The 56715-nt window shown below is 71.1% G+C and carries 54 protein-coding genes and 1 riboswitch (2 of these 55 running past the window's edge); of the genes, 18 read left to right on the forward strand and 36 right to left on the reverse strand.

Annotated elements, in window-relative coordinates; all coding sequences use genetic code 11:
* Together ACWBNA_RS27095 and ACWBNA_RS27100 are read right to left on the reverse strand one after the other, a co-directional pair.
* Positions 1–358, reverse strand: the beginning of a protein-coding gene (locus tag ACWBNA_RS27095; RefSeq protein ID WP_482707129.1) for an alkaline phosphatase D family protein. Its footprint begins 1286 nt before the window's first position; the window shows 358 of its 1644 coding nt (coding positions 1–358); the start codon lies at positions 356–358; its stop codon lies off the left edge, out of view.
* A 156-nt stretch (positions 359–514) separates the two neighbouring features.
* Complete coding sequence (locus ACWBNA_RS27100) at positions 515–1159, reverse strand: HNH endonuclease family protein (RefSeq protein ID WP_482707130.1); 645 nt, start codon at positions 1157–1159, stop codon at positions 515–517.
* A gap of 396 nt (positions 1160–1555) precedes the next feature.
* Here ACWBNA_RS27100 and ACWBNA_RS27105 point away from each other — a divergent pair, with 396 nt between their 5' ends.
* Entirely contained in the window at positions 1556–2137 is a 582-nt protein-coding gene (locus ACWBNA_RS27105) for a TMEM165/GDT1 family protein (protein WP_482707131.1), read from the forward strand.
* Between the two features lie 182 nt (positions 2138–2319).
* Positions 2320–2979 carry an HAD family hydrolase gene (locus ACWBNA_RS27110; protein ID WP_482707132.1) on the forward strand — a complete coding sequence of 220 codons (660 nt, stop codon included), beginning with the start codon at positions 2320–2322 and terminating at the stop codon, positions 2977–2979.
* A 1051-nt stretch (positions 2980–4030) separates the two neighbouring features.
* Here ACWBNA_RS27110 and ACWBNA_RS27115 read toward each other — a convergent pair.
* A complete protein-coding gene (locus tag ACWBNA_RS27115; protein WP_482707133.1) occupies positions 4031–5221 on the reverse strand; it encodes a peptidoglycan-binding domain-containing protein in 1191 nt (396 codons plus the stop codon).
* A 174-nt stretch (positions 5222–5395) separates the two neighbouring features.
* Between ACWBNA_RS27115 and ACWBNA_RS27120 the strand changes: the two genes are divergently transcribed.
* Entirely contained in the window at positions 5396–7444 is a 2049-nt protein-coding gene (locus ACWBNA_RS27120; protein ID WP_482707134.1) for a DHA2 family efflux MFS transporter permease subunit, read from the forward strand.
* A gap of 68 nt (positions 7445–7512) precedes the next feature.
* Here the strand turns inward: ACWBNA_RS27120 and ACWBNA_RS27125 are convergent, their stop codons facing one another.
* Positions 7513–8127 (reverse strand): dihydrofolate reductase family protein, encoded by a 615-nt coding sequence (locus ACWBNA_RS27125; protein ID WP_482707135.1) that lies wholly within the window; start codon positions 8125–8127, stop codon positions 7513–7515.
* Between the two features lie 176 nt (positions 8128–8303).
* Between ACWBNA_RS27125 and ACWBNA_RS27130 the strand changes: the two genes are divergently transcribed.
* Complete coding sequence (locus ACWBNA_RS27130) at positions 8304–8993, forward strand: hypothetical protein (protein WP_482707136.1); 690 nt, start codon at positions 8304–8306, stop codon at positions 8991–8993.
* Between the two features lie 6 nt (positions 8994–8999).
* Complete coding sequence (locus tag ACWBNA_RS27135; RefSeq protein ID WP_482707137.1) at positions 9000–9677, forward strand: hypothetical protein; 678 nt, start codon at positions 9000–9002, stop codon at positions 9675–9677.
* A gap of 3 nt (positions 9678–9680) precedes the next feature.
* On the opposite strand, the gene ACWBNA_RS27140 is transcribed toward ACWBNA_RS27135, so the two are convergent.
* Entirely contained in the window at positions 9681–10091 is a 411-nt protein-coding gene (locus tag ACWBNA_RS27140) for a DnaJ family domain-containing protein (protein ID WP_482707138.1), read from the reverse strand.
* Between the two features lie 80 nt (positions 10092–10171).
* On the opposite strand from ACWBNA_RS27140, the gene ACWBNA_RS27145 reads away from it, so the two are divergent.
* Positions 10172–10564: an FHA domain-containing protein gene (locus ACWBNA_RS27145; RefSeq protein ID WP_482707139.1), complete on the forward strand. Its 393-nt coding sequence runs from the start codon at positions 10172–10174 to the stop codon at positions 10562–10564.
* 10 nt (positions 10565–10574) lie between these two features.
* On the opposite strand, the gene ACWBNA_RS27150 is transcribed toward ACWBNA_RS27145, so the two are convergent.
* A complete protein-coding gene (locus tag ACWBNA_RS27150; protein WP_482707140.1) occupies positions 10575–11246 on the reverse strand; it encodes an O-methyltransferase in 672 nt (223 codons plus the stop codon).
* A gap of 78 nt (positions 11247–11324) precedes the next feature.
* A complete protein-coding gene (gene proP / locus ACWBNA_RS27155) occupies positions 11325–12734 on the reverse strand; it encodes a glycine betaine/L-proline transporter ProP (protein ID WP_482707141.1) in 1410 nt (469 codons plus the stop codon).
* A gap of 388 nt (positions 12735–13122) precedes the next feature.
* Between proP and ACWBNA_RS27160 the strand changes: the two genes are divergently transcribed.
* Entirely contained in the window at positions 13123–15204 is a 2082-nt protein-coding gene (locus ACWBNA_RS27160) for a bifunctional glycosyltransferase 87/phosphatase PAP2 family protein (protein WP_482707142.1), read from the forward strand.
* 85 nt (positions 15205–15289) lie between these two features.
* Here ACWBNA_RS27160 and ACWBNA_RS27165 read toward each other — a convergent pair whose 3' ends face one another.
* Positions 15290–16525 (reverse strand): cytochrome P450, encoded by a 1236-nt coding sequence (locus tag ACWBNA_RS27165; RefSeq protein WP_482707143.1) that lies wholly within the window; start codon positions 16523–16525, stop codon positions 15290–15292.
* Between the two features lie 252 nt (positions 16526–16777).
* Between ACWBNA_RS27165 and ACWBNA_RS27170 the strand changes: the two genes are divergently transcribed.
* A complete protein-coding gene (locus ACWBNA_RS27170; protein WP_482707144.1) occupies positions 16778–17947 on the forward strand; it encodes a steroid 3-ketoacyl-CoA thiolase in 1170 nt (389 codons plus the stop codon).
* An 18-nt stretch (positions 17948–17965) separates the two neighbouring features.
* Here ACWBNA_RS27170 and ACWBNA_RS27175 read toward each other — a convergent pair whose 3' ends face one another.
* Positions 17966–18940, reverse strand: coding sequence for a helix-turn-helix transcriptional regulator (locus tag ACWBNA_RS27175; RefSeq protein ID WP_482707145.1), 975 nt, complete (start codon positions 18938–18940; stop codon positions 17966–17968).
* A 111-nt stretch (positions 18941–19051) separates the two neighbouring features.
* Here ACWBNA_RS27175 and ACWBNA_RS27180 point away from each other — a divergent pair, with 111 nt between their 5' ends.
* Positions 19052–19447, forward strand: a complete 396-nt coding sequence (locus ACWBNA_RS27180) for a RidA family protein (protein ID WP_482707146.1) — start codon at positions 19052–19054, stop codon at positions 19445–19447.
* A 55-nt stretch (positions 19448–19502) separates the two neighbouring features.
* Here ACWBNA_RS27180 and ACWBNA_RS27185 read toward each other — a convergent pair whose 3' ends face one another.
* The 20 genes from ACWBNA_RS27185 to ACWBNA_RS27280 form a co-directional block, all read right to left on the reverse strand.
* Entirely contained in the window at positions 19503–20867 is a 1365-nt protein-coding gene (locus tag ACWBNA_RS27185) for a replication-associated recombination protein A (RefSeq protein ID WP_482707147.1), read from the reverse strand.
* Between the two features lie 93 nt (positions 20868–20960).
* Positions 20961–21812, reverse strand: a complete 852-nt coding sequence (locus ACWBNA_RS27190) for a PhzF family phenazine biosynthesis protein (RefSeq protein WP_482707148.1) — start codon at positions 21810–21812, stop codon at positions 20961–20963.
* Positions 21813–21857: 45 nt separating this feature from the next.
* Positions 21858–23534, reverse strand: a complete 1677-nt coding sequence (locus tag ACWBNA_RS27195; protein ID WP_482707149.1) for an asparaginase domain-containing protein — start codon at positions 23532–23534, stop codon at positions 21858–21860.
* The gene (locus ACWBNA_RS27200) at positions 23531–24007 is read right to left on the reverse strand and encodes a DUF488 family protein, N3 subclade (protein ID WP_482707228.1); all 477 of its coding nucleotides are present in this window, start codon (positions 24005–24007) and stop codon (positions 23531–23533) included. Before ACWBNA_RS27200 ends, ACWBNA_RS27195 begins: the two co-directional genes overlap by 4 nt.
* A gap of 31 nt (positions 24008–24038) precedes the next feature.
* Positions 24039–25067 (reverse strand): methyltransferase, encoded by a 1029-nt coding sequence (locus ACWBNA_RS27205; protein WP_482707150.1) that lies wholly within the window; start codon positions 25065–25067, stop codon positions 24039–24041.
* A gap of 7 nt (positions 25068–25074) precedes the next feature.
* Entirely contained in the window at positions 25075–25482 is a 408-nt protein-coding gene (locus ACWBNA_RS27210) for a VOC family protein (RefSeq protein WP_482707151.1), read from the reverse strand.
* Between the two features lie 62 nt (positions 25483–25544).
* Positions 25545–26036 (reverse strand): PhzA/PhzB family protein, encoded by a 492-nt coding sequence (locus ACWBNA_RS27215; RefSeq protein ID WP_482707152.1) that lies wholly within the window; start codon positions 26034–26036, stop codon positions 25545–25547.
* Between the two features lie 98 nt (positions 26037–26134).
* Positions 26135–27991 (reverse strand): asparagine synthase (glutamine-hydrolyzing), encoded by a 1857-nt coding sequence (gene asnB, locus ACWBNA_RS27220; protein WP_482707153.1) that lies wholly within the window; start codon positions 27989–27991, stop codon positions 26135–26137.
* 44 nt (positions 27992–28035) lie between these two features.
* Complete coding sequence (gene phzG / locus ACWBNA_RS27225; RefSeq protein ID WP_482707154.1) at positions 28036–28656, reverse strand: phenazine biosynthesis FMN-dependent oxidase PhzG; 621 nt, start codon at positions 28654–28656, stop codon at positions 28036–28038.
* On the reverse strand, positions 28653–29000 hold the full coding sequence (locus tag ACWBNA_RS27230) for a hypothetical protein (protein WP_482707155.1): 348 nt from the start codon (positions 28998–29000) through the stop codon (positions 28653–28655). The genes phzG and ACWBNA_RS27230 overlap by 4 nt, the downstream gene beginning before the upstream one ends.
* Positions 28997–30901: an anthranilate synthase family protein gene (locus ACWBNA_RS27235; protein ID WP_482707156.1), complete on the reverse strand. Its 1905-nt coding sequence runs from the start codon at positions 30899–30901 to the stop codon at positions 28997–28999. Before ACWBNA_RS27235 ends, ACWBNA_RS27230 begins: the two co-directional genes overlap by 4 nt.
* Positions 30898–31521, reverse strand: coding sequence for an isochorismatase family protein (locus ACWBNA_RS27240; RefSeq protein ID WP_482707157.1), 624 nt, complete (start codon positions 31519–31521; stop codon positions 30898–30900). The genes ACWBNA_RS27235 and ACWBNA_RS27240 overlap by 4 nt, the downstream gene beginning before the upstream one ends.
* On the reverse strand, positions 31509–32720 hold the full coding sequence (locus ACWBNA_RS27245; RefSeq protein ID WP_482707158.1) for a 3-deoxy-7-phosphoheptulonate synthase: 1212 nt from the start codon (positions 32718–32720) through the stop codon (positions 31509–31511). Before ACWBNA_RS27245 ends, ACWBNA_RS27240 begins: the two co-directional genes overlap by 13 nt.
* Positions 32721–32935: 215 nt before the next feature.
* A complete protein-coding gene (locus ACWBNA_RS27250) occupies positions 32936–33544 on the reverse strand; it encodes a YybH family protein (RefSeq protein WP_482707159.1) in 609 nt (202 codons plus the stop codon).
* A 708-nt stretch (positions 33545–34252) separates the two neighbouring features.
* Positions 34253–34675: an aggregation-promoting factor C-terminal-like domain-containing protein gene (locus tag ACWBNA_RS27255; protein WP_482707160.1), complete on the reverse strand. Its 423-nt coding sequence runs from the start codon at positions 34673–34675 to the stop codon at positions 34253–34255.
* A gap of 347 nt (positions 34676–35022) precedes the next feature.
* A complete protein-coding gene (locus ACWBNA_RS27260) occupies positions 35023–35847 on the reverse strand; it encodes an ECF transporter S component (RefSeq protein WP_482707161.1) in 825 nt (274 codons plus the stop codon).
* Positions 35844–37619, reverse strand: coding sequence for an ABC transporter ATP-binding protein (locus ACWBNA_RS27265; protein WP_482707162.1), 1776 nt, complete (start codon positions 37617–37619; stop codon positions 35844–35846). Before ACWBNA_RS27265 ends, ACWBNA_RS27260 begins: the two co-directional genes overlap by 4 nt.
* The gene (locus ACWBNA_RS27270) at positions 37616–38824 is read right to left on the reverse strand and encodes an energy-coupling factor transporter transmembrane component T (protein ID WP_482707163.1); all 1209 of its coding nucleotides are present in this window, start codon (positions 38822–38824) and stop codon (positions 37616–37618) included. The genes ACWBNA_RS27265 and ACWBNA_RS27270 overlap by 4 nt, the downstream gene beginning before the upstream one ends.
* 354 nt (positions 38825–39178) lie before the next feature.
* Positions 39179–39817 (reverse strand): SCO2322 family protein, encoded by a 639-nt coding sequence (locus tag ACWBNA_RS27275; protein ID WP_482707164.1) that lies wholly within the window; start codon positions 39815–39817, stop codon positions 39179–39181.
* The gene (locus ACWBNA_RS27280; RefSeq protein WP_482707165.1) at positions 39814–41052 is read right to left on the reverse strand and encodes an SCO2321 family membrane protein; all 1239 of its coding nucleotides are present in this window, start codon (positions 41050–41052) and stop codon (positions 39814–39816) included. Before ACWBNA_RS27280 ends, ACWBNA_RS27275 begins: the two co-directional genes overlap by 4 nt.
* A 73-nt stretch (positions 41053–41125) precedes the next feature.
* Positions 41126–41302, reverse strand: a riboswitch (cobalamin riboswitch).
* A 44-nt stretch (positions 41303–41346) separates the two neighbouring features.
* Between ACWBNA_RS27280 and ACWBNA_RS27285 the strand changes: the two genes are divergently transcribed.
* Positions 41347–42006 carry a phosphotransferase gene (locus ACWBNA_RS27285; RefSeq protein ID WP_482707166.1) on the forward strand — a complete coding sequence of 220 codons (660 nt, stop codon included), beginning with the start codon at positions 41347–41349 and terminating at the stop codon, positions 42004–42006.
* A gap of 8 nt (positions 42007–42014) precedes the next feature.
* Here the strand turns inward: ACWBNA_RS27285 and ACWBNA_RS27290 are convergent, their stop codons facing one another.
* The 3 genes from ACWBNA_RS27290 to ACWBNA_RS27300 all read right to left on the reverse strand — a co-directional run bounded on the left by ACWBNA_RS27290 (position 42015) and on the right by ACWBNA_RS27300 (position 44416).
* The gene (locus tag ACWBNA_RS27290; protein WP_482707167.1) at positions 42015–42728 is read right to left on the reverse strand and encodes a LolA family protein; all 714 of its coding nucleotides are present in this window, start codon (positions 42726–42728) and stop codon (positions 42015–42017) included.
* A 43-nt stretch (positions 42729–42771) separates the two neighbouring features.
* Positions 42772–43242 carry a nuclear transport factor 2 family protein gene (locus tag ACWBNA_RS27295; RefSeq protein ID WP_482707168.1) on the reverse strand — a complete coding sequence of 157 codons (471 nt, stop codon included), beginning with the start codon at positions 43240–43242 and terminating at the stop codon, positions 42772–42774.
* A 148-nt stretch (positions 43243–43390) separates the two neighbouring features.
* Entirely contained in the window at positions 43391–44416 is a 1026-nt protein-coding gene (locus ACWBNA_RS27300; RefSeq protein ID WP_482707169.1) for a Strvi_7410 family MBL fold metallo-hydrolase, read from the reverse strand.
* Between the two features lie 181 nt (positions 44417–44597).
* Here ACWBNA_RS27300 and ACWBNA_RS27305 point away from each other — a divergent pair, with 181 nt between their 5' ends.
* The gene (locus ACWBNA_RS27305) at positions 44598–46055 is read left to right on the forward strand and encodes an aldehyde dehydrogenase (protein ID WP_482707170.1); all 1458 of its coding nucleotides are present in this window, start codon (positions 44598–44600) and stop codon (positions 46053–46055) included.
* Between the two features lie 6 nt (positions 46056–46061).
* Positions 46062–46295, forward strand: a complete 234-nt coding sequence (locus ACWBNA_RS27310) for a ferredoxin (protein ID WP_482707171.1) — start codon at positions 46062–46064, stop codon at positions 46293–46295.
* A gap of 319 nt (positions 46296–46614) precedes the next feature.
* Here ACWBNA_RS27310 and ACWBNA_RS27315 read toward each other — a convergent pair whose 3' ends face one another.
* Positions 46615–47274, reverse strand: coding sequence for a TetR family transcriptional regulator (locus ACWBNA_RS27315; protein WP_482707172.1), 660 nt, complete (start codon positions 47272–47274; stop codon positions 46615–46617).
* 209 nt (positions 47275–47483) lie between these two features.
* Between ACWBNA_RS27315 and ACWBNA_RS27320 the strand changes: the two genes are divergently transcribed.
* Genes ACWBNA_RS27320 through ACWBNA_RS27330 form a run of 3 tightly spaced genes read left to right on the forward strand, consistent with a single transcriptional unit; the run spans position 47484 to position 50760 of the window.
* Entirely contained in the window at positions 47484–48950 is a 1467-nt protein-coding gene (locus tag ACWBNA_RS27320; RefSeq protein ID WP_482707173.1) for a glycosyltransferase family 4 protein, read from the forward strand.
* A complete protein-coding gene (locus ACWBNA_RS27325) occupies positions 48944–49693 on the forward strand; it encodes a class I SAM-dependent methyltransferase (RefSeq protein WP_217240608.1) in 750 nt (249 codons plus the stop codon). The genes ACWBNA_RS27320 and ACWBNA_RS27325 overlap by 7 nt, the downstream gene beginning before the upstream one ends.
* Positions 49690–50760 carry a prenyltransferase/squalene oxidase repeat-containing protein gene (locus ACWBNA_RS27330; protein ID WP_482707174.1) on the forward strand — a complete coding sequence of 357 codons (1071 nt, stop codon included), beginning with the start codon at positions 49690–49692 and terminating at the stop codon, positions 50758–50760. Before ACWBNA_RS27325 ends, ACWBNA_RS27330 begins: the two co-directional genes overlap by 4 nt.
* A gap of 62 nt (positions 50761–50822) precedes the next feature.
* On the opposite strand, the gene ACWBNA_RS27335 is transcribed toward ACWBNA_RS27330, so the two are convergent.
* Positions 50823–51116: a hypothetical protein gene (locus tag ACWBNA_RS27335; protein ID WP_482707175.1), complete on the reverse strand. Its 294-nt coding sequence runs from the start codon at positions 51114–51116 to the stop codon at positions 50823–50825.
* A 206-nt stretch (positions 51117–51322) separates the two neighbouring features.
* Here ACWBNA_RS27335 and ACWBNA_RS27340 point away from each other — a divergent pair, with 206 nt between their 5' ends.
* From ACWBNA_RS27340 to ACWBNA_RS27350, 3 genes are read left to right on the forward strand one after another with little or no spacing between them, the layout of a single operon-like run.
* The gene (locus tag ACWBNA_RS27340) at positions 51323–52498 is read left to right on the forward strand and encodes a hypothetical protein (protein ID WP_482707176.1); all 1176 of its coding nucleotides are present in this window, start codon (positions 51323–51325) and stop codon (positions 52496–52498) included.
* A gap of 23 nt (positions 52499–52521) precedes the next feature.
* Positions 52522–54066: a vWA domain-containing protein gene (locus tag ACWBNA_RS27345; protein WP_482707177.1), complete on the forward strand. Its 1545-nt coding sequence runs from the start codon at positions 52522–52524 to the stop codon at positions 54064–54066.
* Positions 54053–54802 carry a hypothetical protein gene (locus ACWBNA_RS27350; RefSeq protein WP_482707178.1) on the forward strand — a complete coding sequence of 250 codons (750 nt, stop codon included), beginning with the start codon at positions 54053–54055 and terminating at the stop codon, positions 54800–54802. The genes ACWBNA_RS27345 and ACWBNA_RS27350 overlap by 14 nt, the downstream gene beginning before the upstream one ends.
* 60 nt (positions 54803–54862) lie before the next feature.
* Here ACWBNA_RS27350 and ACWBNA_RS27355 read toward each other — a convergent pair whose 3' ends face one another.
* Complete coding sequence (locus ACWBNA_RS27355; RefSeq protein ID WP_482707179.1) at positions 54863–55873, reverse strand: LLM class F420-dependent oxidoreductase; 1011 nt, start codon at positions 55871–55873, stop codon at positions 54863–54865.
* 97 nt (positions 55874–55970) lie between these two features.
* A protein-coding gene (locus ACWBNA_RS27360; RefSeq protein WP_482707180.1) for a DUF5336 domain-containing protein crosses the window boundary here: on the reverse strand, positions 55971–56715 show its 3' portion. Its footprint extends 89 nt past the window's final position; 745 of the gene's 834 nt are visible here — the last part of the coding sequence; its start codon lies beyond the right edge, outside the window; the stop codon is at positions 55971–55973.

A 56715-nucleotide genomic window follows, 5' to 3' on the forward strand; every position in this document is an offset into this window, starting at 1 on the left:
CGACCGGGTCCTTCTCGCCGGTCGGGGGCGAGGCCCAGCGGCAGGAGCCGAAGGCGACCCGGACGTCGTCGTCCTCCATGGTGGTGCGGATCACCGAGGGCGGGAACGGGGAGTCGGGCAACGGCCACACGCAGGCGCCGTCGAGGAACACCTCGTACGCCCGGCTCGTGCCCGGCGTCAGGCCGGTCACCGGGACCAGGGCGTAGTGATGCCCCTCGATCTGGAAGGTGGGGGCCTCGCCCCCGCCGCCCTCCGCGCAGCGCACCTCGGCGGTGCACGGACGGCTCGCCTCGACCCAGACGGTCGCGCGCGAGTCGTCGGCATACCTCAGCAGTGGCCCCAGGCGCAGTCCCGCCACGTGATCACCCTCCTCCGTCGCCCCGTACGGTACGGAACGACGGAGGGGAACGGGGAGGTTCCGCAGATCACGGTTTGTCGATCCTTGTGGATCTTTCAGGATCACTCGATCGGCGGCTCGATCAGCGCTCGCTCCGAGGCGCGATCGGCAGCTCGATCAGCAGCCCGACAGGTAGCTGGTGAGCGCGCTCTTCTCGGCCGAGTCGACCGAGAGGCCGTAGTAGTACTTCACCTGGACCCAGGCGCGGACGTAGGTGCAGCGGTAGGAGGTGACCGACGGCATCCAGGTGGCCGGGTCCTGGTCGCTCTTCGCCTGGTTCACGTTGTCCGTGACGGCGATGAGCTGCGGGCGGGTCAGGTCGTTGGCGAAACTCTGGCGCTTGGCGCTGGTCCAGCTGTCGGCGCCGGAGTCCCAGGCCTCGGCCAGCGGCACGAGGTGGTCGATGTCCAGGTCGGAGGCGACGGTCCAGGTGGCGCCGTCGTAGGGGGAGTACCAGCTGCCGCTGGTGGAGGCGCAGGCGGAGTCGGTGACGACGTTCGAGCCGTCGCGCTTGAGGACCGTCTCGCGGGTGTTGCAGGTCCCGCTGATGGTGATCCAGTGGTTGAACAGGTCGCGGCTGTAGCCGGTACGGTCCTCCGTCGCCACGGTGAGCGAGGCGAGGTAGGTGCGGGCGGTGGTGGCGCTGACCGGGGTGGGGAGGGCGGCGGAGGCGGTCGGGCTGTTGAAAAGCGCGACCGAGGCTATGAGTCCGGTGAGCGCCGTGAGTATGCTGACGCGTCGACGCGCGTAGAACTTCGACATGCGAACTCCCAGGGGATGCGGGGGCGTTGGAGTGCGGGCGAGGGAATGCTCGCGACGCCGTGTTGCGGGGGGATGAGCGTTGGGTAAGAAGCTAATGACGTGTGCATGACACGTCTATGCCCGCGACGTGACTTTCCGCCCTGAGGGTCGGTTCATCGGTCACGTACCATGGACGGCGCAGAAGGGGAGTAGCTCTTCGCCGGACCGTCGACATACTGCTCAGCTCGTCTGAGCCGGCGCCCGGAGGCGGATCCTTTTTCAGGATCGGCCAGCGAGACCTTCGGCAAGCAGTGCACGCCCGTGTCGTACGGCACGGGTGACCAATGCGCTGCCGTGCCGAGGTGTCGCAAGAGCGGTCGTCACTCTCGGCGGGGCAGCCCGACCGATTGAGGACCCTTGATCAGCTTCACCGTGACGGCGCTCGTCTTCGGCGTCGTCTTCCTCGCCGAGCTCCCGGACAAGACCGCGCTCGCCGGACTCGTCCTCGGCACCCGCTACCGGGCCTCCTACGTCTTCGCGGGCGTCGCCGCCGCCTTCGCGCTCCATGTCACGCTCGCCGTCGCGGCCGGCAGCGTGCTGACGCTCCTGCCGCAGCAGATCGTGCAGGCGCTGACCGGAGTGCTCTTCCTCGGCGGCGCGGCCGTGCTGCTGATGAAGAAGGACGAGGACGAGGGGGAGGTCCGCAGCCCGGAGGGCCAGTCCTTCTGGAAGGTCTCCGGCGCGGGCTTCATGCTCATCCTCGTCGCGGAGTTCGGTGACCTCACGCAGATCATGACGGCGAACCTCGCGGCCCGTTACGACGATCCGCTCTCCGTCGGCCTCGGTGCGGTGCTCGCGCTGTGGGCGGTGGCCGGACTCGGCATCGTCGGCGGAAAGGCCCTGATGAAGCGGGTTCCGCTGCGGCTGATCACCAAGGTCGCGGCGCTGCTGATGCTCGGGCTCGGGGTGTGGTCCCTGGGCGAGGCCGTGGCCGGCTGAACCCGTCGGTCGAGCTGAACGGTCGGTGAACCATTTCCGAAGACGGTGGCGGGAGCCGGTTCTGTTTTGTACCGTAGAGGAACAAAGTGGCTCCCGCCCGTTTTCCCTGACCGGCGGGCGGGGCCGCCTTGTTCTCCCGGGGCTCACCACACGCCCCCCGCCCCGCGTCCTTGGAGCTGCCGATGACGGCCACCGCCGTGCTCACCGCCCGCGCCCTGCTGCTGGACATGGACGGCACCCTGGTCAATTCCGACGCCGTGGTCGAACGCATCTGGCGGAGCTGGGCCGACGCGCACGGGCTGGACGCGGACGAGGTCATGAAGGTCGTCCACGGCCGCCAGGGGTACGCCTCGATGGCCCTGCTGCTGCCCGGCCGCCCCATGGAGCAGAACCACGCCGACAACGCGCGAATGCTCGCCGCGGAGACCGCCGACATGGACGGCGTGGTCGCGATCCCGGGCGCCGCCGAGTTCCTCGCGTCGCTGCACGGCCTTCCGCACGCCCTGGTCACCTCCGCGGACGTGCCCCTGTCCACCGCGCGCATGGCCGCCGCGGGCCTCGGCCTGCCCGACGTCCGGATCACCGCCGAGTCCGTCGGCGCGAGCAAGCCCGACCCCGAGGGCTTCCTCAAGGGCGCCGCCGAACTGGGCGTCGCCCCGGCCGACTGCCTCGTCTTCGAGGACTCCGGCGCCGGCATCCAGGCCGGCCACGCGGCCGGGATGCGGGTCGTCGGCGTGGGAGCGCGGGCCGGCCACCACGGCCCGGACGCGCTGGTGCGGGACCTGACGGAGGTGCGGGTGGAGGCCGTGGGGGACGGGACGATCAGGGTGTACGTGGGGTGAGGCGGGTCTGGCTTTCCGGGTGCGGCGGGTGCGGCGGGTGCGCCGGGGCGCCGGGTGGAGGCCGGTGGCCGACGGGGCGGTCGGGCTGTGTGTGGGCTGATGCGTGTCTGGCTGTTCGGGGGTGACGGGGTGCACGGGGTGGGGTCCGTGGCGGATGGGCTGGGTGATCACGGTGTACGTGGATTGAGACGGGTCTGGCTTTCCGGGTGCGGCGGGTGCGCCGGGGCGCCGGGTGGAGGCCGGTGGCCGACGGGGCGGTCGGGCTGTGTGTGGGCTGATGCGTGTCTGGCTTTTCGGGGGTGACGGGGTGCACGGGGTGGGGTCCGTGGCGGATGGGCTGGGTGATCACGGTGTACGTGGATTGAGACGGGTCTGGCTTTCCGGGTGCGGCGGGTGCGCCGGGGCGCCGGGTGGAGGCCGGTGGCCGACGGGGCGGTCGGGCTGTGTGTGGGCTGATGCGCGTCTGGCTACCCAAGGGTGACGGGGTGCACGGGGTGGGGTCCGTGGCGGAGGGGCTGGGTGATCACGGTGTACGTGGATTGAGACGGGTCTGGCTTTCCGGGTGCGGCGGGTGCGCCGGGGCGCCGGGTGGAGGCCGGTGGCCGACGGGGCGGTCGGGCTGTGTGTGGGCTGATGCGCGTCTGGCTTCCCAAGGGTGACGGGGTGCACGGGGTGGGGTCCGTGGCGGAGGGGCTGGGTGATCACGGTGTACGTGGGGCGGGTCTCGCTTCCCGCGTGCGGCGGGATGCGCCGGGTGGAGGCCGTGGGGGGCGGGGCGATCAGGGTGTGGACGGCTGAGGCCGTCCCGGTGTCTGGTGCGGCGGGTCCTGCGGCGGGCGACCCTGTCGGGCGGATCGGCTCGCCCCGCCGAGCGCGACCGGGGGATCCGGTGGGTTCCGTAGACCGGCTGGTGAGCTGCGGCCGAAGGGGTCCCGCCGGCCGCAGCCTCAGCGAAGCCGAGCGGTCAAGGCGCCGACGAGGGTGCGGCCGGGCCCCTGTGGGAAGCCTCCGTCGGGCCTCCGCCTCCGCGGCGTGATCCGCCGGCCAGGCCCTACGGTTCCGTCGTCTCCGACTCCAGCTTGGCGCGGGTCTCCTGGTCGTACACGCCGAGGTCGTCCGTGCCGACGCCTCGGGACCACTGGTAGTTGCGCAGCGCGTTCTCGACCTTGTCGGTGAAGTTCCCGTCGATCTCGTCGTTGTAGAGGTACAGCTGGCGCAGGCGCTGCTGGAGCTCGGTGACCTCGGGACCCCGGTCGCCGCGGCGCAGGATCGGGCCGCTGGTGCGCTCGTCGTCGGACCCGGCACCGGAGCCCGCGGCGTCGCTGCTCGTCGGGGACGGGGTCGGCTCGGCCGACCGGGACGGGCTCGGCGAGGCGCTGGACGCGGATGGCGACGGCGACGAGGTGGGCGACGGGCTCTCACTGACGGACGCGGACGGGGAGGCGGACGTCGGCGGCGCGGACGTGGGCCGTGTGGACGGCGACACGGACGCCGCGCTCGTCGAGGCGTCCGGTACGGCCGCCCGTACGTCCTGCGGCGGTGCGCCGTCCCGCGACGGCGTCTCGTACGAGAACAGCCCGCTCGCGATCCCGGCCGCCGCCACGACCGAGGCGACGGCCCCGGCGACGCCGAGCAGCACGGTACGGCGGCGACGGCGGCCCGGCCTCTCGTCACCGTGACCGGGCACGGCGGGCCCCGGGCCGTCGGCGCCCTCGAACAGGTGAAGGTCGGCGGGGCTGGGTGCGGTGCCCGGGGGTGCCAGGGGTGTCGGGAGCGCGGTGGTGGCGTCCACGGCGGGAAGTACGACGGTGGCGTCACCGTCGGGCGACGTGGAGGGCGACGCGGAGGGCCGCGCGGAGGGCCGCGCGGAGGACGATATGGCGGGCTGCCCGGGGGGCGACACGGCGGGGCCGGCCGTCGGGTCCACCGCGGGGTCGACCGCACGCAGCGGCATCGTCGCCTCGGCCGGGGGCACGTCCGGCACGTCCGGCATCTCCGGCGCGCCGGGCGACTGCTCGTCGGACCGCCCGGTCCCGGTCGCGGCCCCCTCCGCCGCCGCCCCGTCGAGCTCGACGTACGGCCGTATCCGCAGCGGATCGAAGTCCTCCGCCGCGGCCGCCTCCGCCGTACGGGCGTCGCGCAGGGCGTCGGACGCCCGCTGGGTGCAGGCGCAGGACGGGGTGTTGTCGGCGCCCCGTGGGGCACCGCATTCCGGGCACAGATGCCCCGTTGACTCGTCCACGTGTTCGCCCCTCCCCTCGCGTCTCCCCCTCGCGAACTCCAGAGATTATCCAGACCTCCTCCACACCGTCGCTCACGAGCCCCCGGAAGAAAGGCTTCCGGACAGGACTCAACAGGCCATAAACGGTCACACCGACCACGATGGAAGTGGGAACGAGACCCGCGGGAGGTCTTCATGGCCGGGGACGCGCACACGACGGCGGAGCAGGCGCGGGACGCACGCGACGAACACGTGCCCGGCAACGTCCTCGTCTCGATCGGCGCCCTGCTCCTCGGGATGCTGCTGGCCGCCCTCGACCAGACGATCGTGTCGACCGCGCTGCCCACGATCGTCAGCGAACTCGGCGGCATGGACCACCTGTCCTGGGTGGTCACCGCCTACCTGCTGGCCTCGACCGCGGCGACCCCGCTGTGGGGCAAGCTCGGCGACCAGTACGGCCGGAAAAGGCTGTTCCAGATCGCGATCGTGATCTTCCTGGTCGGCTCGGGACTGTGCGGCGCGGCGCAGGACATGCCTCAGCTCATCGGGTTCCGCGCGCTCCAGGGACTCGGCGGCGGCGGGCTGATGGTGCTGTCGATGGCGATCGTCGGCGACCTCGTCTCGCCCCGCGAACGCGGCCGCTACCAGGGGCTGTTCGGCGCCGTCTTCGGGGCCACCAGCGTGCTGGGCCCACTGCTCGGCGGGCTGTTCACCGAGCACCTGAGCTGGCGCTGGGTGTTCTACATCAACCTGCCGATCGGGGTCGTCGCGCTCGTCGTGATCGCGACGGTGCTGCACATCCCGCGCAAGTCCACCCGGCATGTCATCGACTACCTCGGGACGTTCCTCATCGCGTCCGTCGCCACCTGCCTGGTGCTGGTGGCGTCCCTGGGCGGTACGACGTGGGGCTGGGGCTCGCCGCAGGTCGTGGGACTCGCGGCCCTGGGCGTCGTACTCGCCGTCGCGTTCGTGGCCGCCGAGCGGCGGGCCGCCGAACCCGTCCTGCCCCTGCAGCTCTTCCGCATCCGCACCTTCACCCTCGCCGCGGTCATCAGCTTCATCGTCGGCTTCGCGATGTTCGGCGCGATGACCTACCTGCCGACGTTCCTTCAGGTCGTCCAGGGCGTCAGCCCGACCATGTCCGGCGTGCACATGCTGCCGATGGTGCTCGGACTGCTGCTGTCGTCGACGCTCTCCGGGCAGATCGTCAGCCGCACCGGCCGCTGGAAGGTGTTCCCGGTCGCCGGCACCGGCATCACCGCCCTCGGTCTGCTCCTGCTCCACCAACTGGACGAGAACAGCTCGACGGGCGAGATGAGCGGCTTCTTCTTCGTCTTCGGACTGGGCCTCGGCCTGGTCATGCAGGTCCTGGTCCTGATCGTGCAGAACGCCGTCTCGTACGAGAACCTCGGCGTCGCCACCTCCGGCGCGACCTTCTTCCGCTCCATCGGGGCCTCCTTCGGCGTCGCCATCTTCGGCACGGTCTTCGCGAGCCGCCTCGGCGACAAGCTCAGCGACGCCTTCGCCGGCACCCAACTGCCGTCCGGCGTCTCCGTGGGCACGCTGGAGGCCGACCCGCGCGGCATCGCCGCCCTGCCTGCCGACCTGCGCCCGTCGGCCCTGCACGCGTACGCCTCGGCCATCACCGACGTCTTCCTGTACGCCGCGCCCGTCGCCCTCGTCGGTTTCGTACTGGCCTGGTTCCTCAAGGAGGACCGGCTGCGCGGCTCGGTCACGGCGCCGGACGTCACGGAGACGCTCGCCAGCAACCCGGTGGAGCGGTCGTCCTGCGACGAGGTCTGCCGGGCGCTGTCCGTGCTCGCCACCCGGGAGGGCCGGCGCGAGATCTACCGGGACATCACCGCGAAGGCGGGCTACGACCTGCTCCCCGCGGCGAGCTGGCTGCTGCTGCGGATCAGGAAGTACGGCAGCCAGGAACCGGGGCTGCTCGCCGAGCGCACCACCGTCCCGCTGACCGTCGTCATCGAGGCCTCCCGTCAGGTCGAGGAGCGCCGCCTCGCCCTTCGCCGCGGCCTCGACCTCGTCCTGACCGCCGAGGGCCACGAGGTCGCCGAACGGCTCGCCCAGACCCGCGAGGAGTCCCTCGGCGAGCTCCTCGGCGACTGGTGGGGCCCGGACCGGCCGACCGACCTGATCCAGCTGGTCAAGGAGCTGAACGGCGAACTGTGCGGCTCGGAGGCGGAACGCCCGCACGACGGACGCCCGGTGACCCGGCTCGGCTGAGGTGCTCGCGGAACCGGTGCGCGAAGACCCGGGTGTCCTCGTCATGGCGCCCGTTCTCGGAAGCGCGCCTAGGCCGCCCGCAACCGGATGTGGGTCACCTCCGGCGAGTCGAGAACCTGCGTCTTGCGCCACTCGACGTGCTGGTCGCCGAGCCCGTCGAAGAGCCGCCGTCCCCCGCAGGCGAGCACCGGGACCACGTGGAGCATCAGCTCGTCCAGCCATCCGGCCCGGATGAACTGCTGCACCAGGTCCGCCCCGCCGGCCAGCGAGACGTCCTTGTCCCCGGCCGCCTTCCGGGCGAGGGCGAGGGCGTGGCCGGGGCCCTCGGTGACGAAGTGGAAGGTGGTGCCGCCCTGCTTCACGAGGGACTCGCGCGCGTGGTGGGTGACGACGTGGACCGGCATGTGGAAGGGCGGGTCGTCGCCCCACGGAAGCTCCCCGGTGACGTACATGCCGTGCCCCATGACGACGGCCCCCGGCCGCTCGGTCCACTCCGCGATCAGCTGGTCGTCCGGGCCGGTCTCCCCGCCCTCCATCCCCTGCATCCTCCGGAACGTCCGCAGGCCGTACACCCATTGGTGCAGCCGCTCGCCGCCGATGCCCAGCGGGTGCTCACGACCCGGGTCGGGGCCGGCGACGTACCCGTCGAGCGACATGGCCAGCCGTGCGATGACCTCACCCATGACAATCTCCTCAGTCGGTGACGTGCTCTCCACCCGTGCGTCGATCGGGCCTGTGCCGAATCGACACACCGTCGCCATGAATGCGCAGACAGTTTGGGTGGCGCCGCTCGGGCTACCCGGTCGGGGAAACCGGCCCGTACGGAGAGCCGGTTGGGTCGAGAACCCGGAAGGCACTCATGTCCACAGGCTTGATCATCGCTCTGATCGTGATCGTGGCGGCCATCGTGATCGTCGCGGCCGTCCTGATGCTGCGGGCCCGGCGAGGGCCCGGTGGCCAGAACCTGAAGCGGCGCTTCGGGCCCGAGTACGACCGGGCGGTCGCCCGGCACGACGGGGACGCCAAGGCGGCCGAACTGGAACTGGCCGAACGCGTGGAGCGGCACGGATCGCTGCGCGAGCGGGCCCTGGAGCCCGCGCAGCGCGAGCAGTACGAAGCCCGCTGGACGGCCGCGCAGGAGCGGTTCGTCGACTCGCCGCGGGAGGCCGTGGCCGAGGCGGACCGGCTGCTCGCCGAGCTGGCCGGCGCCCGGGGCTTCCCGGACGCCGCGCAGTACGACGAACAGCTCGACGCGCTGTCCGTGCACCACGCACACCACGTGCACGGCTACCGGCGCGTCCACCGCGTCGCCGCCGCGGGCGGCAGCGGGGCGCACGACGGCGACGGCCGGTCCGGCACCGAGGAGATGCGCGAGGCCATGGTCGAGGCACGGGCCCTGTTCGAGGACCTGGTGCGCCCGGCCCGGCACCGGGAGGAGTCCCGGAAGTCCGTCGAAAGGTCCGACGGCGCCACGGCGCACGGTCGCGGTGACGGTCGTGCCCACCAGCCGTGGGGATTCACCAGGCGCCACCACGCGAAGGGGAGTTGAGCGAACATGACGGATACGACGAGTGGGCTGGGCGCCGAGGGCGCCCCGCGCGACGGGAAGCCGAGGGGGCGGGCGACGGTTCCGCCGGCGACCCCGGGCCGTGACCCGGTGACGGGCGACAAGGTTCCGGGCAACGTGCCGACGGACACGACCGCCGGACGGGTCCGTGAGACGGGCCGGGGCGGCGGCGCGACCACCGGCACGTCCGGTGGGTTCGGCGGCGAGACCGCCACGGGCCGCGACAGTGCCCCGGCACCGGCGGGCACGCCGGGCAGCCACGGTCCCTCCGGCACCTCGGGGGACGCGGCGCCCCTGGTCACCGGTTCCGAGCAGAGCCGCGGCGGCCACGGCTCCGAACGCGGTGGCGGCGCCCACGACGGCACCCACGGCTCGGGTCTGCTGCCGCACGACGAGAGCGACAAGCTCGCCCAGCGGTTGCAGCACGCGGTCGCCGGCTTCGTGGACGGGCCGAAGACCGCGGTCGAGGAGGCCGACCACGTCCTGGAGGAGGCCGCCGCCCGCTTCACCGACGCGGTGACGCAGCGACGCCGTACCCTGCGCAACTCCTGGCAGGCCACGGACAGCGGCACCGAGGGCAAGCCGGCGACGTCCACCGACACCGAGCAACTCCGTCTGGCGCTGCGGGACTACCGCGAACTGGCGGAGCGGCTGCTGCGTATCTGAGGCCTAGGCCTGAGCCGCCCGGCGTTCCCGCCACTGCCGTACGACGTCCTCGACGTCGTACGGCTTCATACCCAGCGGGGGGCCGGGCGGCGGCTTGAACATCATGTCGCGGATCTTGACGTTGACCTCGGTGAGGAGCTTGCGGACGATCCGCTCCGAGGGCGCCGCGTACGCCGCCGCGAGCGCGTCCTCGGCCTCCTTGCGCAGCGCGAGCGTCGGCGGCAGCACGGCCAGGCCCTCGCGGGCCATCTTCCGTTTGATCCACCACAGTTCGTCGTACGACGTGTCGGTGACCTCGGGCAACGGCTTGCCCAATCCGGGGAGTCCGGCGAACTCGCCGCGTCCCTCGGCATCGCGGATCTGCTTGTCCACCCAGGACTCGAACGGAACTCCGGGTGGCTTTCGCTCGGTCATGAGTCCATTGTGCCGGACGGCCCCGGGCCGGGCGATCTATCATGCGGCGGCTGTGTAAGGACACTTCAGGAGGAGCGCACGTGCTCGAACTCACCATGGCCGCCGTATCCGCGGCGGAGGAGGGTGCCACGGCCGGCATGCTCATGGCCGACTCGCCCAGCGAGCCTGGGGCCGTGCTGCGGGTGGGCCGGGACAAGGCCGTGTGCCGTCTCGCGACGCCCGACGACTGGCTGTTCGTCTCCCGGGTCCACCTGGAGTTCCTCTGCGGCCCGGACGGCACCTGGCACCTGACCTGGCTGCAGGGATCCCAGCCCGACCCGTCCTCCGAGGTCCGCCTCACCGTCGGCGAGTACGTGCAGCCGCTCACCTACGGTGGGACCGTGCCGCTGCCCAGGGGCGGCAGCGGCGAGATCATCGTCCAGGACCGCACCGCCCCGCGCAGCGTCAACGTCGGCTTCTACCACGAGGTGTGAGAGGCAGGGGCTACGCGAGGACCCGCACCAGCGCGAAGCCGTCGTAGCCCTTGCCGCCCACCGTCTGGATCGCCGTACCGCTCAGCCGCGGGTGCTTGCCGATCAGTTCGATGGCGGTGCGGGTGCCCTGGACGTCGGGGGCGATGCTGTCGGCGTCGGCGACCCGGCCGTCCCGCACCACGTTGTCGACGACGATCAGGCTGCCGACGCTGGTCAGCCTGAGCGCCCACTCCACGTAGTGCGGGTTGTTGGCCTTGTCGGCGTCGATGAAGACCAGGTCGAAGGGGGCCGGGTTCTCGTCGGCCAGCTTGGGCAGCGACTCCAGGGCCGCGCCCACCCGCACCTCGACCAGCTTGTCCAGGCCCGCGCGGGCGATGTTGCGGGTGGCGACCTCGGCGTGCCGGGGGTTGTACTCCAGGGAGATGAGGCGGCCGTCGGCGGGCAGCGCGCGGGCCAGCCAGATGGTGCTGTAGCCGCCGAGGGTGCCGATCTCCAGGATGGTGCGGGCGCCCTGGATCTCGGCGAGGAGCTGGAGGAGCTTGCCCTGGGGTGCCGTGACGTTGACGGGCGGCAGCTCGGCGGCCTCGCTGTCGCGCAGGGCCGCCTGAAGTGCCTCGTCGTCCCGCGCGAGATGGGTGGTGAAGTAGTCGTCGACATCGTCCCAGCGCTGCGACTCGCTCATGCACCTGTGCCTTTCGTATGGCTAGTTAGAACTGCTAACTAGATGTGCTAACGAATATAGTCGCGCGCCGGTTCGCTGTCAGGGACTTTCCGCGGCGGGTTTCAGCCGATCGGCCCAGGCGGCCTGGCGTCGCTCGACCGAGGGTGCCGAGCCCGGCAGTGGCCGGCCGGCCGACTCCGCCATGAACCACACCGCCACGCCGCCGATCACGGCCGCGGCCATCATGTAGTACGCGGGCATCATCATGTTCCCGGTCGCGCCGATCAGCGCCGTCACCACCAGCGGGGTCGTACCGCCGAACAGCGAGACCGACACGTTGAAGCCGATGGACAGGGAGCCGTAGCGGACCTTCGTCGGGAACAGCGCCGGCAGCGCGGAGGGCATCGCCGCCGTGAAGCAGACCAGCAGCAGGCCGAGCGCACCCATGCCGAGCGCGACCGCGAGCAGGCTGCCCTGGCGGATCAGCAGCAGGGCCGGGACGGACAGCAGCAGGAAGCCCGCGCAGCCCGCGGCGATGACGGGGCGGCGGCCGATCCGGTCGGTCAGGGCGCCGGCGAAGGGCTGGACGACCATCATCAGGGCCATCACGCCGAGGACGACGAGCAGGCCGTGCGTCTCGTCGTACCTGAGCTCACTGGTCAGGTAGCTCGGCATGTACGACAGCAGCATGTAGTCGGTGACGTTGAAGACCAGCACGAGGCCGACGCAGAGCAGCAGGGCCCGCCACTGGCCGGTGATCATCTCGCGCAGCGGCACCTTCGGCCGGTCCGCCTCGGCCTTCGCGACCTCGGCCGCGAACGCCGGGGTCTCCTCCAGGCGCATCCGCAGGTACAGGCCGATGACGCCCATCGGGCCCGCGATCAGGAAGGGGATCCGCCAGCCCCAGCTCAGCAGGTCGTCGGTGGACAGCAGGGCGGTCATCAGCGTGACCAGGCCCGCGCCGCCGACGTAACCGGCGAGCGTGCCGAACTCCAGCCAGCTGCCGAGGAAGCCGCGCCGCTTGTCGGGGGCGTACTCGGCGATGAAGGTGGAGGCGCCCGCGTACTCGCCGCCGGTGGAGAAGCCCTGCACCAGGCGGGCGGCCAGCAGGAGCAGCGGAGCACCGACGCCGATCGTGGCGTACGAGGGGATCAGGCCGATGGCGAAGGTGCCCGCGGCCATCATGATCATGGTGACGGCGAGGACCTTCTGCCGTCCGACACGGTCACCGAGCGGTCCGAAGACCATGCCGCCGAGCGGGCGGACCAGGAAGGCCGCGGCGAAGGCGCCGAACGTGGACAGCAGCTGGGCGGTGGCGTTGCCGGACGGGAAGAAGACCTTGCCCAGCGTGACCGCTATGTAGCTGTAGACGCCGAAGTCGAACCATTCCATCGCGTTGCCCAGCGCAGCGGCCTTCACGGCGCGCTTCACGAGGGCCGGGTCGGTGACGGTGGCGTTCTTCGGAGTGGGGACGGGGGACGGGGGAGGGGCGACTGTGGCAGTCGTCAAAACCACGCTCACCTGCTTTCGACGGGGACGGGGACAGTCCTGCGCGACGGCGCCGGCGAGCAGGCAGAAAATCGACCATAGGGGTACTTGTCCCGTTCACGTGCTGTACACAGGTGCCTGCATAGGGCACGTAAATGCGGTGTACGCAGGCTCGTGTCCCGGCCCCGGAGCGCATCTGCCGGTACCCCGTTGTGATCCTTCTCGCGTCCTGCGCAGGCAACCGCATCTCCGGCGCACTATCGTCATCCGGACAAAAGGGGAGCGGACGTCAGGTGAAGGAGGGGTTGCCCGCGTCTCTCTCCGGGGGAGGTGCGAGCCCTCAACAGGGTTCGCTGAGCGATCCCACGCGGTGGACGCGTGGGACGGACGGGGCGGAGGCTGACGCGGCGTGGCAAATGCGGAGCACGGCGGGCGACCGGCGGAAGCGTTCGGACCGGCAGCAGGCGGCACGGCCACGGCTGCCCGGGCCCGCCTGCGCGCGGCCCGCCTCGGCCTGTGGCTGCTCGCCGCCGTCCTCGCCGTACGACAGGTGGCCGTCGTCCTCGGTACGCCCCGCGGGGACCGCCTGACGGACCTGGAGACCTGGGTCGGCCCGAACGGCGTCCTGCACGTGAAGGGCTCGCTGTACGACTCGACGCGCTTCACCGGTACCCCTTTCGGTGGACTCGTCATGAAGCCGTTCACGAGAGCCGCCGAGCAGGCCCTCGGCTGGGGCTGGACCTTCGGCACGCTGCTGCTGGTCGTCGCGCTCGGCCTGGTCGCCGCCCGCGCCCTGCCCCAGCCCGTCAGCCGCCGCACCTCCCTGCTCGCCGCGCCGGTCGCGATCAGCCTGCTCATGCTGTCGCTGCCGGTGCGCAACACGCTCTGGCTCGGCCAGACCAGCATCATCCCGGTCCTGCTCGTGCTGCTCGGCTGCTTCGCCGTACGCGGCCAGCGCGCCAGCGGCCTGCTCATCGGCTTCGCCGCCGCCCTGCAGCCCACGGTCCTGCTCTTCGCCCCGCTGCTGTGGTTCACCGGCCGCCGCGGGGCCGCCCTGTCCACCGGCCTCACGTTCGCCGGATGTACGGCGCTCGCCTGGGCGGCGATGTCGCACGACTCGTACACCTACTGGGTGCACCACATGGCCGGCGTGGGCCTAGGCGGCGAGGCCGACGCCCTCGCCAACCAGTCCCTGCACGGGTTCCTGCTCCGCCTGGGCCTGTCCGGCCCCCTGGAGATCACCCTCTTCCTGCTGCTGGGCGCCGCGGTCGCCACCCTCGGCCTGAGCCGCGCCGTGCGCTACGCCCGCGACGGACAGCTCCTGCTCGCCGTCGCGATCACCGGCTGCGCAGCGATCGCCGTCTCGCCGACCACCTGGCAGCACCAGCTGCTGTGGGTGCTGCTCGCGGTCGTCGGGCGGGTCGGCAAGCGGGCCTCCGACCGGTACGTGTGGCCGGTCGCCGTCGTCCTGGTGATGACGCTGCCCGCGAAGATGATGCTGCCGAACATGTCGGCGCTGTACGCCCTGCGCGACAACGCGGTGCTGCTCGCGGCCGTCGCGGCGGCCACCGTCGTCCCGTTCCTGTCCCGCACCTCGCCGTACTTCCGGGCGCCGACCCCGACGCGTTACGCCGCACCCGTCCCCGCACGCTTCGGGCACGTTCCGCTCCTGCCCTTCCTGCGCCGGGTCCTCAGCCGCCCCAACCTCCTGCTGGAGCTGCTGCTCATCCGGGTCACCTACGCCGCCTACCAGCGGGTCCGCCTCGCGGCGACCGGCGGTTCCAACTCGGCCGGCCGGGCCAGGGCCGAGGAGCACGGCCACCAGATCCACGACCTGGAGCGCTGGCTCCACATCGACATCGAGCACTGGGCCAACCACGCGGTCGTCAAGGTCGGCTGGATGCGTGACTTCTTCGACTTCTATTACGCGTCGTTCCACTTCGTCGTCCCGCTGACCGTCCTCGGCGTCCTGTACTGGCGCCGCCCCGTCGACTACCGCTGGGCGCGCTCCTCCCTCGGCTTCGCCACCCTGCTCGCCCTCGTCGGCTTCTGGCTCTACCCGCTCGCCCCGCCGCGTCTGATGCCGAACCTCGGCATCATCGACACCGTGCACGGCGTCCAGGACTTCTCCAAGCCGGACTACGGCACCCTGACCGCCCTCACCAACCAGTACGCGGCGATGCCCTCCCTCCACTTCGGCTGGTCCCTGTGGTGCGGGCTCGTCATCGCGATCATCGCGCCGAGATGGTGGATGAAGGCCCTGGGCCTGCTGCACCCGCTCTTCACGGTCACGGCGATCGTGGTGACCGGCAACCACTGGGTGCTGGACGCGGCGGGTGGTGCGGCGGTCGTGGGGGCGGGGTTCGGCCTGACGTACCTGTTCCAGGGGCCGCGGGCACGGTTGACGACGACCGTCGCCACCGACGGCGAAGAGGTCCGGGCCAAGGACGTGAAGGGCGTGAAGGGCGTGAAGGACCACGCTTCGAGCTGAACCGGTGTGATGTGGTCGGGGACCGTGGGCGCACGGTCGGACGGGCCGACGGCGCCGGGAAGCCGTCGGCCCGAGTGCCGGCCGGTCAGTCGGTGCTGACCTGGAGTTCCTTGACGCCGTTGATCCACGCGGAGCGCAGCCGCCGCGGGTCGCCGGTCTGCCTGAGGCCGGGCATGGCGTCGGCGATCGCGTGGAAGATGAGATCGATCTCCAGGACGGCCAGGGACTTGCCGAGGCAGTAGTGCGGGCCGCCGCCGCCGAAGCCGAGGTGGGGGTTGGGGTCGCGGGTGATGTCGAAGGTGTCCGGGTTCTCGAACACCTCGGGGTCGTGGTTGGCGGAGGCGTAGAAGAGGCCGACCCGGTCACCCTTCTTGATCTGCTTGCCGCCCAGTTCGATGTCCTGGGTGGCGGTGCGCTGGAAGGAGTTGACGGGCGTGGCCCAGCGGACGATCTCCTCGGCGGCGGTCGCCGGCCGCTCCGCCTTGTACAGCTCCCACTGGTCGGGGTGGGTGAGGAAGGCGTGCATGCCGTGGGTGATGGCGTTGCGCGTGGTCTCGTTGCCCGCGACGGCCAGCATCAGCACGAAGAATCCGAACTCGTCCGAGTTGAGGTTGCCCTGGTCCTCGGCGGACACCAGTGTCGTCACGATGTCCTTGGCCGGGCACTGCTTGCGGTCGGCGGCCATGTTCATCGCGTAGGAGATGAGTTCGGTGGCCGATTCCTGGCCGACCTCCTCGGTGATCGCGTACTCCGGATCGTCGTACGAGATCATCTTGTTGGACCAGTCGAAGATCTTGGCCCGGTCGTCCTGCGGGATGCCGATGAGCTCGGCTATCGCCTGGAGCGGCAGTTCACAGGCGACCTGGGTGACGAAGTCGAAGGAGCCGGAGCGGGCGCGGGCCTCCGAGACGATCGCGTGGGCGCGGGCGCGCAGGGTGTCCTCCAGCGCCCGGATGGCCCGCGGGGTGAACACGCGCTGCACGATCTGGCGGACGCGGGTGTGTTCCGGCGGATCCATGTTGAGCAGGATCAGCCGCTGGGCGTCGATCGCGTCGCGCTCGATGTGCTCGTTGAAGCGGATGATCGCCGTGTTGAGGTACGAGGAGAAGAGTTCCGGGTGCGTCGAGACGTACTTGACGTCCGCGTGCCTGGTGACGGCCCAGTACCCGTCGTCCTGGAAGCCGGCGAGGTTCGAGGTCTGCGGGATCCAGCGGACCGGCTCCGCCTGGCGCAGCCCGGCGAACTCCGGCAGCGGGACGCGGTGTTGCAGAAGATCGGGGTCGGTGAAGTCGAACCCGTCGGGGAAAGCTGGACAGGGCATGGGCGACTCCAGCTGAGGGTCTGGGCCGTGGTGTTGCCTGACGGTCCATCAGGAATGAGGTCGCCGTGAAGGTAGTAACGGGTTCTAGAAGTAGCAAGGGGTGCGGCGCCTCGAATTGACTGCACGCCCCTTGCGGTGGCGGGCGACCGGTCAGCAGACTGCAGGTGGAACTAGAACACGTACTAGTTCCGCGTGGCGGGCCGGGCCGGGACGCCCCCGCGCCGCGCGGGTACCGGAGGAGAGGAACTCCCCATGGCCGCGGAACCCGTGATCGTCGAGGCCGTACGCACCCCCATCGGCAGGCGCGGCGGCGCGCTCGCCAACCTGCATCCCGCCTATCTCCTGGGCGAGACCTACCGTGAACTCCTCGGCCGCACCGGCATCCCCGCCGACTGCGTCGAACAGATCGTCGGCGGCACGGTCACCCACGCCGGCGAACAGTCCATGAACCCCGCGCGCACGGCCTGGCTGACGGTCGGGCTGCCGTACGAGACGGCGGCGACGACGGTCGACGCACAGTGCGGATCCTCCCAGCAGGCCTCGCACATGGTGGCCAACATGATCTCCGCGGGCGTGATCGACGTGGGCATCAGCTGTGGCGTCGAGTCGATGTCACGGGTCCCGCTGGGATCCGGGTCGAAGCACGGGCCGGGGAAGCCGTTCCCCGACGAGTGGAACGTGGATCTGCCCAATCAGTTCGAGGCGGCGGAGCGGATCGCGCGACACCGGGGCCTGACCCGGGAGAACGTCGACTCGCTGGGACTGATCTCGCAGGAACGTGCCGCGGTGGCCTGGGCGGAGGAACGGTTCAAGCGCGAGACGTTCGCCGTGCAGGTGCCGACGACGGAGGAGGAGCAGCGGGCCGGGCAGGGCATGTGGCGGCTGGTCGACCGTGACGAGGGGCTGCGCGACACGTCCATGGAGGCGCTGGCCCGGCTGAAGCCGATCATGCCGACGGCCGTCCACACGGCGGGCAACTCGTCCCAGATCAGCGACGGTTCGGCGGCGATCATGTGGGCGTCCAAGCGGATGGCCCGCGCGCTGAAGCTGCGCCCCCGGGCGCGGATCGTCGCGCAGGCACTGGTGGGCGCCGACCCGCACTTCCACCTGGACGGGCCGATCGACGCGACGCGGGCGGTGCTGGGAAAGGCCGGCATGTCGATGAAGGACATCGACGTCGTCGAGATCAACGAGGCGTTCGCGTCCGTGGTGCTGAGCTGGGCGCAGGTCTTCGAGCAGGACCTGGCAAAGGTCAACGTCAACGGCGGCGCGATCGCGCTCGGGCATCCCGTCGGGGCGACGGGGGCCCGGCTCATCACGACCGCGCTGCACGAACTGGAGCGCGTGGACAAGGAGTTCGCCCTGGTGACGATGTGCGCCGGGGGCGGGCTGGCCACCGGGACGATCGTCCAGCGGCTGTAGTCGCTGCCCGCAGGTCTCTCAGGACGACGCTCCATAGCGGGTGACGATCATGGCGGCGCGGTCGTGCAGGGAGGCACGCAGCTCCTGCGGGGCCAGGACCTCCGCGTACGGGGCGTGCTGCCACAGCGCCCATTCGGCGTGTCGCGCGTCCTGGAAGATCACGTGCAGTCGCAGCCGGCCGTCCGCGTCGGATTCCTCGGCGTGGACGGCCAGCGCGGTGCCCACCAGATGGTCCCGCCGCCCCGGGTCCACCCGTACCAGCACGGCGACCTGGTCGCCTCCGGTGCGGAACCGCGCGTTGCGTTCCTGCCAGGCCCGGTCCAGGTCGACCGAGCCCGGCCGCTGCGCGGGTTCGTCGAGCGCCTCGGCGGCCAGCACCCGCGACAGCCGGTACGTGCGGTCCGCGCCGCCCCTCTTGGCCAGCAGATAGCCCTGCTCGCGTACGGTGACCAGGCCGATCGGGTCCACCGTGCGCCACTTCGGGGGCTCGTCCACAGCCTCGTACCGGATGCGCAGCTTGTGTCCGGCGAACACCGCGCGCCGGACCTCGGACACGATGGTGTCGGGCACCTCATCCGCCGACACGCGGCGCGAGAGGAGGTCGGTCTCCGGGTCGATGAGCAACCGCTGCGCCGCGCCGGCGGCGGTGTCCCGAAGGCCTTCCGGCAGTGCGTCGACCAGCTTGAGTATGGCCGAGGCGAGCGCCGAACCGAGGCCGAACACCTGCGCGCCGCGCCGGGATCCGACGACCAGCAGAGCGAGCGCCTCGTCGTGGTTCAGTCCGGTGAGCGCCGTCTGGAAATCGGGCAACAACGCGAAACCGCCGTGCCGGCCGCGCTCGGCGTAGACCGGTACACCGGCCGCGGACAGTGCCTCTATGTCGCGCAGCACCGTGCGGGTGGACACCTCCAGCTCACTGGCCAGCGTGTCCGCGGTCATCCGACCGCGCTGGCGCAGGAGGAGCACCAGGGAAACCAACCGGTCGGCGCGCACCTGAAAAATCTAGCAAAAATACATGACCAAGGGTGTCATGTTTTGTTGGGAGGCTCCTTCACACGACGTCAAAAGCTTGGCGCTGCCGAATCGAATGGAGCTACTGCTGCAATGGAACGCAATGCGGTCAACCCGGTGTCGTGGTCGGTGGAGATGGGCTTCAACCAGGGCGAGGTCGTCTCCGGGCACTCGCGCACCCTGTACATCTCGGGCCAGACCGCGATGAGCAGCGAGGGCAAGCCCGAGCACGACGGTGACATGGCGGCGCAGCTGGCGCTGAGCATCGACAACATCGAGGCCGTGCTCGCCGAGGCCGGCATGTCCCTCTCGAACCTCGTCCGGCTCAACGTCTACACGACCGACGTCGACCTGCTCTTCCAGCACTACGGCGTACTGGCGGGACGGCTGGGAGCCGCCCGGGTCGCGCCGACCACCACGATGCTCGGGGTGACGCGCCTGGCGATCCCCGGCCAGCTGGTCGAGCTCGAGGGCACCGCCGTCGCGTGAGGTGATCTCGTCTCGCCCGCTGCTCGTGCCCGTCGAACGGGCACGAGCAGCGGGCTCACGCCGTGCCCTGATCGCCGCGGACGGCACGGCGGAGCTTCGGGAGACGCTCGTGCAGGACGCGTTCCCCGCCGTGCTGTGTGGGGCGGTAGTAGTCCTTCCCCACGAGGTCGTCCGGCGGGTACTGCTGCTCCAGGACTCCGTCGGAGGAGGCGTGGGGGTACTGGTAGCCGATCGCGTTGCCCAACTCCCTGGCGCCCGTGTAGCGGCCGTACCGCAGGTGAGCGGGGATCTCGCCGACGGCGCCCGCTCGGACGTCGGCCATCGCCTCGTCGATCCCGACGATCACCGTGTTCGACTTCGGCGCCATGGCCAGATGCACGGTGGCCTGCGCCAGGGCGAGGCGGGCCTCGGGCATGCCGATCAGCTGGACCGTCTGCGCCGCCGCGACCGCGGCCTGAAGTGCCGTCGGGTCCGCCAGCCCGACGTCCTCACTGGCGTGCACCACCAGCCGCCGCGCGACGAACCGCGGGTCCTCCCCGGCCACGAGCATGCGGGCCAGGTAGTGCAGCGCGGCGTCGGGGTCGGAGCCGCGGATCGACTTGATGAACGCGCTGATGACGTCGTAGTGCTGGTCGCCCTGCCGGTCGTAGCGCACGGTGGTCTCGGCGACGGCCCGCTCCACGGCCGGCACGTCGATCACCGTGCCCCCGGTGTCGCTCACCCCGTCGGCACTCGCCTCCAGCGCGGTCAGCGCGCTCCGGGCGTCGCCGGCCGCGAGACGTACCAGCGCGTCCTCGGCCTCCGGGGACAGTGAGATGGAACCGTCGAGGCCGCGCTCGTCCTTCACCGCCCGCCGCAGCAGCTCGCGGACCTCGTCCTCGTCCAGCGACTGGAGCTGCAGTACCAACAGCCGTGAGAGCAGCGGCGACACCACCGAGAACGACGGGTTCTCCGTGGTGGCGGCGACAAGCAGCACCAGCCGGTCCTCGACAGCCCCGAGCAGGGCGTCCTGCTGGGTCTTGGAGAAGCGGTGCACCTCGTCGATGAACAGCACCGTCTGCCGGTTCTGGCGGTCACGGCGACGGCGCGCGTCGCTCATCACCTCGCGCAGTTCCTTGACTCCGCTGGACAGCGCCGAGAGGGCGACGAAGTGCCGGGTGGCGACGGTGGCGAGCAGGCGCGCGATCGTGGTCTTCCCGGTGCCGGGCGGGCCGTAGAGCAACACCGACGCCGCCTCCCCGCCCTCCGCCAGCCGCCGCAGCGGCGCGCCGGGACGCAGCAAGTGCGCCTGGCCGACGACCTCGGCGAGGTTGCGCGGCCGCATCCGCACCGCCAGCGGGGCGGTGGCCCGCACGGGCTCGGCGGGCGGGGGGTCGTCGGACGTCGGTAAGTCGAACAGCCCCTCATCCCCGGCAGCCATCACTCCACCCGCCCCTCGGCACAGAGCACGACGTAATTGGACACGCGCGGCGGCCCTCCCTCTGTGGGTTGCTCACTCATACGGTCTCGGCGACTACGCGTACAGCGTTCCCCGGGCGACGACCACGGCCGACCCCGCCACCTGGACCGACTCGATCCGTTCACAAGTCCCCACGGCCCGGGCGCGCATCGTCGAAGGACGGCCGATCTCCACCCCCTGGCGGATCTCGATCCACTCTCCGAAAGGGATCAGACCGTGCCGGGCCAAATGTACCGCGAGCGCACCGGCGGCCGAGCCGGTGGCGGCGTCCTCCACCACGCCGTAGGCGGGCGAGAACATCCGCAGCCTCCACGAAGTGCCCGACCCCGCGAAGCAGTTGGCGGCCATGTCGGGCAGCCTGGCGAGAATCCTCTGGTCCGGTTCCACGTCGGAGAGCGCGGCCACGCTGTCCAGGCCGACGAACACGTGCCGTGGCCCGTTGCGGTAGACCTCGACCGGCAGGGTGCTGCCCGAGGCCACCAGGTCGAGACCGGCGAGCAGCTCGTCCGCACGGTCGTAGGGCTCCCACGTCGGGACGGGTTGCCACATGCCGGCCGCGGCGGCCCGGCCCTCGCCGTCACGCTCGAGTTCGAACGCCACGGTGCCCATGGCGGTCTCCATCCGGAGCTCCTTCGCCGGGTTCGACTCGCCGAGCACGACGGCCGTACCCAGGGTCGGATGTCCGGCGAACGGCAGCTCGTTCACCGGGGTGAAGATGCGGACCCGCACATCACCGTCGTCCTCCGCGGGGAGGACGAAGACGGTCTCCGACAGGTGCATCTCCTGGGCGATCCGCTGCATGCGCCGGGGGGAGAGGCCGGCGGAATCCAGGAAGACCGCGGTCGGGTTTCCCTCCAGTGGGACGTCGGTGAAGACGTCGGCCACCACGTACTCGTACGTACCCATGGGTTCCGTTCTCGAAGTGGGGACATCGGGGTCGGCGGCCCCAGGTCAGTGGGTGTCGAACAGGGCCTGGTACCGGGCGACCGCCTGTTCCGTGGCCGCGCGCTCGGCAGGGGTCGGGTGGAAGGGGTCCACGGCCGGGGGCAGGGCACCGAGTTTGAGCAGCGCGGCCATGAGGAGCAGGCGCGCCTTGGTGGCCGTGAGGTTGTTGCCCGAGATGAACGTCGGATCCGTCCGGTACGCCATGCCTCCGGTGTTGCCGCGGCCCGTGCGGACCACCGGCAGGCCGGCGAAGAGGGCGACACTCAGCGCCGCGTTCCTCGTCGGGTCGGCCATCCCGAACGGCGACATGCCCTCACACACGAAGCCGGCCAGTGGCGCGTTGGCGAGGCTGGCGTTGATCCGAGCGAGGATCTCGACCTCCTCGTCGGCGAGGGGCGGACCGTCGGCGCCGGCACCCGTCGCCGCGTACCGGCTGTACTTGGTGATCGAGACGTGCGGCATGGCGGCGGGTACGAGTCCGGCGGCGTCCTTCGTCACGACGTCGACCAAGGACACGCCCGTGTTGAGGGTCCCGGCGACGCCGGCCACCCGGTCGGGGAGCACGGTGAGGCGCAGCTGTGAGCGATGGGTGTGTCTGCGGGCGGGGAGGTAGGTGAGCTGCGGGGGACCGTAGCCACCCAGGTCGGCGACGACTCCCCCGTGCCCGCCGGTGACTTCGTAGCCCCCTGGTCGGGCGTCGACCTTGGTCACGTCCCGGGCCGCGTAGACGAGCTCGTCGACGATCACGCAGGCACCGACGCGGTCCTCGCCCCGTTCGTCCAGGGCGACACCCGACGCGATGAACTTCACGCCGTCCACCACGTTGCGGTCGCCGTCCGCGCTCAGGGACTGGTGGCGGCGCTGAGCCGCGTGTCCGACGAGCGGCACCGTCGTGTCGACCAGCAGTCCGAGCCAGTACAGGGTCTCGTCGACGGTCGGGCTTCCCTCGAGCCATTGGACGCCGGCGTACTCGCCCGCGGCGAGGACGGCCTGGACCTGGTTGGTCGCCTGGGCGAGGTCCGCCAGGCCGGGTTCGCTCTGGAGGTGGTACGGGTAGTAGACGAAGAAGTCCTGCCCGAGGCGCTCGGCATCGGGGCCCGCGGTGTATCCGCCCGACGGAGCGGCACGGAAGAAGTCGAAGTCGGCGATCGACCCCAGCTCGACGGGCGTGCCGTGGTCGGCCAGGCCGAACCGCTCGATCTCCTCGTAGAGGCGGCGGGCGTCGGGGTAGAACGTCTGCCGAGCGGCTCCCGGTGGTGCGAACGGTGCCGTCGAGGTCTCCTCCCAGGCGGATCCGTCCGCCTGCCTGCCCATGTACGGCAGGGGATACAGACCGTCGGCGGGATCGAGTTCGACGACGTACACCGGTGTGGCGTCGTCGAAGGGCTGCTCCTGGTGGAACGTGCCGTCCTTGTCGAGCCAGCCGTCCGGCGGGGCGTACAGGCCGGCCGCGTCTCGTTCGAGCGGGTGCGCGCTGAACGCCTCGACGTACAACGTCACCGGCGCCGCGAGCCGTTGAGGACGCAGCACGTCGAAGTGAGCGGGGCGTGGCGGCAGACCGTGGCGCAGGCGTGCCTTGTTCGACGTGACCAGGTCCGGTGTGTTCAGAACCGTCGCCGTCGGTCCGGCGAACACCGCGATCCGCGGTCGCCGCGCGCCGCGCGGAAGAAGGTCACCCGTCACAGCGGCCGCAGGTGTTCGATCGTGATGGGGTACTCCTCGGCCAGCCGCTGGGCGACCAGCGACCGGTGACAGGCCTCGGGATCGCGCTCGACGCAGAACAGCGCCGCCGTCCCGCCGCTCGGCAGCGCCGACACGATCGGCTCGAGGTCGGCGGGGTCGAGGATCTCGGCGGTGTAGCGGCGCGTGTACTCGGCGGCCAGTTCGCGGCGGGAGCGCTTGCCGACCCCCAGGCGGTCGTCCTCGGCGTACTGGAGGTGACGCAACTCGGTGGTCGGGGCGAGTTCACGGTGGTGCTCGTAGGCGATCCCGGCCTCGGCGAGAGCCGCCTGCAGCCGAAGTGAGTTCGCCCAGGCGTAGTCCGGGCCGCGGACACCGCGGCGCTGACGTACGTCCAACAGCAGCCGCACGTTCGCCTGTCGCAGTCGTTGCAGGTAGGAATCGGCGTCGAAGCCGTAGACACCGATCGTTGCCATCTTGAGCACCGGGGATCTCCTGTTCGAGCTGCTACTCGTGCCGACCCGACGGGGTGCGCGGCGCGGCGATCAGGGCGGTCGTCTCCATGGGCAGCTCCGCGGTCCCGGCGACGTCCAGGCCGGCCCGGTCCAGCAGCCGCGTGATCCGGTCGAGGGTGCGGTGTTCGCCGCCCGTGGTCACCAGGAGGTGCAGGTCCCACAGCGCCGGCAGCACGGTGGAGTTCTCGTCCTCGACGAAGCGGTCCAGGATCAGCAGTCGCGACGAGGAGCCGGCCATGGCGCGACGGCAGTTCTCGAAGACGCCGACGACGGCTTCGTCGTCCCAGCCGGCCAGCACCCGGCACAGGATGTAGACGTCCCCGCCCGCCGGGACGTCCTCGAACATGTCGCCGCCGACCAGCTCGGCGCGGTCCAGGCCGACGGTGGCGGACAGGTGCTCACGCGCCTTCGGCATCATGTGCTCGCGGTCGAAGAGCGTGCCTCGGGCATCCGGTGTCGCCCCGAGGATCGTGGCGAGAAGGTGCCCGCCCCCTCCGCCCACGTCCACGACCGTCTTGCCGCCGGAGAAGTCGAAGATCTCGGGCACCTGGTGGAAGAACATGCTCGCGGCGTTCATGGTGTGCTGGAACCGCCTGGCGGTGGCCGCGTCCTGGCCGAGATAGTCGTAGAACGACTGGCCGTAGGCGGCTTCGAATCCCGAGCTCTCCGTGCTGATGGCGTGGTGGGCGTGACCCCACGCGGAGTAGAACTCCTCGCCGTACAGCAGGCACATGTCGCGCAGTGACTGAGGGCCGTCGAGCAGAGCCGCGCTCACCCGGGTACAGCGGTACCCGGTGGACTCGGCGCCCTCGAACACGCCCATGGCCACCAGAAGGCGCATCAGGCGGTGAATGCCCTGTTCGTTGGCCCCGGTCGCCTTGGCGAGTTCGGCGTCGGTGTTTCGGCCGGCCTCTATGTGGTCGGGCAGTCCGAGTTTGACCGAGGTGTAGAGCGCCTGTGCCCGCCATCCGCCGGTGATGATGTCGACCACGTCTCGAGTGGCCTGTACGTCGACTGTCATCGGGACCTCACCGCTGCTCGGTGATGTTGAACATCCAGGTGATGCCGAACCTGTCCACGAGCGTGCCGGCCTCGTCGCCCCAGATCTGCTTCTTGAGGGGCATCGCCACGGTGCCGCCGGCGGACAGCCTCTCGAAGTAGTCGCGGAGTTTCGCGTCGTCACCGCCGAGGTAGAGCGCGACGTTGGTGCCCGGGTTGTAGGGAACCCGCTCGGGGACGTCCCACGCCATCACCGTGAAGCCGTCCGAGGTGGTGAGGGTGGCGTGCATGATCCTGTCGGCGTCGGGCGACTCCGGCGAGCCGAAGTCGCCGAACGTGCCCAACTCCAGCTTGCCGCCGAGGACTTCGTTGTAGAACTCCATCGCCTGCCGAGCGTCGCCGTCGAAGGCGAGATACGGGTTGAGCTGAGATCCCACGTGATGCTCCTTGCTGTGCGTGCGAACGACGTGAATTTCCTCGAAAGCGGGAAGGGAATTCCCTACGTGGGGATTCCGCCGCGATTGACCTTCGGCACCTCGATACCCAGCGCCCGCAGCTGCTGGAACGGGTTCATGAACTCGCGGTTCTGCTTGATCTTTCCGTCTTCGAGCAGGAACGAGTGGATGAAGTGGTTCCTGTAATAGCCGGGCGGATAGTCCGGGTAGAGGATCTGCCCCTCTCCGTCACACTCGACCCAGAACCTGTTGGGGTCCTGTGTCTCGAAGATCTCCACGTTCTTCCATTCCCAGTCGGGGAACATGCGCAGCGACCACTCGCCGTGCGCCTTGAGCTTCTCGTGCCCCTGGGAGGTGATCGGTTCGCCGGTGTCGCTGGTCCACAGGCCGGCGCTGCCGTCCTCGGCGAACAGCAGGTAGCGCGTCAAACGGTTCTCGCCCTTGCGGCTCATGTAGTCCGCGACGACGGCACGGTGCCGGGCGCGCAGGTCGCGGTCGGCTTCGAGCCCCTCGGGCCGGGCCTTTTCCGTTTCCATCTCGAATCCCTCAATCCATGATGGGGGGCGTGGTTATTGACGGGGTCTGTGCGGAGGCCTGTTCTCCAGAGCCGTCCGAAATCGACCGGAACCGCGTGTCAGAGCCGGAGCTCGGGGCGGTAGATGTCCAGCCACGTGCTCAGATCGAGCACGCGCTCCATGCCGTTGCGGACGTCGATCGGCATCGAGCCCGAGTCCTGCCGCGTGATGTCCTCCAGCCAGCTGCGGTCGACCAGATCGAAGACCGGGTCGTCGGTCGTGAGCAGTTCCTTGGACTGCTGCAGCAGCGCGCCCGTGTAGTGCGGGTCCAGCGTGGCGGGGTAGGGGGCCTTCACCCGGTTCAGCACCGACTCGGGCAGCAGATCGGCGGTCGCGGCGCGGAGCAGGCTCTTCTCCCTGCCGTCGAAGGTCTTCATCGACCACGGGGTGTTGTAGACGTACTCCACGAGGCGGTGGTCGCAGAAGGGGACCCGTACCTCCAGCCCGACGGCCATGCTGATCCGGTCCTTGCGCTCCAGGAGCATCCGGACGAAGCGCGTCAGGTGCAGGTGGGACATCACCCGCATCCGCATCTCGTGGTCGCTCTCGCCCTCGGCCCGCTCGACCTCGGCGACCGCGTCGGAGTAGCGGTCACCGATGTAGGTGGGCAGGTCGAGGGCGGCGGTGATGTCGGGGTTGAACCGGTCCGACACCTGGGCCCGCGCGCCGCTGACGAAGACAGCCATCCAGGGGAAGGTGTGCGCCGCCTGGACCTCCGGCTGGTGGAACCACCTGTACCCGCCGAAGACCTCGTCGGCGGACTCGCCGGACAGGGCGACCGTGGACTGCTCGCGGATGGCCTGGAACAGCAGGTACAGCGAGGCGTCCATGTCGCCGAGGCTGAGCGGACTGTCCCGCGCGGTGATGACGGCCCGGCGCACTCCCGGGTCGGCGATCGCGGCGTGGTCGAGCACGATGAACTCGTGCTGCGAGCCGACGTGACCGGCCACCTCCTGCGCGTAGGGGGCGTCCGTCGTGGCCCGCAGGTCGTCGGCGACGAAGTCGTCCTCCCGTCCGACGAAGTCCACCGCGAAACTGCGCACCTTCTCGCCGGGCTCGCCGTGCTCCCCGGGCCGGCCGAGCTTGGCGGCGGCCAGTGCGGTGATCGCGCTGGAGTCCAGGCCGCCGGAGAGCAGGGTGCAGCGCGGGACGTCGGAGACCATCTGCCGGCTGACGATGTCCTCGAGCAGTTCGCGCACCGTGGCGACGGTGGTCTTCCGGTCGTCGGTGTGCGGACGGGTGGGAAGCGTCCAGTAGCGGCGCTCGCGCAGGCCGGAGCGGTCGACGGTGACCACGCCGCCCGGGACCACCTCGCGCATCCCGCACCACACCGCGCTCCCCGGCGTCTGGGTGAAGCTGACCAGCTCCCGCAGTCCGGCGAGGTCGACCGCGCGGTCCGCCAGCGGGTTGGCGAGGATCGCCTTCGGCTCGGAGCCGAACAGCACCCCGTCGTCGGTGCTGGAGAAGTAGAGCGGCTTGACGCCCATCCGGTCGCGGATCATCACGAGCTTCTCGGCGCGGGAATCCCAGACGGCGAAGGCGAACATGCCGTTGAGCCGTTCGGCGACCGCCTCCCCCCACTCCAGGTACCCGTGGAGCACCACCTCGGTGTCGCTGCGGGTCAGGAACCGGTGGCCCCGGCGGAGCAACTCGCTCCTGAGCTCGGTGTAGTTGTAGACCTCACCGCTGTAGGTGATCGTCACCGGGCCGTCGTCGGTGGGCACCACCATGGGCTGGGTGCCGCCTTCGACGTCGATGACCGCCAGCCTTCGATGACCGAGGGCCGCGTGCCGGTCGAGCCAGGCGCCCCCGGCGTCCGGTCCCCGGCAGGCCATGGTCTGTGTCATCGCGTCCAGCCGCGCGCGCTGCTGAGTCAGATCCCGGTCGAACGAGACCCAGCCCGTAATTCCACACATCGACTTGCCTTTCTTCCTCTTGAATCGACGGTCCAGGGCACGGTTCAGGGTTGGAGCCGGCTCGTAAGCCAGCCGGAACCGTCACGCTCGTAACGCAGCCTTTGGTGCAGCCGGTCCTCCTGGTCGGCCTGCCAGAACTCGACCGACGCGGGCTCCAGCAGATAGCCCAGCCAGCGGTCCGGGCGAGGCAGCGCCGAGCCGCTCCGGCCCAGGTCCCGGGCCTGCTCCCGCAACGCGTCCTCGTCCAGCAGCGGCGCGCTCTGACGTGACGCCACCGACATCGGGTGGGTGCCGATGGGCCGGGCGGCCCACAGGGCGTCGGACTCGGCGTCGGGCAACGGACGGGTCGGGCCGCTCACGCTCACCTGGCGGCCGGCCTCGCGCCAGTAGAAGACCCCTGATGCCCAGCCCGTCTCTGCCAGGTCCCGGCCCTTGCGGCTGTCGGCGTGGCTGGCGAACACCAGACCCGTGTCGCGAACCGCGAGCACCTGCACGATCCGGTTGGAGGCGTGTCCGCGGGCGTCGGCGGAGGCCAGCGCCACCGCGCCCGGCTCGCGGACGGCGTTCGCGACGGCGCTGTCGAACCAGGCCCGGAGCAGGTCCATCGGTTCGGCGGGCGGGGCGGTGAACTCCTCGGCCACCCGGGGTTGTGGCGAGGCGCTCACGATGACTTCCCGATCGGGTCGAAGGCCAGGCCGCGCTCGACCAGTGGGCCGGAGTGGGCACCTTCGACGATGGCCTCGATGTCGGTCGCCATCCGCTCGGCCGGCGGGTAGCCGATGAGCTCGGTGGCCCGGTTCGGTGGCATCGGCGCCGTCGGGTCGGCTGTGGAATCCCACAGCATCACAGCGCCCCAGCGGTTGGTCTGCCGGTCGGAGATCCAGAACTTCAACCGCAGGCCGTGAATCTCCGCCCACGGATCCACGCCCTCGTCACGCAGGTAGCCGCGCAAGGAGTCGATGGTCTGGTCGGACCCGGACAGGTCCCACCAGGAGATGGTGGCTTTCATACGTTCAGTACCTCCGCGGTCTCCATCAGCGGTACGAGGAGCTCGGCCAGGACACGCTCGCTGTCCTGGGTGAGCACGGATTCGAGGTGGAACTGCACCGAGCCGAAGTGCGGCCCGCGCAGGGCGTGCACCTCGCCCGTGCCGGCGTCGAGGCTGACCTTCACCTCGCCGACGCCCGGACACTCCCACCGCTCGGCTCGGGCACGAGCCACGTAGGAGTTGTAGAAGCCCACCCGCTCCCGTGAGCCGAACAGGTCGATCTCGCGCTGGGTGCCCTGGTTCGGGACCTCCCGGCGCATCAGCTCGAGCCCGAGGTGCCGGCACAGCAGCTGGTGGCTCAGGCACACGGCCAGGAAGGGGGTGCGCCGGGACAGCAACCGCTCGATCGCCGACGTGAGGTGGGCCATCCTGGAGTGGTCGGTCTCCCGCGGGTCGCCGGGTCCGGGGCCCATGACGACGAGATCGTGGTCGTCGAAGCGGTGGGACGCGTCGAAGCCGCTGAGCTCCACGGTCAGCCCGACGGCGCGCAGCTGGTGGGCCAGCATCGAGCTGAAGGTGTCCTCGGCATCGATGATCAGCGCCCGGCGGCCGTCCAGCACCGGATGGGGCTTGGCTCGCGACCCGGCGTCGCTGAGCCAGAAGCGCGCGATCGTCTCGTTGCGCCGGCCCAGAGCCTCCTGGATCAGCGGGTGCTCGTCGAGCCGCTCGTCGGCGCCCAGGGCCGAGAGCAGGCCCGCGGCCTTGGTGCGGGTCTCGGCGACCTCGGTGTCGGGGTCGGAGTGCCGGACCAGGGTCGCGCCGACCCCGACCTCCACGTGGCCGCTGTCGTCGACGTCCGAGGCACGGATGTCGGCGGTACGGATGAGGATCGCCGAGTCCAGGGTGCGCGCGTTGTCGGCGTCGCGGCCGATGAGGGCCGCGATGCCCCCGTAGTACCCGCGGCCGCGCGGCTCGTGGCGGGCTATCACCCGGCAGGCGTTCTCGAGCGGGCTGCCGGTCACGGTGGGGGCGAACATCGTCTCCCTCAGGATGTCCCGGGGATCGAGGTCGCTGCGCCCCTCGATGACGTACTCGGTGTGCGCGAGCCAGGCCATCTCCCGCAGGAACGGTCCCCGCACGCGGCCGCCGCCCTGGCAGACCCGGGCCATCATCTTCAGTTCCTCGTCCAGGACCATGTACAGCTCGTCGGTCTCCTTGCCGTCGGTGAGGAACTCCATGACCTCCGACAGGACCGGCCCCGTGGGCGGGTAGCGGTAGGTGCCGCTGATCGGGGTCATCGCCGCGACGCCGTCGCGCAGGCTGACGTGGCGCTCCGGTGTGGCGCCGACGAAGGTGCGCGTGCCGGTGTGCACGAGGAAGGTCCAGTAGGCGCCGCTCTCGCGGGTGAGCAGCCGGCGGAACAGGCTCAGCGCGCTGCGCGTCGAGTACCCGGTGATGGTGGTGACGAAGGAGCGCTTGATGACGAAGTTCGAGCCCTCACCGGTGCCTATCTCGTTGTCGAGCACCGTGCGGACCGTCTCGGCGTAGGCCTCGTCGTCGGTGTCGAAACGCCCACCGGACAGGGCGATCGGCTCGTCCGGCAGGGATCTCAGCGCCTCGGACGTGGTGATCCGGCCCTGGTCGGTCACCGACATCGCGAGCAGCGGTGAGTCGTCCGCGGCGGCGGCGAAGCCGCGCTCGGTGATCTGCTGGTGGGGCACCAGGACCAGCGTCTCGTGCCGGGCCTCGCCGGGCCGCCCGCCCTGGTCGGCGAGCGGGATGTCGGCGAGCCGGGCCGGGGTGCCGACCTGGCCCAGCAGGATCTCCACGCGGTCCGGGCCCAGGGTCTCCGGGCGGTGCAGCAGGGCGAAGGCACCTGGATTGGGGCCCAGCACGTGCTCGAACAACTGCGTCGAGTTCATCGGAAGACCTCCTCGGTGGTGGTGACCACCGAGCAGCGAGCGGCCGCGTAGTCGAGGGCCAGCCGGTGGTGGCGGGCGGAGAAGTCGCCGACGGCGTCGGCGACCAGGAACGGCTGGATGTCATTGGTGAACGCGTCGAGGGCTGTCGCCAGTACACCGACGTGCGCGTACACCCCGCAGACGATCAGCTGGTCGCGGCCCTGGGCGCGCATCCGCGCCAGCAGGCCCGAGCGGAAGAACGCGCTGTAGCGCCACTTGGTGAGCACCTGGTCCGCCGGCCGGGGTGCGAGTTCCGTGACGATCTGACGGTCGACGGGATCCACCCGCATGCCCGGACCCCAGAAGTCCTTGAGCAGGCCGCGTTCCTCGTCCGTCATGCCACCGGGCTGCGCGGTGTAGAACACCGGGACCCCGAGCGCGGCACAGCGCTCCCGCAACTGCGCGCAGTGGCGCACCAGCGGGTCTCGCACGGCCGGGGGAAACGGCGCGAGGAAGTAGCGCTGCATGTCGTGCACGAGCAGTGCCGCACGGCGTGCGTCGGGTTTCCACTGGGCCGTGCCGATGGGCAGTTCAGCCGCCGTCGGCAGTGGATAGGCTGAGATCGGGGCTATGCCCGGCACGGTTCTCCCTCGGCTCGGTTCGTCGTCTGCGTCTGTGTCTGCCAGGCCGAGACCACCGACACCGCCTGACGAGGGTTGAGTCGCGGGTCGCACAACGTCGTGTACTTCTCACCGATCCGGTCGATGCCGTTCGGGACGTCGGCGCATTCGGTCACCGCGTCAGGGGTGGTCTCCAGATGGATCCCGCCCGGTGTTCCGCCGGCTGTGCGCACGGCGGCCTGGAAGGCCGTGACCTCCCGGACGACCGTCTCCACGACTCGGGTCTTGCGTCCCTCGGCGGTGGTCACGGTGTTGCCGTGCATGGGGTCGACCAGCCAGATCACCGGGTGCCCGGCGGCGCGCACCGCCCGGACCAACGGCGGCAGCAGATCCGTCGTCGCGTCGGCACCCATCCGGGCGATCAGGGTGAGTCGGCCCGGCTCCTTCTCCGGGTCGAGCCGCTCGCACAACCCGAGCAGCTCGGCGACCGTCATCCGCGGCCCGACCTTGCACGCGACCGGGTTCACCACATCCGCCAGCAGCGCGACATGGGCCCCCTCGAGCCGGCGGGTTCGCTCGCCGATCCACGGCCAGTGCGTGGAGGTGAGCGCGAGGCGGCCCTCCCGGTCCCGGCGCAGCATCGGGATCTCGTAATCGAGCAGCAGAGCCTCATGGCTCGTCCACACGGCCGGGTCGAGGCGCGCCCGCGGCGTCGGGCAGAGGTTGGCCATCAGCTGGCTCGCCGCCCGGTAACCCGCCAGCAGGCGCCGGGGATCGGGCCGTCGGGCTTCCGGGTCCGGCTCCGGGCCGTTCACCATGTGCCCTCGGTACACCGGGATCTCGACGCCGCCGACCCACTCGGTGTGCGCCGAGCGGGGCTTGGCGTACTGGCCGGCGATCCGGCCCACCCGCACCACCGGCTGATGAGTGATCGCGTTCATGACGCCGGCGAGCACGTTGAGGAGTCCCGCCTTCCGCTCCACGTCACCGGCGGTGCACTCCGCGGGGTCCTCCGCGCAGTCACCCGCCTGCACCACCTGCGCCTGCCCGGCGGCGACTTCCGCGAGCAGACCGCGAAGCCGGCCCAGCGACTCGGTCTCCACGAGCGGGGGGAGGGCTGCCAGCACGTCCCGGACCTGCCCGAGCTCCGCCGCGTCTCCCCACTGGGGCTGCTGCTGCGCAGCCGGGGCCTGTAAAACGTCGAGCGAAGTGACGTTCACGTTTGCTCCAACCTCCGACGTGTCGGCACATCGCTGTCCGCGCATCAACGGACCGATGGCCTGCCCGCCCACGGCCGATGGTGAAATGCCATGGGCGGCAGGAATGTCCTCGGAATGCTTGATTTTCGGCACGGCGGACCGGACTCCCGCGCGCATGGCGGGTTCGCCGACCGGACGGCCGAGCAGAAAGGGTCGAGACCGCCGAGGTGGTCGGATCAGTGGTGGGCGGCCGTCGGCGCCGGCCCACCGTGGGGCGGGTACGGGTTGTCCTGGACGTAGAGCCACGTACCGTTCGGCTGCTCCTGCACGGTGTCGCAGAAATTGCCGGTGAAGCTCTCGCGGGTACCGTCCGCCGCGTTCTGCTCCAGGCGGTAATCGCCCATGATGGCCGCCGTGCGGTTACGCACCTTGTCTTTCCCCGCGCGCGACCCTCCGGCCACCACGGTCTGGCGAGGGTTGACGGTGAGTACCGGGTCGGACTTGAACCAGTCGACGTAGAACGCCCGGATGTCCTTGTGGCCCCTGATAATCGATCCGTCGTAATTGACGATCGCCGCTTCGGGCTCATGCAGAGCGATGATTCCGTCGACGTCCTGGGCCTTGATCCTCTCGCCCAGGAGCTGCAGCAACTGGGCGGGGGTCGTCGCGCCCTTCTGCGCACCGGCGATCTCCGACGGGGCGTCGGTGGGCGCCGGAGTCTCGGCGGCGTTCGACGTACCGGCGGCCACCGACTCGCTCTGGATGAACCTGGGGCCGGCGATACTCCCGGCCGTCAACAATATGGCCGCAGCAGCGATCGGAAGTGTGTGCTTGATTTTGCTCATACCATCTCCCCCAAAACTGGGGATGGCAACAGGTCAATACAACACGTCTGCCTGGCGGTTGGTCTGTCCGCCCGGCCCCCATTTGCCATCCCGCCCCCGTGATGACAGTCATACAACAGTCCGGAACTGGCCGTGTCAATGCTTTTAAAAACGGCGGAGGTGTCGGTGCGTTATTCCGCATAATCCGGAGGGTGAAGCGGAATATCGACCACACCGTAATGACCTGCGACTATCTCTGTTCTCGGAAGCCATCTGGCAGGGATCCGGACGGCGAGTCCCGGGTGACCGACAGCCAGGAACCTCTCATTCCGGCGACCGGAGCTCGCTGTTTGAGCCCATTTTGGGGTGATATATCCATCGCTGGAAGACCTCCGGCGACGTACGTCACGTCGGCCGCATCAACGCTTGGGCTGTGTGATCACTGTCGGTTAATAGAAAGTGCAATACAGGTCACCGCTGCGTAAAGGAAGGGGAAAGTTGAATTCCGACCTTGCCGGCCGGATGACGCAAACCACGGCTCGATGTCGGAAGGGTCCGTCGCCTAGTACTTTTCCGGCCGATCGTGTGACTCATTAGTGTCCACATTGTTGAAATGGACATGAGGCAAGGCGCCTGACGTATTCCCAAAGGGGGAACAGGGCGAAGGCGGCGGCCCCGGGGATCGGGGGCCGCCGCCTTCGCGTAAAGGGGGCTGTGATCGGCGTGGGATCAGTACCAGCCGTTGGACTGCCAGAAGGACCAGGCGCCGGCCGGGCTGCCGTAGCGGGAGTTCATGTAGTCGAGGCCCCACTCGATCTGGGTCTCGGCGCTGGTCTTCCAGTCAGAGCCGGCGGAGGCCATCTTGGAGCCGGGCAGGGCCTGGACCAGGCCGTAGGCGCCCGAGGAGGCGTTCGTGGCGTCGACGTCCCAGCCGCTCTCGTGCTCGACGATCTTGCTGAAGGCGTTGTACTGCGCGGTGTCCGGGATCAGCTTGTGCGCGATCGTCTTCGCCTCGGTGGCCGAGGAGACCGTGGTGGCCGCGTGGGCGGGGGCCGCGGTCAGGGCCATCCCGGTGGCGGCGGAGGCCAGTGCCACGGCGGTGAGGGCCTTCTTCGGGGAAACGATGCGACGAACGATGCGGGTGACGGACACGGAGAACCATTTCTTCGGGGACGGCGGTGTCGGGCGTGCCGCGGCCATCCGGTGCGGGCGGCGGTGGCATGCCGCGGCGCCGCGGCCCTGAGGGCACGTCGGCGCCGTGCGACGTCATCCAGGGAAACAGGGCCGGGCGGCGTCCGCAATGACCTCTTTTACTAGCTGCGGCCGCATGTGGAGGTTTGGTCTGTTGTGTGACCTGGCTCTCAATGTGCAGGTCAGAGGTGGTGCGGACGCGTACATGCCAGGCGCTGGAGCCTACGACCCGGCCTCGTAGGTGACCTGCGTCATGTGGGGTGCTTCACCGTTGCACGGCCTCGTGGTCACGGCGAGCGCACGACGGCTCACTCGGCGGGGGCGCCGAAGGTGACCGGTGTCTCGAAGGCCGCCCGGCGGGTGGCGCGGCGCAGCGCCCTGAGGATCGCCGGGCCGAGCGTCACCGTCAGGGCGACCGTGACGAGCGCCCGGCCGAGGTCCCAGCCCAGCGAGGTGGCCAGGCAGTACGCGACGAAGCGGGCCAGGTTGGCGGCGACCGCCCCGTCCGGGTGGAAGGCGATGTTCGAGGCGTTCTCCGTCATGAAGGTCCAGCCCGCGAGGTTGGTGATCGTGCCGTAGGCGAAGGCGGAGAGGAAGCCGTAGACGGCGAGGAGCGCCAGTTCGGGTCGCCCGCGCAGGCGGTCGGGGCCCGGCAGCAGGCCCGCGCCCATCGTGAACCAGCCCATCGCCAGCATCTGGAACGGCATCCACGGCCCGACCCCGCCTGTGAGCAGCGCCGACGCGAACATCGTCATCGACCCCAGCACGAAGCCGAAGCCCGGGCCGAGCACCCGCCCGCTCAGCACCATCAGGAAGAACATCGGCTCGATGCCGGCCGTCCCGGCGCCGATGGGCCGCAGTGCCGCGCCGGTGGCGGCCAGCACGCCGAGCATCGCCACCGCCTTCGGGCCGAGGCCGGACTCGGAGATCGTCGCCGCCAGGACCGCCACCAGGAGGAGCAGCAGGCCCGCGAAGAGCCACGGGGCGTCCTGCGCGTGCGCGCCGGCCTGGGAGGCCGGCGGGGCGAGGAACGGCCAGCCGAGGGCGGCCGCACCGACCGCGCTGACGAGGACCAGGGCGGCCACGGAGCGGGGGCCCAGGCGGACGGCCCTGGCCTGGCGGGTGTCCGTCATGCCAGCGCCTGCCTCACCTGTGCGACCGTGAGCCACTTCTGCGGCGCCAGGATCTTGGTGACCTGCGGGGCGAAGGAGGGAGAGGCCACCACCACGTCCGCCGTCGGACCGTCCGCGATCACCTCGCCGTCGGCGAGGAGCACCACCCGGTGCACGAGTTCGGCGGCCAGTTCCACGTCGTGCGTCGCCAGCACGATCGCGTGTCCCTCGGCCGCCAGCCCGCGCAGGACGGCGACCAGGCGGGCCTTCGCCGCGTAGTCCAGGCCCCGGGTCGGTTCGTCGAGGAGCAGGAGGGGAGGGCGGGCCGTCAGGACCACGGCCAGCGCGAGGGCGAGCCGCTGGCCCTCGGAGAGGTCGCGGGGGTGGGTGCCGTCGGTGACACCGGGAAGCAGCTCGGTGACCAGGGCCCGGCAGGCGCCCGGCGCCGCGTCCGCGTCCCGGTCGGCGGCCTCGCACTCGGCGGCGACCGTGTCGGCGTACAGCAGGTCGCGTGGCTCCTGCGGGACGAGTCCCACACGGCGTACGAGCTCGGGGGGAGCCGTGCGATGCGGTACGACGCCGCCGACCCGTACCGATCCGGCGGCCGGCTCCACCAGGCCGACCAGTGCGGACAGCAGCGTCGACTTCCCGGCGCCGTTGCGGCCCATGAGCGCGACTGTCTCGCCGGGGGCGACGGTCAGGTCGACGTGACGCAGGGCCTGGATGGGGCCGCGGCGGACGGCGAGGGAGCGGACCTCGGCCGGAGGCGCGGCAGTCGGGGCCGGGGCGGGCCTCTTGCGAAGGCGCCAACGAGACGACGACGGGGCCGCCCGCACGGAGGGGACGGGTTCCGATGGTGCCGGCGCGAGGGACGGGGTGGCGTGCGGCGTCCCGTCGCGTCCGGTCAGCGACGGGGTGGCGTAGGTCGTCCCGTCCCGTCCGGTCAGCGGCGGGGTGGCGCGGGTCGTCCCGTCGCGTCCGGTCAGCCGCTCCCGCAGCTCGCCCGCCCGGCGCCGGGCGTCCCGGACCGTCAGCGGCAGCGGGGACCACTGTGCGAGCCGGCCCAGGTCCACGACCGGCGGGTACACCGGCGACACGGCCATGATCCCGGCCGGGGTGCCGAGGATGGGGGCCGCGCCGGGCGAGGGCAGGAGGGCGACCTGGTCGGCGTACTGGACGACGCGTTCCAGGCGGTGCTCGGCCATGAGGACCGTCGTCCCGAGGTCGTGGACGAGGCGCTGGAGGACCGCGAGGACCTCCTCCGCGGCGGCCGGGTCGAGCGCGGAGGTCGGCTCGTCGAGGACCAGGACCCTCGGGTGCGGCGTGAGGACCGAGCCGATCGCGATCCGCTGCTGCTGGCCGCCCGACAGGGTGGCGATGGGCCGGTCGCGCAGGTCGGCGAGGCCGAGAAGGTCGAGGGTCTCCTCGACACGGCGGCGCATCACGTCCGGGGCGAGGCCCAACGACTCCATGCCGTAGGCGAGTTCGTCCTCGACGGTGTCCGTCACGAAATGGGAGAGCGGGTCCTGGCCCACCGTGCCCACCACGTCGGCGAGCTCGCGCGGCTTGTGCGTCCGGGTGTCCCGGCCGGCCACCGTGACCCGGCCGCGCAGGGTGCCGCCGGTGAAGTGCGGCACGAGACCGCTCACCGCGCCGAGCACCGTCGACTTGCCCACGCCCGACGGGCCCACGAGGAGCACGAGTTCGCCCTCGGGGACCTCGAAGTCCACGCCCTGGACGGTGGGTTCGGTGGCACCGTCGTACGTCACGGAGACGTTCTCGAAGCGGATCACGACGGTTCCTCGGGGTCGGGGCGGGGGCGGGGGCGGGGATGGGGACCGGGGTCGGAGACGGGGACGGGATCGCGGACGGGACCGGCGTCCGGGGCGGGACCGGCGTCCGGGGCGGGCGCGGGCGCGGGGGCCGGCGCGACGAACGCGGGGAGCAGGCCGAGGAGTACGGCCGCCGCGGGCCACAGCGGCAGGGTGGGGGCGACGAGGGGGATCACGGCCGGGTTCAGGGCCGTGGGCTCGTGGACGGAGGCGAGGACGAACAGGGCGGCCACCGCCACGCCGGAGCCGGTGACCAGCCAGGCGCGCACGTCCCAGCGGTCCGGACGGTAACGCGTACGCAGCGAGCGCCGGCCGCCCAGGCGAAGACCCGCGAGGGCGGCGGCCAGTCCGGCGAGGAGGACGGGAAGGCCGTACGTGCCGCCCTCGGCGGTCAGCACGCCGTACGTTCCCGCGCAGACGCCGAGCAGGCCGCCGAGGGTGAGGGCGGTGGTCGTACGGCGGACCGGGGCGGGGACGTCGGCGGTACGGCCGTAACCGCGGGCGTCCATCGCGGCGGCGAGGGCGACGGAGCGTTCCAGGGCGCCCTCCAGGACCGGGAGCGCGACCTGTAGAAGGCCCCGTACGCCCTTGTCGGGGCGGCCGCGCAGGCGGCGGGCGGCGCGCAGACGCTGCACGTCGAGGATCAGGTTCGGGGCGAAGGTGAGGGCCACGACCACGGCCACGCCCATCTCGTACAGGGCGCCCGGAAGGGACTTGAGGAGCCGGGCCGGGTTGGCGAGGGCGTTCGCGGCCCCGACGCAGATGAGGAGCGTGGCCAGGCGCAGGCCGTCGTACAGGGCGAAGAGAAGACCCTCGGCGGTGACCTTGCCGCCCAGCCGGATGCCCTGGGCCCAGTCCGGGAGGGGGACTTCGGGGAGGGAGGCGATCACGTGCGTGCCGGGGACGGGGGAGCCGAGCGCGGCAGCGAAGGCGAGGCGGATGAGGATGACGGCCAGGGCGAGTTTGACGAAGGCGGTGTAGGAGCGGGCGGCGGGGGTGTCGGGGCGGCACGCGGCCACGACGTAGGCGGAGGTGGTGATGAGGAGAGCGAGGAGGAGGGGATTGGTGGTACGGGTGGCGGCGGTACCGAGCCCGAGCGACCAGAGCCACCAGGCACCGGCGTGCAAGGACGCGCGGGGCTGCCGGTGGGGGGTGGGGACGCTCACCGGCGCCTGCCGGGTGCCGCCGCGCCCACCCGTGCCGCCCCAGCGGCACGACTGCCCGCAGCCGCGTGGGGTGTGGTCGGTCGCGGGTGGATGGGTGCCGGCGCCGTGGCACGGCCGGCCGTCGTCAGGCTCGCTGCCAGCACGCCAGGGCCTGTCGTCACATTCCCGTCGTCCGCCCGAAGGGCGGGCTTTGCGGCGTCAGGTGCGTGCTCTCGGCGTGCCGGGGGCAGGCCCTCGTACCGGTTGTACGTGGCCCTGCGCCCGGTGCGGCGGGTGGGGGCACCTCCCAGGCCCTTGAGGCAGTGGGGGAGCGTGCATGGCGTCGCGGGGCAGGCGGGAATGTGATGACAGGGCCTAGGCATGCCCGCGCCGCCTTGCCTGCCACACGGCCGCCGCGCCCAGTACTGCCACGGCCGCGGCGCCCGCGAGCAGGCCGAGAGACGGGCCCTGGTCCTCGGTGTCCTTCTTCGGCGCGGCCGTCGGTTGCCTACGCCCCACCGGCTCCCCGCATCCCGTCTCCGGATACCCCGAGATCGCGCACAACAGGGCGTTGGTGTTGTAGCGGAGGGGCTTGGCCACGGCGGCCAGGGCCTCGGCCGTCGTGGCGTCGGGGGCGGTCACCGCGCATGCCGTACGGGCCGCCGGCGGGGTTTCGCCGGCCGGGGCGTCCGTCGGCGTACCGAAGTCGATGACCAGGGCGACCCGCTTCCTGCCGTCCTGCGCCGGCGTCTTCGCGCAGATCGTCGTGAAGTCGGCCGTGCCGCGCGGCTTGGTCGCGTCGCCGGAGTCCTCGCTGACCGCGAAACGGAAGCCCTGGACGTCGCCGTCGGAGGGACGGGTGGTCGAGGGACCCTGGGCGGCGTACGTCCACTGGTCGCCGTCACGTTCCCAGAACGACCAGTAGCGGTAGCCGGCCGCCTGGGCCTGGCCCGCGGTCCCGAGGAGCGGGAACGCGGCCAGCAGCACAAGGGCCGCGGCCCGGCGGCGGATCACGGCTGCTGCCTCTTCCTGCGGCTGCTCAGCAGGAAACCGACGCCCGCTCCGGCGGCGAGGCCGGCGCCGACCATCCACCAGACATCGCCGTTGCCGGAGCCGTCCGCGGAGTCGTCGCCGGAGTCGTCCTTGTCGCCGGCGTCGCTCTCGGCGGTCGCCGGCTGCGGAGCCGGCCCTGTCGCGTTGAGCTGCTTCACCAGGTCCGCCCCGCCGAAGTCACGCGGGTCCGTGTCGGTCGCGTGGGCGGCGAAGATCAGCTGGGCGTAGGCGGCGGGGCCGCTCTGTGCCGCCCAGGCGGAGGAGTTCCGCTCCAGCCACTCCAGCGACTTCTTCGCCTCCGCCGTCTGACCCTGAGCGGCGAGGGCGACGACGGCGTCGGCGGTGTTGCCGTAGTCGGGCTGGTCGGTGGAGCCGGGGAGGGCGGAGGTGAGGTGGCCGTCCTTGGCGAGGGCCTTGGTGAGGTAGGCGGCGCCGTTGGCGGCGGCCTGCTGCGGGGACGGATAGCCGGAGTCCGAGCAGGTGGCGGCCTCCGTCTGCTTCGCGGGCTCGACCGCGAGTCCCTGGCCGAGCGCGCCGACGACACCCGCCGCTGTGGCGTCCGCGTTGGCGGCCAGCTTGCCCTCCCTGTCGGGCTGGAAGGCGAAGGCACCGGCGCCGGAGCCCTCGCACGGCAGGGCGAGCTTCACCAGGGCGTCGTACGGCCCCTGTTCACCCTTGTGTACGTCCTGCGGCTTCTCTCCCACGGCGGTCAGCGCGCCGACGACCACGGACGTCGAGTTGGTGTCGCTGGCGCCGCCGGGGGTGTAGCCCCAGCCGCCGTCCTTGTTCTGCACGGACTTGAGCCAGGCGACGGCCTTGCCGGTGACGGCGTCGTGGCCGCCGAGCGCGGCGAGGGCCTGGACGGCGGCGGCGGTGTTGTTGGTGTCGACCATCAGCTTCGGGTCGCAGGCCGTGGAGGTGTCGGCCCGGTAGGGGGCGAAGGCGCCGTTCGCGCACTGCTGCCCGGTCAGCCAGGACACGGACTTCGCGGCCGGCTTCACCCCCACCGTGTGCTGGGCGAGCAGGGCGAGGGACTGGCGCCAGACACCGTCGTACGTCGGGTCCGTGCCGCCGTAGAGCGCGGCGGGCAACGCCTGCGAGGCGGAGGGGGACGGGTCGGCGGCGACGGCGGGCGCGGCGGCCCCGATCACGGCGGTGGCGGCGGCCAGCACCGCGGCGCTGCGGCGGACGTTCATGATCGGCGGGTGCCTCTCCCTGTCAGGGAGCCGGGCAGCACGGGACACCCCGGCGGCTCGGCTCCGTATACCTCGACGGTGCCGCACACCGGCCGGTTTGCCGGTGCACGTGAGCCGGTCACGATCCGTGCGGGGCAGTCCGGCTCACCGTCCTTGATAAACGGTTCACGGTTGCGGGTCAGCGCCGGAATTGCACCGGCTTCCCCCCGTACGGGTGTGATACGACCCGGCCACTCTACCGGCCCGTAACGAAGCCCCTGAGGGCAGCCTGTGCGCCCGGGTAGGTTCGGCCCCATGCAGCCGACGGGGAGACTGCTCGGCTCCGGCCGAGCGAACGACGTGTACGAGATCGACGAGGCGTGGGTGCTGCGCCGCGACCGTGAGGGGTACGGGGACGCGGCCGCCGAGGGTGAGGTGATGGAGCACGTGCGCGGCCACGGCTATCCGGTGCCGCGCGTCCGCCCGGCCGACTCCACGCGCACCGACCTGGTGCTGGAGCGGCTGTACGGCCCGACGATGCTGCAGGCGGTCCTGACCGGCTCCCTCGCCCTCGACGAGGCGGGCGCCACCCTCGCCGGACTGCTGCGCGACCTGCACGCGGTCCCGCCCCGCCGCTCCACCGGCCGCGTCCTCCACCTCGACCTCCACCCGGACAACGTCGTCCTCACCGCCGACGGCCCTCGGGTCATCGACTGGAGCAACGCGGAGGAGGGCGATCCGGGCCTGGACTGGGGCATCTCCGCGATGATCCTCGCCCAGGCCGCCGTCACCGACGAAGCGCTCGCCGACCCCGCCCGCACGATGCTCGGCGCTCTGCTCGCCGACCCGACCCACCTCACCGAGGCGGGCCTGACGCAGGCCCGGCAGCGACGGGCGGACAACCCGACGATGAGCCGCCGGGAGGTCGAACTGCTCGGCGAGGCGGAGGACTTGATCCGCTCGGTCGTGTCCTGAGTCGTGTCCTAGTCGCTGGTCCGGCCGCTCGCGTCCAGCACGTCGCTCGCGGCCGGAGGCCGAACGTCCAGGGGCTCGTCGAAGGCGCTGAACGCGGTGGTGCTGTGGTAGTCGGTGCCCTTGTAGACGACCTTGAGGAGGTGCGGCTCGCCCTCGGTGGCGACGTAGAACGTGTAGGTGCCCTTCTTGACCGCCTTGTCGGTCACGACCAGCGAAATGGCCGGTCTGCCGTCGACCTCGGTCGGTTCGCCCTTGGTCGCCTTGCCGAAGGAGGAGAACGGGTGGGTGCAGTTGGAGAGTCCGGCTTCCTCCGTTTCCCACGCCGTCTCCTTGGCCGGGGACTTGACCCAGCGCTCCTGTTCGCCCGTGCCGGCCACCTCCTTGCCCGCCATCTCCAGGTAGGCGCGGTTCGGCCGGACGTAGTCCGCGTCGCCGATCCGGATCTGTTCGAGGCGGGCCCCGTTGGTCCAGGTCCGACTGGACCTGCACGCGCCCTCGAGGTCGGTCGTCAGACGGCTGGTGGAGCCCTCGCCGGAGGCCACGGTGGTGGTCCTGGCGTCCACGGTCACCGACTCGAGTGCCTTCATCGTGTCGTTCGCGTCGTCCAGCAACTGCTCGGCGGACGGCTCCTCGGCGGAGGAACTCCCCGAGCAGCCGGCCACCGCCCCGCCGGTCGTCACGCAGGCCAGCGCGACCGTCATCACGGTCAGCGTTCTTCGCACGATTCCCCCCATTCCCTCCCCATTCCCCCTGATCATGGCCGGTTCAGGTTATCGAACCCATGCGCGGGGTGGGTCCGCCGAAGGGGAGGTGGAGGACGCGGGTGGCGAGCAGCCAGGTGCCGTCGGGGCGGCGGTGGAAGGAGTCCTCGTAGTGGCCGACCTGGACGGGCGGGCCGGACGGGACGGGATCCGTGCGGCCGTCGTGGCCGTCGACGCGGTACGTCGTGAAGTACGAGGTCGCCGTCGCCGTGTCCGGGGAGGTCACCGTGACGAGGATGTTGGACATCAGGCGACGGGAGAGGCGGTCGGCGGGGCGGGCGGCGAAGTACCGGCGCAGTGCGTCCCGGCCCTTGACCAGACGATCGCCGTCAGGCCACCGCCAGCTGCCGTCCTCGGTGAACAGCTCGGCGACGGAACCCGGTTCGCCGAGGTCGAGCCGGCGGACGAAGTCGATGACCAGGCGCTCACAGGCGCGCTCGGCGAGGAGACGGTCGATGGGGTCCGTGGGATCCATGGGGTCGTTGGTATCAACGGCGAGGTATGCGGCGCGACCGTTTTATGCGGCCAGGGAGGTCACCTTTACACGTATACGGCCGGGGAAGTCACCTTTACACGTATACGGCCAGGGAGGTCACCCTTCACACGGCCAGGGAGGTCACCCTTCACACGGCCAGGTACGTCACCGGCTCACTCCCCGCCACCGCCTCCGCCCGCCCCAGCTTCACCAGGCGCCGCAGATGTGCCTCCGCCTCCGAGACGGCGATGTTCCGTGAGACGTACGGGATCTGGGCCCAGGGGCGGTTCCACTCCATGCGCTCGGCGAGCTGCCAGGGCGCCAGCGGCTCGGTCAGGAGGGTGAGCAGGCCGGTGAGGCGGTCCTCGTGGTGGGTGAGCAACTCCCGGACGCGCGAGGCCGCGTCGGTGAACGCGTGCTGGTGGGCGGGGAGTACCTCGGCGGGGGCGAGGCGGCCGACGCGCTCCAGGGAGTCGAGGTAGTCGCCGAGGGGGTCGGTGGCAGTGGCGTCGTCGGGGTCCTCGTACAGGCCGATGTGCGGGGTGATCTCGGGGAGCAGGTGGTCGCCGGAGAACAGGCGCCCGTGGCCCGGGAGTTCGGCGGGGTGCTGTTCCTCGAGGTGCAGGCAGACGTGGCCGGGGGTGTGGCCCGGTGTCCAGATCGCGCGCAGCCGGCGGCCGGGGAGGGTGAGGAGTTCGCCGGGGACGATCTCGCGGTCGGGCAGGGCGGGGGCGAGGCCGGGGACGGAGCCGGGCCTGGTGGTGCGCATCGGCGCCAGGTGTTCCTCGGGGGCGCCGGCGGCTTCGAGCTTGGCGGTCATGTAGGCGAGCCAGCGTTCGGGGCGGGTCGAGCGGGCCCGCCGGACGATCGCGCCGTCCGCCTCGTGCATCGCGATCCACGCGCCGGACGCCTCCCGCACCCGGCCCGACAGGCCGTGGTGGTCGGGGTGGTGATGGGTGATGACGACACCGTGGATCTCGTCCGGCGACGTGCCGCACGCCGTCAGTCCCGCGGCGAGGGTGTCCCAGGAGGCGGGGTCGTCCCAGCCGGTGTCGATCAGTACCGGTCCGCGGTCGGTGTCGACGACGTACACGAGGGTGTGGCCGAGGGGGTTGTCCGGGATGGGGACCCGGAGGGAACGGACGCCGCCACCATGGTCGGACACCTGCGTCATGGGCTCCCCAATCGCCGCGTTCCGGTCACTATAACTAGAACGCGTTTCGATGGGAGCCCTGGTCGACCTTCTTGGCGTGATGGTCGACGTCCCGCCCGTGGACTCCTCCCGGTGGAACTGGTATCAGTGGCCGTATCTGATGAACCGTCAGAGAAGCAGTCGCTCCGGGGAGGCAGTCGCCATGACCGAGCTCGTGGAACACGGACAGCTGTTCATCGGCGGGGAGTTGACCGACCCCCTGGGCAAGGACGTCATCGAGGTCGTCTCGCCGCACACCGAGGAGGTCATCGGGCGCGTGCCGCACGCCTCGCCGGCGGACGTGGACCGGGCGGTCGCCGCCGCGCGGAAGGCGTTCGACGAGGGACCCTGGCCGCGTGCGACCCTCGACGAGCGGATCGAGGTGGTCGGGCGGATCAAGGACGCGATCGCCGTACGGCACGAGGAGATCGCCCGCGTGATCTCGTCCGAGAACGGGTCGCCGTACTCCTGGAGCGTCCTCGCGCAGGCGCTCGGCGCGATGATGGTGTGGGACGCGGCGATCACGGTCGCGCGGAACTTCACGTACGAACAGACGCGCGACGGAGTCCTCGGCCGCATCATCGTGCGGCGCGAGCCGGTCGGGGTCGTCGCCGCGGTGGCCCCCTGGAACGTCCCGCAGTTCGTGGCCGCAGCCAAACTCGCGCCCGCCCTGCTCACCGGCTGCACGGTGGTGCTGAAGCCGTCGCCGGAGTCGCCCCTCGACGCGTACATCCTCGCCGACATCGCGCGCGAGGCCGGACTGCCGGAGGGCGTCCTGTCCATCCTCCCGGCGGACCGCGAGGTCAGCGAGTACCTGGTCGGGCACCCCGGTGTCGACAAGGTCTCCTTCACCGGCTCGGTGGCGGCCGGCAAGCGGGTGATGGAGGTCGCCGCGCGCAACCTGACCCGCGTGACACTGGAGCTGGGCGGCAAGTCGGCGGCGGTGGTGCTGCCGGACGCGGACGTGGAGACGGCGGTCGCGGGGATCGTCCCGGCGGCCTGGATGAACAACGGGCAGGCGTGCGTGGCCCAGACCCGCATCCTGCTGCCGCGTGCGCGCTACGACGAGTTCGCCGAGGCCTTCGCGGCGGCGGCGGGCGCGCTGGTGGTCGGTGACCCGCTGGACCCGGCGACCCAGGTGGGCCCCCTGGTGGCGAGGCGGCAGCAGCAGCGCAACCTCGATTACATCCGCATCGGCCAGGAGGAGGGCGCGAAGATCCTCACCGGCGGCGGGCGTCCGCCGGGCCTGGACCGGGGCTGGTACGTCGAGCCGACCCTCTTCGGCGACGTCGACAACTCCATGCGCATCGCCCGTGAGGAGATCTTCGGCCCGGTCATCTGCCTGCTCCCGTACGGCGACGAGTCCGAGGCCGTGAAGATCGCGAACGACTCCGACTACGGGCTCAGCGGCAGCGTGTGGACGGCCGACGTCGCCCGCGGCGTCGAAGTCGCCCGCCAGGTCCGCACCGGCACCTACTCGGTCAACACCTTCAGCCTCGACATGCTCGGCCCGTTCGGCGGCTACAAGAACTCCGGCCTGGGGCGGGAGTTCGGGCCGGAGGGCTTCGGCGAGTACCTCGAGCACAAGATGATCCACCTGCCGGCGGGCTGGGAGGGCTGACAGGCCATGGGCGACCGCTGGCAGATCGAGGTCGACCGCTCCCTGTGCATCGGCTCGGCCCAGTGCCTCCACCACGCCCCGGACGGCTTCCGCCTCGACACGGGCCGCCAGTCCCACCCCGTCGACCCCGAGACCGATGCCAACGAGAAGATCCTCGCGGCGGCGGAGGGCTGCCCGGTAGAAGCGATCATGATCACACTGCTGGGGAGCGGGGAGCCGGTGTTTCCTCCGGAGGAGTAGCGGGTTCCGGGCGCCGAAGGGCGCCGGATGGGGCGCTGAAGGGCTGCCGGACCCGGCGTCGACTTCGACGCGTAAAAATCATGGTTCAGGGGGTTATGTCCCTAGATAACTGTTCTATTCTAGGAAGTGGCCTACGGGACGAGTGAGGGAGTTCGACCGGAGTAGCCGACTTTGGCGAGACGCTTCGGCATCCGCCGATGCCGACGTCGACGGTCGGGCTGAGAGGCCGGAAGGCAGTAGTCGGGCCGGAAGGCGACCCCCAGCACCTGATCCGGGTAATACCGGCGAAGGGAACCCGTCTCGTAGGTTCTTCGCGTTCCTAGACCCGGCCGCTGTCGTCGGCCGGGTCCGTCAGGTCGATCAGCCGGCACACCGTCTCGATGTCGATCTTCACCTGGGCGATGGAGGCACGCCCCGACAGCCAGGTGATCAGGGCCGAGTGCCAGGTGTGCTCGATGACCCGGACCGCGGACAACTGCTCCGGCGTCGGATTCTCCAGACCCATCGCGTCCAGGACGATCACCGTGGTCTGCCGGGACACCTGGTCGACCTCGGGACTCACACTGCGGTCCGCGAACGTCAGCGCGCGGACCATCGCGTCCGCCAGATGCGGCTCACGCTGCAGCGCGCGGAAGGCCCGCATCAGCGTCTCCGCCACCCGCTCCGCCGCCGTCTCGCCGGTCGGCGGCTTCTTGCGCAGCGTGCCGTGCATGTGCTCCAACTGGTCCTGCATGGTGGCGACCAGCAGGTGGACCTTGGACGGGAAGTAGCGGTACAGCGTGCCGAGCGCCACCTGCGAGGACTCCGCGACCTCCCGCATCTGCACGGCGTCGAAACCGCCCCGGCTGGCCAACTGCGCGCTCGCGTGCAGGATGCGCCGCCGACGCGCCTCCTGCCGCTCGGTGAGCGGCGCCGAGTCGGGCCGCGCGGTACTGGCATCCACCTTGGCCATCTGGTTCACCTTGGCTTCCGCAGGCATGGGTCCCGCTCCGTGACAGTCGGTGAGGGCGAGTGATCGCACAGCATGCCAGGGGTGCCGGTCGTGGCGTGAATCACCTGATCCACCGCTCACCGCGCCCCTACCTGCCGGTAGATTCAGAGCCTCTTGAACGATCAAGTCTGAAACTTGTTCTAGATTAGCGTCCCGGCGTAATCTCGCGGGACAGTGCAGGCAGAAGGGGGCCCAGAGTGACCGCTGAGGCCAGTCAGCCGGGGCCCTCGGAGGGACCCGACACCGACGGCGAGCGACCGCTCCGCATCGCACTCCTCACATACAAAGGGAACCCGTTCTGCGGGGGACAAGGCGTCTACGTACGGCACCTCGCGCGCGAGCTGGCCCGCCTCGGCCACACCGTCGAGGTCATCGGCTCCCAGCCCTACCCCGTCCTCGACGAGGGCCACGACGACCGCCTGAGCCTCACCGAGCTGCCCAGCCTCGACCTCTACCGGCATCCCGACCCCTTCCGCACCCCGAAGCGCGGCGAGTACCGCGACTGGATCGACGCGCTCGAAGTCGCGACGATGTGGACCGGCGGCTTCCCCGAACCGCTCACCTTCTCGCTCCGCGCCCGCCGCCATCTGCGCGCCCGGCGCGGCGAGTTCGACGTCGTCCACGACAACCAGACGCTCGGCTACGGCCTGTTGGGCGATGTCGGCGCCCCGCTGGTCACCACGATCCACCACCCCATCACCGTGGACCGCCGGCTGGAGCTGGACGCGGCGCAGGGTCTGCGGCGCAAGTACTCCATACGCCGGTGGTACGGCTTCACGCGCATGCAGAAGCGGGTGGCCCGCCGGCTGCCCTCCGTGCTCACCGTCTCCGGCACCTCCCGCCAGGAGATCGCCGACCACCTCGGCGTTCGCGACGACCGCATCCACGTCGTCCACATAGGCGCCGACACCGACCTGTTCGCACCGGACCCCTCGGTGCCCGTCGTGCCGGGCCGGATCGTGACGACGTCCAGCGCCGACGTGCCGCTCAAGGGCCTCGTCTTCCTCGTCGAGGCGCTGGCGAAGGTACGCACCGAGCGCCCCGACGCCCACCTCGTCGTCGTCGGCAAACGGCCCGCGGAGGGACCCGTCGCACAGGCGATCGAGCGGTACGGCCTCGAAGGCGCCGTCGACTTCGTCAAGGGCATCTCGGACGCCGAACTCGTCGACCTGGTGCGCTCGGCCGAGGTCGCCTGCGTGCCGTCGCTGTACGAGGGCTTCTCCCTCCCCGCCGCCGAGGCCATGGCCACCGGCACACCCCTGCTGGCCACGACCGGCGGCGCGATCCCCGAGGTCGCCGGCCCGGACGGCGAGACCTGTCTCGCGGTACCGCCGGGAGACTCCGGCGCGTTGGCGGCGGGCCTGAGCCGGCTCCTGTCCGACCCGGAGCTCCGAGCACGACTGGGCGCGGCCGGCCGCGAGCGCGTACTGGCCCGCTTCACCTGGGCCCGCGCCGCACAGGGCACGGTCGCCCGCTACCGGGAGGCGATAGCCCGCTCCGCGGGCGAAACCACCCCCCTCCCGGACGCCCGGTTCCGCTCGCGCGCGGCGACCCCCCTCGCGGCCCCCGCCCCGAGCCGCTCCGCGCCCACGCCACCCGGCCGCTCCGCGGCCGACGATGTTGCCGACGTTGTATCCGATCCCGAAAGCAGGGCCACGTGCTGACCGTCGACTTCTCCCGGTTCCCGCTCGCCCCGGGCGACCGCGTCCTGGACCTCGGCTGCGGCGCGGGCCGGCACGCGTTCGAGTGTTACCGGCGCGGCGCCCAGGTCGTCGCGCTCGACCAGAACGCCGAGGAGATCCGCGAGGTCGCCAAGTGGTTCGCGGCGATGAAGGAAGCGGGGGAGGCCCCGGAGGGCGCCACCGCGACGGCCATGGAGGGCGACGCCCTCGCGCTGCCCTTCCCCGACGAGTCCTTCGACGTCGTCATCATCTCCGAGGTGATGGAACACATCCCCGACGACAAGGGCGTACTCGCCGAGATGGTGCGGGTGTTGCGGCCCGGCGGCCGGATCGCCGTCACCGTCCCGCGATACGGCCCCGAGAAGGTCTGCTGGACGCTGTCCGACGCCTACCACGAGGTCGAGGGCGGCCACATCCGCATCTACAAGGCGGACGAGTTGCTGGCGAAGATCCGCGAGGCGGGCCTCAAGCCGTACGGCTCCCACCACGCCCACGCGCTGCACTCGCCGTACTGGTGGCTCAAGTGCGCCTTCGGCGTCGACAACGACAAGGCGCTGCCGGTGCGGGCGTACCACAAGCTGCTTGTCTGGGACATCATGAAGAAGCCGCTCGCGACCCGGGTCGCCGAGCAGGCGCTGAACCCGCTGATCGGCAAGAGCTTCGTGGCGTACGCGACCAAGCCCCACCTGCCGCGTCTCGCCGGGACCGAGGTGGCCGCCAAGTGACCACCCCCCGGACAGAACACCTCGTCCTGCCCGGGGTCCTCACCGCGGAGGAGGCCGCCGCGACCGTCGCCGGCATCCTCGCCGTGCAGCGGGAGGACGGGGCGATCCCGTGGTTCCGGGGACACCACCTGGACCCGTGGGACCACACCGAGGCCGCGATGGCACTGGACGCGGCGGGCGAACACGAGGCCGCCGAGCGGGCGTACACGTGGCTGGCGAGACACCAGAACGAGGACGGCTCCTGGTACGCGGCGTACGCCGACGGGGCCCACGACGACGTCACCGACAAGGGCCGCGAGACGAACTTCGTCGCCTACATAGCCGTCGGCATCTGGCACCACTACCTCTCCACCGGCGACGACATGTTCCTCGACCGGATGTGGCCGACGGTCTACGCGGCGATCGAGTTCGTCCTCCAACTGCAGCAGCCCGGCGGGCAGATCGGCTGGAAGCGCGAGGACGACGGCACGCAGACCGCGGACGCCCTGCTGACCGGCTCCTCCTCGATCCACCACGCGCTGCGGTGCGCGCTCGCCATCGCCGAGCAGCGCGAAGAGCCGCAGCCGGACTGGGAGTTGGCGGTCGGTGCGCTGCGGCACGCGATCCGCCGCCACCCGGAGCGGTTCCTCGACAAGGACCGCTACTCGATGGACTGGTACTACCCGGTGCTGGGCGGCGCGCTCACCGACGCGGAGGCCAAGTCCCGCCTGGAGGCGGACTGGGACCGTTTCGTCGTCCCCGGTCTCGGGGTGCGCTGCGTCGTGCCCAACCCGTGGGTCACGGGCGGCGAGTCGGCCGAACTCGCCATCGCCCTGTGGGTGATGGGCGAGTCCGACCGCGCGCTGGAGATCCTCCAGTGGATCCAGCACCTGCGGGACCCGGAGTCCGGCCTGTACTGGACGGGTTTCGTCTTCGAGGACAAGGCCATCTGGCCGAGGGAACTGACCACGTGGACGGCCGGATCCCTGCTCCTCGCGGTCGCCGCCCTCGGCGGCGACGAGGCGACCTGCACGGTCTTCAGCGGCGACCGCCTGCCGAGGGGCCTGGACCCGGACTGCTGCGACTGAGCACTTCCCGGGGCAATTCGGTGCCGCTGCTCGGGGGCCCTCCGGGCCCCCGGTGCGGCAGGTCAGTGCCGGTGTACGCGGTTGGCGATGGCGTGGCCGACGAAGAGGTAGACGACGGCGGCCAGACCGTAGCCCGCGACGACCCGCGCCCACGCTTCGTCGAACGTGAAGAGGTCGTGGGACCAGCCGGCGAGCCAGCGGGCGGCGTCGTGGATGAACTGCACGAAGTCGTTCGCGCGGTTCGCGTCCATCAGATACATCAGGATCCACAGGCCCAGGATGAAGGCCATGATGTCGGCGACGATGGCGATGACCGTGCCGGCCTGGTTGGAACCGTTGCGATATCGAGGGGACATGCTCCTCGGGTTGCCGCTCAATCCCGGATGAAACCCGAACCGGCTTGACCGGGCACGTCGTGGGCGTTCATCGTGCACGTTTCTTTCGTTCAACTGGCGTTGGATCTATGGTCGTTCGGGGGTAAGGGCCGTCATCGACGATCCTGGCCCACCCTGGGGGGAGAACGCCGGTGTCCGCGAACAGACCCGCTCCGCTGGAGCCTCGTTTGGCCGTCACCAGACCCGCGCGCGGCCGCCTGCGAAGAGCCCTGGCGGTCGCGCTGCCCGTCCCGGTCCTCGGCCTGGTGCTGCTGATGGCGTCGGGGCATCTGTTACTGCCGTTGCAGAAGGTCGTCACCATCGAGGCCAAGATGGCCTCCAAGCGGGACTTCTTCGAGGATCCCGAAGTCGAACGGCTGCTGCTGAAGCACGGCTTCCGGGTGCACATCACCCGCATGGGGTCCCGGGAGATCGCGAACCAGGACATCAACGGCTACGACGTCGTCTTCCCGTCCGGCCAGCCCGCCGCCGACCTGATCACCCGCGAGCGCGCGGCGGCCGACCGCCCCGTGACGACCTACCGCCCCTTCGTCAGCCCCATCGTGCTGGCCACCTACCGGGAGTACGCGCAGGCTCTGCGAGGCGTGGGCGTGGCCGATCCCCAGCAGGACCGGGACGGCCGACCGCTCTACTACACCCTGGACATGGAGCGGTTCCTCAAGCTGACCAAGGACGGGAAACGCTGGGACGACATCGACATCTCCCGGCAGGGCGTCCGCAACGGCAACAAGATCCTCGCCCAGTCCTCCGACATCTGTGAGGCGAACTCCGCCAGCACCTACCTCGGTCTGGTCGCCTTCATGGAGAACAGGAACGACGCCCCGGACACCGAGGCGGAAGCGGACAGGCTCGCCCGCAGCATCAAACCCCTCCTCGTCGAACAGGGCCTGCCCTCCTCGGAGAAGGCCGAGACCTACCTGTCCGCCGACGGCAAGAGCATCTCGCCGATCGCGGTGATCTACGAGCACCAGTTCCTGGCCCACCAGATCCAGTACGAGGCGGAACACGGCACCCCCGACAGCGAACGCGTCCTGCTCTACCCCTCCACCCGCTTCGTCACCGAGCCCCAGCTCGTCGCCCTCACGCGGGACGGTGACCGGCTCGGCGACCTCGTCGCCGGCGACCCCGAACTGCAACAGCGGGCCATGGAGTTGGGCTTCCGGGTGCGGGACGCCGGCAGTGACACGACCGGCGACCGGTTGACCGGCTTCCTCGCCGAGCGGAACATCCCGGCGCCCGTCACCTCCACCGACGACACCAAGGCCGTACTGCCCCGGCTGTCCCTGCTGGAGCGGATGATCCAGATCGTCGGCGACTGCCCGCCCGCCGAGGGCACCGAGTGAGGGGCAGAGCGGCACTCCTGACGGTGTGTACGGTCCTGGTCGCCACCCTGCTCTCCGCCTGCACCGGCGACGGCGACGACGGTGACGAACGGGTCCGGCTGCGCGTCCTCGCCGGCCCCGACCTCGCCGTACTCGCCCCGCTCCTGGACGAGTTGGCGGACGAGACCGGCGTCGAACTCGACCTGGATCCCCGGGCCGACGCGGAGACCCGGCTCGCCGCCGCCCGCACCGGATACGACCTCGCCTGGCTCTCCTCCGACCGCTATCTGCGGCTGCGCGACAAGCGGTCCACGCAGGGGCTGCAGCGCACGCCGACCATGACGTCCCCCGTCGTCATCGGCCTCACCCCCGACACCTCCCGGGCCCTGCGCGCGGGCGTACCCGGCTCCCGGCTCACCTGGGCGGACGTCGCCGACGCCGCCGCGCGGGGCGAGGTCCGATTCGGCATGGCCGACCCCCGCAACGCGGGCAGCGGGCTCGCCGCCCTGGTCGGCGTGGCCACGGCCGCCGCCGGCACCGGCGCCGCCCTGCGCACCGAGGACGTCTCCTGCGACCGGCTGCGCGGCTTCCGCTCCGGCCAGACCCTCACCGCGGCCACCTCGCCCGCCCTCGTCGACTCCTACGTCGCCCACCAGGACCGCGCCGACGCGCTGATCGCGTACGAGTCCGACCTGCTCGCCCTCAACGCCTCGGGGCGGCTGAAGGAGAAACTGACGGTCGTCCGCCCCGAGGACGGCACGGTCCTGTCCGACTTCCCCCTCCTCCTGCTCGACCCGTCCCGCCGCGCCGCCTACGACAAGGTCGCCGAGTGGCTGCGGCGCGACGCCGTACAGGAGAAGATCATGCGCAGCACCCTGCGCCGCCCGGTCAGCGCCACGGTGCGCCGGGACGCCCCACTGCGCGCACCGGTCGGCAACGCCCTCTACTTCCCCGACCAGCCGGCCGTACTGGACCGTCTGTTGGCGGACTACGGCGACCCGAACCACCGCACCGCCGGCCAGGTCGTCTTCCTGCTCGACTTCTCCGGCTCGATGCGCGGCACCCGTATGGCCGCCCTGCGCGACGCGTTCGCCGGGCTCAGCGGTGCGGACACCTCGGCGACGGGCAAGTTCACCCGGTTCTACCGGGGTGAGCGCCTGACCGTCGTACGGTTCGGCGGCCGTGTCCTGGAGGAGAGAACGGTCACCGTCAACGGCCCGAAGGACCTCGACGCGCTCTCCGACACCGTCGCCCGCGGCGGCTACGGCGACGCCACCGCCGTATGGTCCGCCCTCGACCACGGCTACCGCACCGCCGCCGGCGCGGTAGCCGCCGACCCCGGACGTTCCGTCTCCGTGGTCCTGATGACGGACGGCGAGAACAACGCGGGCCTGTCCTACCCGCAGTTCGTACGCCACTACGAGGCGCTGCCCGACGCGGCACGCCAAGTCCCCACCTATTCCATCCACTTCGGCGAGGCCGACGCGGGCGAACTGCGACGCGCGGCGGCGAAGACCGGCGGGCGGATGGTGGACGCCGACGACTCGTCCCTTTCCGAGGCATTCAAGGAGATCCGTGGCTGTCACTGATGGACTGTGGTGGAGCGTGTGGTGGCCGTGGATGACGGTCTGGCTGGTGACGGCGGCGGGCCTCGCCGTGCTCGCCGCGGTCCTGCTGCGCCACGCGCGCGAGGTCCGTCGGCGGGCGGCGGCACGGCAGACGGCGTACAGCATCTGCTTCTACCTGGACGGGAAGTCCGTCATGGACCTCTACCAGGTCAGCCATTACAGCGAGGCGCTCGAACAGGCGGTGGAGCACCGCACCAACGTCAACACCAGCGTCGGCTTCCTCGGCAAGCTCATGCCGTGGACCGTCAAGGCCGGCCGGGACGTCACCCAGGAGAAGTTCACCAAGTACGTCCAGAAGAACGAACCCATCAACGTCATAGGGATGTTGATGGACGCCCTCGACCGGGCCGACGCCATCGTCCACGCCGACCTGCGCACGGGCAACATCCGGCCCAACCGGGCGCTCACCGACGCCCTCGACGGCGACACCCGGATCGCGCTGAGCGACATCGACGAGTTCGTCTCGGTGCGGGGCCGCTTCCTGATGGACCCGGACACCTCGCAGGGCATCGTCCTGCGCGCCGCGTACAGCGATCCGCAGGCACCGCCGTACGTCAGGGTCGTCGGCGCCCGCGAGGGCCTGCGGCGCGAGACCATCCCGGAGGGCACCTTCACCGCCCGCTGCCTGGGCAAGATGACGGGCTGGCGACAGGACACCGGCGAGGTGACGCTGGAGGCGATCGCGATCTTCCGCTGACGGGCGACGGGCGACGGGCGACGGGCGACGGGCGACGGGCGGCCGCCGACCGCCGACCGGCTAGGAGTTGAGCTCGGCGAGCACCCGCAGCGTGTGCCGGTCCGGGGACATCACCAGCAGATCGGTCACCGGCCCCTTGCGCCACGACTCCAGGCGTTCCGCGATGCGTTCGCGCGGTCCGACGAGGGAGATCTCGTCGGCGAACGCGTCCGGCACGGCGAGCACGGCCTCCTCCCGGCGGCCGGACAGGAACAGCTCCTGGATCCGCCGGGCCTCCTCCTCGTACCCCATGCGCGCCATCAGATCGGCGTGGAAGTTGCGGGCCGCGTGCCCCATCCCGCCGATGTAGAAGCCGAGCATCGCCTTGACGGGGAGCAGCCCTTGGGCGACGTCGTCGCAGACCCTCACCTGCGCCATGGGCGCCACGAGGAAGCCCTCCGGCAGGTCGGCCACCGCCGCCCCGTACACCTCGGGCCGGCTCGGCGACCAGTACAGCGGCAGCCAGCCGTCGGCGATCCGGATCGTCTGGGCCACGTTCTTCGGGCCCTCGGCACCGAGCAGGACCGGGAGACCGGGGCGCAGGGGGTGGGTGATGGGCTTGAGCGGCTTGCCGAGACCGGTACCGTCCGCGCCCCGGTAGGGGTGGGAGTGGAAGCGGCCGTCCAGCTCGACCGGCCCGTCGCGCCGGAGGACCTGGCGTACGACGTCGACGTACTCCCGGGTCGCCGTCAGCGGCGACTTGGGGAAGGGGCGGCCGTACCAGCCCTCGACGACCTGCGGGCCGGACAGTCCGAGCCCGAGCATCATGCGGCCGCCGGAGAGGTGGTCCAGGGTGAGGGCGTGCATGGCCGTCGTGGTGGGGGAGCGGGCCGCCATCTGGGCCACCGCCGTGCCGAGTTTGATGCGGGAGGTCTGCGCGGCGATCCAGGTGAGCGGGGTGAACGCGTCCGAGCCCCACGACTCGGCGGTCCACACGGAGTCGTAGCCGAGCCGCTCGGCCTCCCGCACGAGCGGAACATGGTCCGGGTCGGGGCCGCGGCCCCAGTAGCCGAGGGTGAGACCGAGCCGCATAGCTGCCTCCTGACCGGGCGTCAGCCGAGGGGCGACTGTACGACAACGGCCCCCCGCCCGGAAGGGCGAGGGGCCGCACGTCGAAGAACGGGGGGGGTCAGCCGCGCTGGATCCCCGAGGTGTCCTGCAGCACGCCACGACGGCCGTCCTGCGTCTGCGCGACCAGCGCACCGCCGCGCTGCTCGACCGCCAGGTACCAGGTACCGGGGGCCAGTTCGGCGATCGGAGTCGGCGAGCCGTCCTCCGCGAACAGCGGACGCGGCACCGGCACGGCGAACCAGAACGGCGAGAACTCCGGGGACGGCGGCTGAGCCTGCGCCTGCTGCGGCGGCTGAGGCTGCTGCGGCTGGGCGCCGAAGGGCTGACCGGGCTGCGGCTGCCCGCCGTACGGCTGCTGCGGCTGGGCGCCGGGGTAGCCGTAACCACCGGGGGGCTGGGCGCCGTAGGGCTGCGGGGCGGCCGGCTTGGGGGCGGGGATGAGGGCGGCCTGCAGGGCGGGGACCAGGGGGGTGGCGACGGCAGCCGCGGCCATGACCAAGGTGGCGATGAGGGCGAGGATCAGACCGATGCCGGCGCTGACGCCGCTGTCCGAACCGGTGCCGACGTTGTCCGTGCCACCGAGCGGGTCGAAGATGTTCCCGAGCGCGCTCCAGGCGGCGAAAACCGTGAACGCGATGCCGAACTGACCGAGGTCGAGGCCAGCTACCTTGGGGACCTGCGGCAGGCTGTGGGAGACGACGACGAGTGCGGTGCCGATGATGCCCGCGAGGACGACACCCATCAGGACCGGTCCGCTCCCCCAGGAATTGGGGAGTTCGGCGCTGTCGGGAGCCCCATCGATC

The organism is Streptomyces sp. Q2 (assembly GCF_056820935.1).

Coding starts and splice junctions, on each gene's coding strand:
- ACWBNA_RS27100 (WP_482707130.1), bottom strand. CDS start 1,159: ATGTCGAAGTTCTACGCGCGTCGACGCGTCAGCATACTCACGGCGCTC.
- ACWBNA_RS27110 (WP_482707132.1), top strand. CDS start 2,320: ATGACGGCCACCGCCGTGCTCACCGCCCGCGCCCTGCTGCTGGACATG.
- ACWBNA_RS27120 (WP_482707134.1), top strand. CDS start 5,396: ATGGCCGGGGACGCGCACACGACGGCGGAGCAGGCGCGGGACGCACGC.
- ACWBNA_RS27125 (WP_482707135.1), bottom strand. CDS start 8,127: ATGGGTGAGGTCATCGCACGGCTGGCCATGTCGCTCGACGGGTACGTC.
- ACWBNA_RS27130 (WP_482707136.1), top strand. CDS start 8,304: ATGTCCACAGGCTTGATCATCGCTCTGATCGTGATCGTGGCGGCCATC.
- ACWBNA_RS27135 (WP_482707137.1), top strand. CDS start 9,000: ATGACGGATACGACGAGTGGGCTGGGCGCCGAGGGCGCCCCGCGCGAC.
- ACWBNA_RS27140 (WP_482707138.1), bottom strand. CDS start 10,091: ATGACCGAGCGAAAGCCACCCGGAGTTCCGTTCGAGTCCTGGGTGGAC.
- ACWBNA_RS27150 (WP_482707140.1), bottom strand. CDS start 11,246: ATGAGCGAGTCGCAGCGCTGGGACGATGTCGACGACTACTTCACCACC.
- ACWBNA_RS27165 (WP_482707143.1), bottom strand. CDS start 16,525: ATGCCCTGTCCAGCTTTCCCCGACGGGTTCGACTTCACCGACCCCGAT.
- ACWBNA_RS27170 (WP_482707144.1), top strand. CDS start 16,778: ATGGCCGCGGAACCCGTGATCGTCGAGGCCGTACGCACCCCCATCGGC.
- ACWBNA_RS27180 (WP_482707146.1), top strand. CDS start 19,052: ATGGAACGCAATGCGGTCAACCCGGTGTCGTGGTCGGTGGAGATGGGC.
- ACWBNA_RS27185 (WP_482707147.1), bottom strand. CDS start 20,867: ATGGCTGCCGGGGATGAGGGGCTGTTCGACTTACCGACGTCCGACGAC.
- ACWBNA_RS27190 (WP_482707148.1), bottom strand. CDS start 21,812: ATGGGTACGTACGAGTACGTGGTGGCCGACGTCTTCACCGACGTCCCA.
- ACWBNA_RS27200 (WP_482707228.1), bottom strand. CDS start 24,007: ATGGCAACGATCGGTGTCTACGGCTTCGACGCCGATTCCTACCTGCAA.
- ACWBNA_RS27205 (WP_482707150.1), bottom strand. CDS start 25,067: ATGACAGTCGACGTACAGGCCACTCGAGACGTGGTCGACATCATCACC.
- ACWBNA_RS27215 (WP_482707152.1), bottom strand. CDS start 26,036: ATGGAAACGGAAAAGGCCCGGCCCGAGGGGCTCGAAGCCGACCGCGAC.
- asnB (WP_482707153.1), bottom strand. CDS start 27,991: ATGTGTGGAATTACGGGCTGGGTCTCGTTCGACCGGGATCTGACTCAG.
- ACWBNA_RS27230 (WP_482707155.1), bottom strand. CDS start 29,000: ATGAAAGCCACCATCTCCTGGTGGGACCTGTCCGGGTCCGACCAGACC.
- ACWBNA_RS27235 (WP_482707156.1), bottom strand. CDS start 30,901: ATGAACTCGACGCAGTTGTTCGAGCACGTGCTGGGCCCCAATCCAGGT.
- ACWBNA_RS27250 (WP_482707159.1), bottom strand. CDS start 33,544: ATGAGCAAAATCAAGCACACACTTCCGATCGCTGCTGCGGCCATATTG.
- ACWBNA_RS27260 (WP_482707161.1), bottom strand. CDS start 35,847: ATGACGGACACCCGCCAGGCCAGGGCCGTCCGCCTGGGCCCCCGCTCC.
- ACWBNA_RS27280 (WP_482707165.1), bottom strand. CDS start 41,052: ATGAACGTCCGCCGCAGCGCCGCGGTGCTGGCCGCCGCCACCGCCGTG.
- ACWBNA_RS27285 (WP_482707166.1), top strand. CDS start 41,347: ATGCAGCCGACGGGGAGACTGCTCGGCTCCGGCCGAGCGAACGACGTG.
- ACWBNA_RS27295 (WP_482707168.1), bottom strand. CDS start 43,242: ATGGATCCCACGGACCCCATCGACCGTCTCCTCGCCGAGCGCGCCTGT.
- ACWBNA_RS27300 (WP_482707169.1), bottom strand. CDS start 44,416: ATGACGCAGGTGTCCGACCATGGTGGCGGCGTCCGTTCCCTCCGGGTC.
- ACWBNA_RS27305 (WP_482707170.1), top strand. CDS start 44,598: ATGACCGAGCTCGTGGAACACGGACAGCTGTTCATCGGCGGGGAGTTG.
- ACWBNA_RS27310 (WP_482707171.1), top strand. CDS start 46,062: ATGGGCGACCGCTGGCAGATCGAGGTCGACCGCTCCCTGTGCATCGGC.
- ACWBNA_RS27315 (WP_482707172.1), bottom strand. CDS start 47,274: ATGCCTGCGGAAGCCAAGGTGAACCAGATGGCCAAGGTGGATGCCAGT.
- ACWBNA_RS27335 (WP_482707175.1), bottom strand. CDS start 51,116: ATGTCCCCTCGATATCGCAACGGTTCCAACCAGGCCGGCACGGTCATC.
- ACWBNA_RS27355 (WP_482707179.1), bottom strand. CDS start 55,873: ATGCGGCTCGGTCTCACCCTCGGCTACTGGGGCCGCGGCCCCGACCCG.